This is a genomic window from Nonomuraea sp. WAC 01424 (assembly GCF_003947315.1).
In the GTDB taxonomy this organism is placed as follows: Bacteria; Actinomycetota; Actinomycetes; order Streptosporangiales; family Streptosporangiaceae; genus Nonomuraea; species Nonomuraea spiralis.
Window position 1 is genome coordinate 1 of record NZ_QHHZ01000009.1, and the last position, 55621, is coordinate 55621.

Genomic DNA, 55621 nt, shown 5'->3' on the forward strand with positions numbered 1-55621 from the left:
CTCGTCCAGATGCGGCAAGATCGCCTCGAGCTTCGCCTCCAGCATCCCCACAGTCTCCACCGACACGGCCATACCAGCCCATCGGGCCAGAACGGCAGATGCTACGGGTTATTGATCGGCAAGCCCTTAGGGCTGGGGTAGCGGCGTCAAGGGCTGGCCGGGATCATGTTGATGCTGATAGTGGCTTTGTAGGTGGTCCGGTCAATGGCGGGTCCGCGGGCGTTGTATTTGGAGATCGCGCGTTTGACGATGCGGTCTTTGGTGCGGATCCGCCGGGCGGGCAGGAGATGGGCCAGGACGTGACGGCCGACGGTGCCGACCAGGTCGATGTTGGTGCCGGTGATGACGCCGGCGGCCAGGACGAGCTGGTCTCGGGCGGCGGCCAGGGCGGTGGTGAAGCCGGCCCGGTCCGGGTCGGTGCCCGGGACGCTGTCGGTGGCGTCGGTCATCGCGGTCCGCAGGACCTGGTAGGCGGTCAGCAGGGCCCAGACCTCCTGTTCGATGCCATCAGGCGTGCGTGCTCGCAGGACGTGCCCGCCGAGGATTGTGGACTTCAGCTCCGCATATGCGGTCTCGATCTCCCAGCGCTCGTGGTAGAGCCGGATGAGGTCGGCCGCCGGGTAGGCCAACGCGTCGGTGAGGGTGGTCAGCAGCCGGTAGTGGCCGGTCCGGGCGCCTTGGGCGGTGCGGATGGTGATCTCGGCGTCGATGACGCGAATGGTCAGCGCGCCGAGCCGGGCCAGGATCGAGCCGTCCCGGCAGCGGGCCAAGGCGGGCAGGTTGCGGCCGGACTTGCAGCGCACCAGCAGGTCGGCGCCGGTGGCGGCCAGCTGGTTGAGCAGGTCGGTGGCGGCGAAGTTCCGGTCGCCCAGCAGGAGCATCCCGGCCCGCAGATGCACGGCCAGACGGCGGGCGTAGTCCAGCTCACCGATCGTGGCGGGTCCGAAGACGGCCCCGATCACCGACCTGGTCCCGCAGGCCACCAGCGCGGTCAGACGCAGTTGTGGGTATCCCGAGGTCCCGTTGCCGAGTCGCTGCCGGGTGAAGACCGTGAGGTTGGCCGCACAGTCCGGGACTGGTAGCAGGGTGCCATCGACGGCGACCACCCGCAATCCCCGCCACCATCCTGCGCTGGCGGTCGTCACCGCAGGGCCGCTCACCAGGTCGAACAACGCTTTCATGGGGGCAGGCCCCAGCCGCTGGCGGGCCTGGCGAAGAGCGCTGCCGCTGGGCCGTACCGGCGCCAGATGCGCCAGCCCGGCGCACAACCGGTCGAAGACCTGCCGGTAGCCCAGCCCTGTGAACAATGCCGCGGCCAGCAGCAAGTAGACCGTGACCCGTGCCGGCACCAGCCGGACCCTGCGCTGGAGCGCACGGGTCTCCGCCAGCACCTCATCGACCATCTCGAACGGGACGATCCGGGTCAGTTCGCCCAGGTGCCCCGGCGCGAACACCCCAGCGGCTACCCCGGCCGTTCCTTCTATGGCAATCTGTTCCAACAGCGGAGCTCCTGTGGTGAGGATGTCTTGGAGTGACAGACCTCTTCTACAGCGGCTCCGCTGCTTTGTTCACCGGCTTTGACGAACAGCCCTCTCCCTTAACTGAACGGCGTTGCCTCTAGACCTCCGCCTCCTCAGGGCCCGCTGTCCGCTCACCCCGCGGGGCGCCCGCACGGCCCCCTGGAGCCCCCGAGACGGACAGCCCTCTCTCCGCGCCGACTCCCGCGAAAGACCCGGTCACCGCCGGGTCTTTCGTGTTTCCAGGGCCCACCCTTCAGACAAACAGAGTCGTCTTGACAACTGGATTTGTCGGTGGGAGGGTTGACCCACCTCAGGGAAATCAAGGAGAGCCACATCATGCGAAAGATCACCGCGGGCCTGTTCATCTCCCTCGACGGCGTCGTCGAGGCCCCCGACACCTGGCACTTCCCGTACTTCAACGACGAGATGGGCCAGTCGGTCGGCGAGCAGATGGAGGCCGCCGACGCCATGCTGCTGGGCCGCCACACCTACGAGGAGTTCGCCGCGCACTGGCCGCACCAGGATCCCGAGAAGGAGCCCCTGGCCGACGCGATGAACTCGGCCACCAAATACGTCGTCTCCACCACGCTCACCGCGCCCGCCTGGCAGAACACCGAGCTGGTCACCCTGGCCGGCCTGGCGGAGCTCAAGCAGCGCCCCGGCCGCAACATCTCCGTCGTCGGCAGCGGCACCCTGGTCGTCTCGCTGCTGCGCGAGGGCCTGCTCGACGAGCTCAACCTGCTGGTCCACCCGATCGTCGTGGGCTCGGGCAAGCGTCTGTTCGACGACGTCGGCACGCAGATCCCGCTGACCCTCACCACGTCTGCCACGTTCAGCACCGGCGTGCTGAACCTGATCTACACGCGGGCCTGACACGGCCCCCAAGGCCGTCACGGTGAGTGCGCATCGTGTCCGTACGGACGCCCGTGACCGCGACAGAACCCCCTCATGACCAGCGGTCCCGGGATTTTACTCGATCACCGGGCTTCACGGAGAGTGACATTGGGTAGTTCCGAGGCGGAGTCGCCGACCACAGAGAGGAGCAGCGAATGACAGGCCGGCCCTCAGCGACACCCCTGAACGGCCTGGCCGGCGACCGCTTCGGCCACGGCAGGCCGGACTACTGCGGGTTGTGATCCCGAGGTGCCGGTCCCGTCGCGCAGGCTGACTTCCCCAGTCCTCGGCCTCCGCGGCGGGGCCTTCTCACGCACCCAGCTCCGCCAGCCGCCGGGCCAGGTAGCGGCGGTCGGCCTCGGCGGTGGCCAGTTCGAGCGCCTGCCGGTAGGCGCCGGCGGCCTCGGCCCGGCGTTCCAGGCGGCGCAGCAGGTCGGCCCGGGTGGCGGGCAGCAGATGGTAGCCGGGCAGTGCGCCGGTCCCGGCCAGGCGGTCCACCAGTTCCAGCCCGGCCGCCGGACCGTCGGCCATGGCGACGGCCACGGCCCGGTTGAGCTCGACCACGGGGGAGGGCAGCAGGACGGCCAGGCGCGCGTACAGGACGGCGATCTGCGGCCAGTCGGTCGCGCCGGCGTCGGGAGCGGTGGCGTGGCAGGCGGCGATCGCGGCCTGCACCTGGTACGGCCCGGCGGCGCGGCGGCCCAGCGCCGCCTCCAGCACCCCGACCCCCTCCTCGATCCCGGCCCGGTCCCACACCATGCGGTCCTGCTCCTCCAGCGGCACCAGCGTGCCGTCGGCGGAGGTCCTGCCCGGCTGGCGGGCCTGGTGCAGCAGCATGAGGGCGAGCAGCCCGCCGGTCTCGGGCTCGCCGGGCAGCAGCGCGGCCAGCAGCCGGGCCAGCCGGATCGCCTCCCGGCGCACGGCCTCCCGCCCGGGGCTGGAGTAGCCCTCGTTGAACAGCAGGTACAGCACGCCGAGCACGGCTTGCAGGCGCTGGGGCAGCAGGTGCGGCGGCGGCACCCGGAACGGGATCGCGGCCTGGCGGATCTTGTGCTTGGCGCGGACCAGCCGCTGCGACATCGTCGCCTCCGGCACCAGGAACGCCCGCGCGATCTCGGCGGTGCCCAGCCCGGCCAGCGTACGCAGGGTGAGGGCGACCTGCGCCGGCAGGGACAGTGCCGGATGGCAGCAGGTGAACATCAGCCGCAGCCGGTCGTCGGGAAAGCCGTCGGCCGGCGGCGCCCCTGACGCCCCGGCCTGTCCGGTCTGCGCGAGCTGGGCGGCCTGGCGCATCTTGGCGGCCCCGGCCCGCTCGCGGCGCAGCCGGTCGAAGGCGCGGTTGCGGGCGGTCGTGGTCAGCCAGGCGCCCGGCCGTTCCGGTACGCCGTCGCGCGGCCAGCGTTCCAGGGCGGCGGCGAAGGCGTCCTGGGCGCATTCCTCGGCCAGGTCCCAGTCGCCGGTGAGCCGGATGAGGGTGGCCACGACCGTGCCCCACTCGGCCCGGAACACCGCCTCCAGGCCGGACAGCGCCTCCGGGTCGGACGGCGCCTCCGGGTCGGTCACGGCTCCAGCACGGGCCGGATCTCGATCGAGCCGTAGCGGGCCACGGGATGGGCGGCGGCGATCCGCACGGCCTCCTCGATGCCCTCGCACTCGATCAGGGTGAACCCGCCGATCTGGTCCTTGGTCTCGGCGAAGGGGCCGTCGGTCAGCAGCACGTCGCCGCCACGCACGCGTACGGTGGTGGCCTCGGCGGCGGGGCGCAGCCCGACCCCGCCCCTGACGACGTCGCGCCTGGTCATCTCCGCGCTCCAGCCGCCGCACCCGTGCAGCGCGATCTCCTCCGGCACGTCGGATTCGTCCAGCCCGATCATGAGCACGTACTTCATGTCCCCGAGGATAGCCAGGAGGTGCGGGATGAGGCCGGTGTACGCGGGTGCGGCCGTGGAGGTGGCGGCACCGCCGCAGGAGGTGTTCGCGCTGGTGACCGACTGGCCGCGGCATCGGGAGTGGATGTTCATGACGTCGGCCCGGCAGGTGGGCGCGGACCGGGTGGAGGCCTACACCGGCATCGCGCCGCTGGGGTTCCTGGACACGATGACGATCGTGCGCCGGGAGCCGCCGTCGTACGTGCTGATGGAGCACACCGGAGCTCTGGTGCGCGGGCGGGGCGCGATCCGGGTGCGGCCCTGGCGGGGCGGCAGCCGGGTGATCTGGGCCGAGGAGCTGCTGCTGCCGTTCGGGGTGGCCGGGCGGCTGGCGTGGCCGCTGGTACGCCCGGTGGTGGTCGCCCTGGCCCGCCTGTCGCTGCGCCGGCTGGCCCGCCTGGCCGCCCGGGAGGCCCGCTAGCCGGCGTCGTGGACGACCAGGGCCAGTTGCACCCGGTTGTCCAGGCCCGCCTTGGTCAGGATGCGGGAGATGTAGCCCTTGACCGTGCCCACGCTCATGTGCAGTTCGCCGGCGATGACGGCGTTGGGTTTGCCCTGGCCGACCGCGAGCGCCACCTCGCGTTCACGCCGGCTCAGGGCCGACAGGACGCGCCGGGCCTCGGCGCGGCGCCGGTCGTCCTCCTCGGGCATCAGGTGGGCGATCAGGCGCCGGGTGACGCTGGGCGACAGGCTGGGCTCGCCGGCCGCCACCCGCCTGATCGCCTCGACGATGCCCTCGGGCGGGGTGTCCTTCAGCAGGAACCCGCCGGCTCCGGCGCGCAGCGCGCGAAAGACGTGCTCGTCGGCGTCGAAGGTGGTCAGGATGATGACCTGCGGCGCGCCGGCCCGGCCGCGCAGCAGGCGGGTGGCCTCGATGCCGTCGAGTCCGGCCATGCGGATGTCCATCAGCACCACGTCGGGGGCGTGCTCGCCGACCGCGGCCTGGACCTGGCCGCCGTCGGCCACCGCGCCCACCACGCGCAGGTCGGGCGCGCCTTTGAGCATCAGCGTCAGTCCGGTGCGGACGAGCGCGTCGTCGTCGACGATCAGCACCCGGATCGGGGCGGCCTCACTCACGGGGCCATGGTAGCCGTGCGGCCAGCCGGAACCCGCCGTCGCCGGTGGCTCCCCGTTCCAGCCGGCCGCCCGCCAGCGTGACCCGTTCCTCCAGGCCGGCCAGCCCGGCGCCGGAGCCGGTCTCGGCCAGCGCCGCCCGCCTGGCCTCGCCTAGGGGCCCGGCCGGTGGCCGGTTGCGCACCTCGACGGTCAGCTCCGCGCCGGGTGTGCCCGACAGCTCGACGGTGACGGGACGGCCGGGGGCGTGCTTGCGGGCGTTGGTCAGGCCCTCCTGGACCACGCGGTAGGCGGTGCGCCGGGTCGTCTCGGGCAGGTCGGCCAGGCGTACGTCGTGCTCGCGCAGGTCGACGCGCGTCCCGGCCTGCCGCGACTCCTCCACCAGCGGCGCCAGCCCGGCCAGCGGCAGTTGCGCGGCGGGGCTGTGGCGCAGTACGGAGATGACGCCGCGCAGCTCCTGAAGGGCCTGGTGGGCGCTGGATCGGATGACCTCGGCCGCCTCGGCGACCTCGCCGGGTGTGGCGGCGGCGTTGAAGCGCAGTGCCCCGGCGTGCACGGCCAGCAGCGACAGGCGGTGGGCCAGTACGTCGTGCATCTCGCGGGCGATGCCCAGGCGTTCGGCGCGGCGGGCCTCCTCGGCGCGCTGCCGCTGGTCGGCCTCGGCGCGGCGGGCGCGTTCGGCCAGCGAGGCCAGCAGGTGGCGCCGGGTCCTGGCCACGATGCCCCAGCCGGTGACCGCGCCGCCGAACAGCACCGCCACCAGCGCCCACACCGCGTCCGGCGCCAGCCCCGGGGGCCGCCAGGCGAACCTGACGAGCGCGGCCGCCACCCATGCCGCCCCGACGGCCAGGGCCACGGGCGGCCGCCGGTACAGGGCGGTCAGGAGGGTGGCGATCCCGGCGGCGATCGAGGCCGCGGCGGCCGGCACCGACAGGGCGACGGCGGCCAGCGCAGGGCCGCCCGGCCACCGGCGGCACCACCACAGCGCCGCGCAGGCCGCCGCGCCGCCGGCCACGTCGGCCCACAGGTACCAGCCGGGTGTGGCGGGGGCCAGGTCGCCCCACACCACCGAGGCGGCCCCGGTCAGGGCGAGCACGACGCCGCCGGCGGTGGCGGCCCGCTCGCGCCGCGACCGCCCGCCCGCCTGTTCCCCGTCCGGATGTTCCCCACCGTCTCCGGTGGGCGTCTCCGGGCTCCGCGCCGCGCACACAGTCGCCGATCGTAGCCGCCGCCCCGCGCGCCGGGCAGCAACCCGCGTCACCCCCCGTGGCAACTCCCGTCACCTTCCGTGGCAACCGAAGTCACCTCCAGGGGCGACCGAAGTGGCCACGGTCCGGCCGCCGGGCAGCAGCGCCGCCGGACCGGCGGGGGAGAGCGTGGGGTCATGGTCTCCTTCCAGGCGCGCGGCCGGTGGGCCGCGCTGTTGCTGGCCGGGCTCACCCCGGTCCTGGCCGAGCTCTCGCTGGGCAATCCGCCGCTGCGCCAGGCGTGGCTGCTGCTGTTGTGGACGCCGATCTACGGCGCGGGCACGGTCCTCATCCGCGACCTGGTACGCCGTGCCGGGCGCGGGTGGGGGTCGGTCCTGCTGCTGGGCCTGGCGTACGGGATCGTGGAGGAGGGGCTGGCGCTGCAGGCGCTGACCAGCCCGGCCATGTACGGCGCCGCCGGGTGGGCGCCGCGCGTCCTGGGCCTCAACAGCGCCTACACCGAGCTGAACCTCCCCTACCACGCGGTCTTCAGCGTGGCGCTGCCGATCCTGCTGGCCGACCTGATCGTCCCTTCGCTGCGTCACCGCCCCTACCTGGGCCGGGCCGGGCTGGTGACGGCGGGCGCGGTGTTCGTGCTGGGCGCGCTGCTGCTGCGCTGGACGGCGTCGTTCGTCGACCCCGGCTACGTGCTGCCGGCAGCGGCGGCGGCGGTGTTCGTGGTGCTGGTGGCGGGGCTGGCGGTGCTCGCGCTGCGGGTCGTCCCCCGCCCGGCGGTGGCGGCGGGCGGGCCTGCGGGCGGGGCGGCGCGGGTGCCGGCGCCGCCGGTCGTGGCGGTCGCGGCGCTGGTGGCCGCGTTCGGGTATCTGGCGCTGCTGTTCCCCTTCGGCGGCGCCGATCATCCGGCCTTCACGCGGGGCGGCTGGGTGGCGGCGCCGATGGCGGGGGCGGTGCTGCTGGCGGTGGCGGCCGGGACGCTGCTGCGCCGGTGGACGGCGCACGGCGGCTGGCGGGACCGGCACAGCCTGGCGCTGGCCGGTGGCGCGCTGGTGGGTCACACCGCCTTCGGGGTGGCGGCCAACGGGGACACGGCCGCCGACCGGCTGTCGCTGGCCGGGCTCGGGCTGGTGATGATCGTCGCGCTGGCGTTGCTGGCCCGCCGGACCAGATGACCGCCGGCCCGCCTCAGCGGGCGGCGGCCCGCATCGCTGTGCGGGAGCGCGCGTGCTCACCCGCGGCGGCGGCGAACGCGGCGATCAGCGGGTGCGGCCGCCGTCCGTCGCCGGCCAGTTCGGGCTGGAAGAGCGTGCCGACGAAGAACGGGTGTCCCGGCAGCTCGGCCACGCGGACCATGCCGTCCTCGGCGTACCCGGAGAAGACCAGTCCGTGGTCGATGAGTGTCTGGCGGTAGGCGTCGTTGAGGCCGTAGGAGCAGCTGTAGGCCTCCACGGTCATGTCGCCGCCCATGATCTGCTCGATGCGCGAGCCGGGCGTCAGGCGGACGGCGCCCTCGTGCCCGGCCAGTGAGCACGCCAGCGGCTGCACCAGGAACGCCGCCTGGGCGCGCGGGTCGTTCTCGGCGTGGGCGACGTCCAGGCCGCACACGTGGCGGCCGTACTCCAGCAGCATGTGCTGGAAGCCGCCGCAGGTGCCCAGGAACGGGATGCGCCGCTCGCGGGCGGTGCGGGCGGCGCCGACCGCGCCGGCCTCGCTGGCGTACGGGCTGCCGGGCATGATCCAGATGCCGTCGAAGCCGTCGAGGTCGCCGGCCTCGGTGGTGGGGATCCAGTAGGGGTCGAGGGCGATGCCGTCGCGTTCGCGCAGGGCCTCGATGAGCATGGGGACCCGCGCGTGCGAGCGGACACTCGGCGAACGGTCTGCGACCAGGGCGATCTTCATGTCTCCCATCCTGGCCCCGCACACCGCTTAAGCGCCAACGATGATGTCTGCACCTGCTATAAGCATTACTGATGGACTCGAATTTGTTGCGTACCTTCGTCACCGTGGCCCGCCTGGGCTCCTTCTCGGCCGCCGCCCACGAGCTGGGCTACACCCAGTCGGCGATCTCGCAGCAGGTCGCCGCCCTGGAGGCCGATCTGGGGCTGCCGCTGCTGTCCCGCCGTCCGGTCGGGCCGACCCCGGCCGGCGAACGGCTGCTGGAGCATGCCGGGCCGCTGCTGCTGCGGCTGCGGGCGGCCCGTTCGGACGTGTTGCGGGCCGCGGCCGTTCCCGCCCACCGGTTGCGTCTGGCCGCCACGCCGCTGGCGGTCAACGGCGTGCTCGCGGCGCGCCTGGCCGCCGCGCGGGCCGCCCAGCCCCGGCTGCGGGTGTCCTTGCGTACGTGCGGGCGCGAACGGCTGGCCGAGCTGCTGGCCGAGGGTGAGGCGGATCTGGGGCTGGCCGACGGCATCGCCGCGCCCAGCGATCCGCTGCGCCTGCCGGAGTCGGGGCCGATGACGACGATCGGCGTGAGCGAGGAGGAACTGCTGGTGGCGCTGCCGCCGGACCATCCGCTGGCGGGCAGGGCGGCGTTGCGTCTGGCCGACCTCATCGACGCCCGCTGGCTGGACACGCCGCTGTGCCCGTTGCGGCGGCTGCGGGACCTGGCCAGCGACGGTTTCCCGGCCGCGCTGGCGTATGAGGGCGACGACGTGCACACGGTGCTCAACCTGGTCGCGGCCGGGCACGGGCTGACGTTGTTGCCGGCCTCGGCCGGGCGGGGTGTGCCGCTGGCCGCGCCGCGGCTGGTGCACCGGGTGGAGCTGCTGCACGGCGCGCTGCCGCCCGGCCCGGCCGCCGACCTGGCCCGCGCCCTGTCCGGCCCGCCGGGTTGAGGCCCGCCGGGTTGAGGCCCGTCCCTTGAGGCCCGTCCCTTGAGGCCCGTCCCGCCACGAGGGGGCGGGTCGGGCCGAGCGTGGGTCAGGCGTGCCAGCCGGTCACGCCGCCGGGTACCGGCGCGTCCGGGTCGTAGGGTTCGCGGGTGAAGACGAAGGTGTTGAGGTCGAGGTGGTCGGCCGCCACGCGCAGCCTCTCACCGGCGTAGTAGCCGTCCAGCCCGAGCCAGGTGCCGTCGTCCTGGGGCACGAACCGGGAGGCGCGGCCGCTGCCGTCCACGGGCGCCAGTGACAGTCCGCGTCCGGGCAGCAGCCGCAGCGCGTACGGCTTGGGCCCCCAGTGCCACAACCCGGTCAGGGCCAGCAGGGCGGGGTCGGCGGCGGCGGGCTGCCATTCCTCGGGCAGGCGCGGCTCGTGCTCGTCGAGGATGTCGAGCAGGTCGGTGGTCAGGGTGCCGGTCATACCGCTGGTGGTGTTGGCCATGAACAGCACGCCGACGCGTTCGGCCGGGTCGGCCCACACGGTGGCCAGGAACCCGGGCATGGAGCCGGTGTGTCCGGCCAGGCGGCGGCCGCCGACGCGGGCCAGTTGCAGGCCGAGCCCGTAGCCGGCGGTCCAGGAGTCGCCGTCGGCCACGCCCGCCGGTTCGCGCATCTCGGCCAGCGTGTCGGCCGACAACACGCCGCCGGTGTCGCCGCCGACGAAGGCGGCCCAGCGGGCCAGGTCGTGCGGGGTGGACCACAGCTGCCCGGCCGGCGCCATGGCCACGGCGTCGTGCTCGGGCTCGGCCAGCACGACGTCGGCCCACGGGTGGACGGCGTAGCCGGTGGCGTGGGGGGCGCGGGGGCGGGCGGTGGTGGCGTTCATCTCCAGCGGCGCCAGCACCTCCTGCCGTACGGCCTGCGCCCAGCCGGTGCCGCGCAGGCGGGCCACCAGCTCGCCCAGCAGCGCGAACCCGACGTTGGAGTAGTGGTAGAGGCGCCCGGGACGGTGTCTGACCTGGTCGGGCCCGACCCGCTTGAGCAGGTCGGGCATCTCCAGGCCGGGGGTGCGCTCCCACCAGTCGGTCGGGGGTTCGGCCGTCAGGCCGGAGGTGTGGGACAGCAGCTGGGCGATGGTCGCCTGCCCGGCGGAGGTGCCGGGCAGGTGGCGCTCCAGCGGGTCGGTCAGCGCGAGCCTGCCCTCGTCGCGCAGCCGCATGACGGCCACGGCCACGATCGACTTGGTGATCGATCCCAGCCGGTATTGGGTGGCCTGGGTCGGCGGGCCGTCGCCGACGCGGCCCCTGCCGCCGAACCATACCGTCCGCCCGTCGCGGACGATCGCCGCCGTCACCGACGGCACCCTGCACTCGGCCTGCTCGACGGCCAGCCTGCGCAGCAGCGCGCGGGCCGTCACCTGTCCCACCTGACTCATGGCCGAAAGACTAGCGGCGTCAGATGAGCACCAGGTGCGGACCTATCAGCTCGCCCTGGTGCGGCTGGGGGTGGGCCTGGTCGTGATGGTAGTGGCCGGCGTACCAGACGACGACGTCGGCGCCGTTGATGCTCTGGCCGTCCAGGAAGCGGCTGATGGCGGCACGGTCGCGGGGGCCGGGGTTGCCGTCGTCGAGCTCGCGCGGGTGGTGGCGCAGGAACCACAGGTCCGACACCCCGTAGGCGTCGGCGGTGCCGTCGGCCGCGCCGGGGTGGATCTGGTAGCCGCGGCCGGAGGACTTGTCGCGTACCTGCCAGTACTTGGCGGGGTGGCGGCGCCGGCGGGTGGTCTCGCGGATGATGGGCACCGGCTCGGGCACGATCGAGCCGGTGTCGTCGATCTGCTCGACGACGTCGCCGCCCGATCCGTCGATGCCGAAGTCGAGCCGCCAGTAGACGTGGTGGCGGTGGACCATGCACGTCATCGGGTTGGCGGTGGCGGCGAACCCGAAGCGCGGCATGATGTCGCCGTTGTCGGCCAGCCGCCAGTCGCTGGCGTAGCGGTACCAGCCGGCCTGCAGCTCGCTGACGATGCGCAGCTGCTCGCCGTCGTGGTGGATGGCCACCCCCTGGAAGGTGCCGGCGTCGCTGCCGGGACGTTCCAGGATCGTACGGGGCGGGCTGGTGCACAGCCGCCAGCCCCAGCCGACGGGGTCGGTGCCGGTGGCGCTGAAACGGGTCTCGGAGCTGGCCCAGTCGCGGAAGGTGGTGCCTTCCTCGTACTCGACGTTCAGGACGGGCACGTGGGCCTGGCGCAGCACCAGCCGCCCTCGGTAGCGCACCTGGCGCAGTTCGACGCCGCCGCCGTTGCCGGGGTTCTGCGGGGCCGAGGCGCGGGGGCGCACGACCAGCAGGTTCCACAGCTCGCTGTCCCCGTCCATGACGCGGACGCGTACCTGGTCGGGGCCGCCGTGGTCGGCCAGGGCGTCGACGCCCTCGGGCACGGTGTGCTCGCAGTCGTGGTGCATGCGCACGTTGATCCCGGCCGGCGTCCAGTCCACGACGCCGGCCGCCACGTCGACGGCGACGATGCGGTGGCGCAGCCCGGTCGCCTCGCCCGGGGTGTAGATGCCCAGGGTGGGGCGGCGCACGGTGGTCCCGTCGGGGTTGTCCAGGTCGGCCAGCGGCGGCATCGGCCGGTAGATCACCACGTCCTGACCGGTGGGGCAGCGCGGGTCGGCGCGCAGCACGGCCGCGGCGGCCTGAACCTCCTCCCGGCCGGGCCGGGGACGGAAGGAGGAGGGGCGCACGTCGGCGTGTTCGGGCCGGTCCAGGGTGCCGCGCAGTTCGACGGCGCGGTTGCCGGCCGGGTCGAACACGGTGGCCTGGAAGGGGGCGTCGCCGGCGGGGTCGTGGCCCAGGCCGGGGGCGAATCCGATGCTCAGCCGGCCGGGGTCGGCCACGTCCAGGGCCGTCAGCACCTCGGGGTGCTCGGCCACGGCCTGGCGCGGCTGTTCGGCGCTCAGCCCGGTGCGGGGGACCGCTTCGATCAAGACGCGTACGTCGGGCATCGCTGTACTCCCCGTTGTCGGCGCCCTCCCGGCGCCGGTGCGGGGGACCGGTCAGCGGGTGGGGGCGCGGTCGAAGGTGTCGAGGATGAGCTCGGTGGCGTCCAGGTCGCGGGCGGTGTCGCCGAGCCCGGGCACCTCGATGGGGCCGGGCCAGGTGTGGCCGCCGCCGTCGACCGTGTACAGGCGCAGTGTGGTCCGCCCCGGGCAGGTTTTCCAGAGGCGCAGGCGTACGCGCGGGCGGGGGCGGGTGGTGGCGGGGGCCGCGCAGCGCAGGGCGGCCGCCCAGGCGTCCATGGTCTGCCCGACGGGCGGCAGCACGACGAGTTCGGCCAGTTTCTGCAGGTCGCCGCCGGGCCGGGGGTGGCCGCCGCGGTAGGGGACCAGGTGGTCGGCGGTGCCGTGGAAGGCGATGATCGTGGTGGGGGCGGGGTGCGGGCAGGGCTGGGCGATGGGGATGCCGGCGACGGCGGCCACGCCGCTCAGGCGGCCGTCCAGGGCGCAGACGAGGGAGGCGGCCAGGCCGGCGCCGTAGGACAGGCCGGCGGCGAACTCCCGGCCGGTCTGTACGCATTGGCGGCGTTCGAGCTGGTCGAGCAGCGCGGCGAGGTAGCCGGTGTCGTCGGGGCCGGCGGTGTGGGGGAGTGTCCAGGCCAGCCGGCCGGGGGCGGCCTGCGGGGTGAGGACGAGGTAGCCGCGGCGGGGGCCGGCCTGGGACAGGCGGCTGTAGGCGGCCTGTTCGGCGGCGTCGGAGCCGAGGCCGTGGAGGTTGAGCAGCACGGGGTGGGGGCCGGGGCCGGCGGGGACGGCCAGCAGGTAGCGGCGGGTCAGGCCGCCGTAGGTCAGCTGGTGCGCGCCGGAGGCGAGCCGGCCGCCCCGCGCCGCGCACCCGCTGCTGGCCACCCCCCGCGCCCGGCCCCGCACCGTCCCTCGCGCCGACGCCCCCGCCGTTGCCCCCGCTGACGCCTGTGCCGATGCCTGCGCTGATCGCGGGGCTGCTTGCGGGGCTGTTCGCGCCGCCGGGCCGGAGGTGGCCGCCGGGGCGCAGGCGGTCGCCGGGAGCAGCAGGGCGAGCAGCAGTGCCGTTGCCGCCGTGGCCGGGTTCCCGCTCATCTCGCCCCCCGCGCGTGCCGATGGTCGTGATGGCAGTGTGCCCCGCCCGGCCCCCGGGTGCGCACACGCGACGGGGCCGGCCGCCCCCGGGTGTTCGCCCAGGGGGGCGGCCGGCCCCGTGCGGTGTCAGGTCAGCAGACGATGAAGATGCTCTTCCAGCCCACCGGGGTGCGCTGTTCGGCGTTGCGGTTGGAGGCCAGCTCGAAGTGTGTCACGCCGGTGGCGTTGGGCTGGTTGTACATGCGGCCGCTCTGGCCGTCGCCGTACCACTTGTAGGAGCCGTGGTAGGGGATGTTGGACACGCCGCAGGCGTCCAGGACGACCGAGCGGCCCGTGAAGCCGGGGCCCTCGTAGGCGACGTACTGGGAGGCGTAGGCGGCGCCCGCGGAGGCGAGGACGATTCCGGCGGCGATCGCGGGGACGAGAAGGACCTTCTTCATGGTGTTCTCCTTCGGGGTTTCCTGACAAGAAATGCCCACGAGGAGTAATCGTATGGCAACGGATTGTGCCCGTCGAGACGTTTTCGCTGATGGCGGGCCCCGGACGGGCGGCGCGGCGGCCCGCCCACCCCACACACGAAAGCCGCACACCGCCGCAAGACGGGCGGCGGTGTGCGGCTGTTCGAAAACCGGGGGAGCGAGGGTCAGGCCTTGGCGTTCAGGGCGCTGCCCTTCTTCCACTGGGAGTAGGGCATCTGCCAGAAGCCCCAGCCGTTGTTCCACTCCAGCTCGCGGTCGGTGCCGGTGATGTCGACGACGTCGCCGCGCTGGAAGTTGTCGTAGAACCACTTGGCCTGGTCGGGGCGGGAGTTGATGCAGCCGTGGCTGACGTTGCGCACGCCCTGGGCCCACGTGTTGTCCTTGGCGTGGACGTACTCACCGGAGTTGGAGATGCGCACGGCGTGGTCGATCATCACGTCGTAGTAGCCGGGGTCGCCCTTCTTGCGGCCGGGGGAGATCATCCGCACCGGGCTGCCACGCTCCATCGTCAGGTGGACGCCGGAGGTCGTGGTGTACTCGCGGGTGGTGGCCATGCCGGCGCTGATGCGCATCGTCTGCACGCGCTTGCCGTCGCGGTAGACGTACATCATGTGGGTCTTGGTGTCGACCTTGCTGATGACCTTGGCGCCGATCTTCAGGTCGGCGGTGTAGTCCTTCACGCCGTACAGGCCCTTGCCGGCCTTGACGCCGGTGATGCGGGCGTTGAGGGTGACCTTCTGGTGGGCGGGCCAGTACTTGGCGGTGCGGTAGATCACGGTGGTGTCGTTGATCCACCGCCAGGCGCCGGTGACGGGCTTTTCGGCCTCGACCTCCAGGGCGCGCTCGACGGCCGCCTTGCCGGTGACCGGCTGGTTGAAGGTGACGATGATCGGCGCGCCGACGCCGAGCGTCTCGCCCTTGGCGTTGGGGGTGACGTCGGCGACCTGCAGCTCACGTTCGGGCTTGAGCGTGGTGAAGGCGCTGGTGGCGGCGGTGACGCCGGCCTTGGCCGCGACGCTGTAGTTGGTGGAGGGCTTCAACGGCGTCCGGGAGACCCACTTGGTCTTGTCGGCGTTGAACCTGCCCTCGACCTGCTGGCCGGCGCCGTCGACGGTCACCTCCTCCAGCGCGCCCCCGGCCGAGGTGACCACGACCTTCTTGTCGGGGCTGACCTTCGCGCTGCCCTCGGCGGGGCTGATGGTGATGGTGGGCGCCTGGGGGGTCGCCACGGTGGTGCCCTCGGGCGCCTCCGGCCCGCGCGAGGCGGCGTTCCCGCTCGAGCAGGAGGCCGTCAGGGCCGCCACCGCCAGCCCCGCGAGGCCGGCGGCGGATTTCGTCCAAGCGGGCGCAACGTTCAAGACTTTCCTCTCCCCCAGGGCGGCAAACCCACCCCAAAGACTTTAATGCTCCTGCATGTATGACGCAGAATCATTTAGGAGAGTTCGGTCACATTTGCATCACTAATTGCTGTCAACGCCCAGGTCAACGCCCGGTCAGGAGCGTGATCAGCGCCGCTCCAGGCGGTGGGTCAGGCTCGTGTGCCGCCGCCCGGCCCCCCTGGTCCGTACGGCCTGGGCCAGCGCCCGCCGCGACCCGACGATCACCACCAGCTTCTTGGCCCGCGTGATCGCGGTGTAGAGCAGGTTGCGCTGCAACATCATCCACGCGCTGGTGGCCAGCGGGATCACCACCGCCGGGTACTCGCTGCCCTGACTGCGATGGATGGACACCGCATAGGCGTGGGCCAGCTCGTCCAGTTCGTCGAAGGCGTAGTCGACCTCCTCCTCCTCATCCGTACGCACGGTCAGGCTGTGGTCGTCGGGACGGATGCCGGTCACGATGCCGACCGTCCCGTTGAACACCCCGGCCGCACCCTTGTCATAGTTGTTGCGCAACTGGGTGACCTTGTCGCCCACCCGGAAGACCCGCCCGCCGTACCGACGCTCCGGCATCCCCTCACGAGCAGGGGTCAGCGCCTCCTGCAACGCGATGTTGAGCGCCCCCGCACCCGCCGCGCCCCGATGCATCGGCGCCAGCACCTGCACCTCACGCCGCGCGTCGAGCCCGAACCTGGACGGGATGCGCCGGGCGACCACGTCCACCGTCATCGCCGCGATCTCCTCCGGCTCCTCGCACGGGAACAGGAAGAAGTCCCGCATCCCCGCCAGGATCGGATGATGCCCGGTGTTCACCCGGTGGGCGTTGGTGACCACGCCCGACTCCTGCGCCTGACGGAAGATCTGCGTCAACCGCACCCGGGGCACGTCGGCGGCGGCCAGCAGATCCTTCAGCACCTCACCCGCCCCCACCGACGGAAGCTGGTCCACATCACCCACCAGCAGCAGATGCGTACCGGGCGCCACGGCCTTGAGCAGCTTGTTGGCCAGCAGCAGATCCAGCATCGACGCCTCGTCCACCACGACCAGATCGGCGTCCAGCGGATTGTCACGGTCGAACGTGGCCTCCCCGCCCGGCCGCAACTGCAGCAACCGGTGAACGGTCGTCGCCTCGTGCCCGGTCAGCTCCGACAACCTCTTGGCCGCCCGGCCCGTGGGCGCGGCCAGGATCACCCTGGCCCGCCTGGCCCGCGCCAGCGTCACGATCGAACGGACGGTGAAACTCTTGCCGCACCCCGGCCCGCCGGTCAGCACCGCGACCTTGCACGTCAACGCCAGCCGTACGGCCTGGCGCTGCTCGGGCGCCAGCTCGGCGCCGGTCTGGGCGGCCAGCCACCGCTCGGCCCGCTCCCAGTCGACGTCGGCGAACGCCTTGAGCCGGTCATGGCCACTGTGCAACAACGACAACAACCCGCCCGCCAGCGACAACTCCGCCCGGTGGAAGGGCGGCAGATAGACCGCGGGCACGGTGTTGTCCCCGGCCGGCACCTGCTCGCCCACCACCCCCTCCTCCTCACCCGCCAGCTCCTCCAGACAGCGCGTGGCCAGCTCGGCCGGCACCTCCAGGATCTTGACCGCGTCGGCCACCAGATTGGGCGCCGGAAGGTAGCAGTGGCCGTCGTCGGCGGCCTGCGACAACGTGTAACGCAGCCCGGCCTTGACCCGCTCCGGGCTGTCATGGGGGATGCCGACGGCCTGGGCGATGGTGTCGGCCGTCTTGAACCCGATGCCCCACACCTCATCGGCCAGCCGGTACGGCTGCCCGCGCACCACCGAGATCGACGTGTCCCCGTACTGCTTGAAGATCCGCACCGCGATCGAGGTGGACACCCCCACCCCCTGCAGAAAGATCATCACCTCCTTGATGACCTTCTGCTCCTCCCACGCCGCCGCGATCATCTTCGTCCGCTTGGGCCCCAGCCCCGGCACCTCCACCAGCCGGCCGGGCTCCTGCTCGATGACCTCCAGCGTGCCGGTGCCGAAATGATCGACGATCCGCTCGGCCATCTTGGGCCCGATCCCCTTGATCAGCCCCGACCCCAGGTAACGGCGGATGCCCTGAACGGTCGCCGGCAACACCGTGGTGTAGGACCACACCTCGAACTGACGCCCGTAGCGCGGATGGGACGTCCAGCGTCCGCGCAGCCGCAGCGACTCACCCACCTGCGCGCCCAGCAACGGCCCCACCACCGTCAGCAGCTCCGCCCCCGACCGCTCGGTGGCCACCCGGGCGATCGTGTACCCGGTCTCCTCATTGGCGTAGGTGATCCGTTCCAACACCGCCGAAAGCTCGGCCGCGGGGGCGCCAGCCTCGCCTTGGCTCACCGTTCATCGCCTCCTGTCACCGCATTCCGGGGCCAGCGTAGAGGAACGCCGCACACCCACGCGCCCCGGCGCGAGCCCCTCCCACAGGCCGGGCACCCGGGGGAGAGGCCTCACCCGTTCCCCCGCCAAAACAACAGGTATACGGTGAAAACGCCGCCCCTCGTCCAGGAGGCACACGATGACACGCCGGCAACGCCTCACCCTGATCCTCACCATCACGATCTTCGCCCTCGCCACAGCGACATCAGCCGCCATCGCCGGCATCCAAGGCAGCGGCTGACACCCCACCCGTCATCACCGAAACACCCCACCACCCCTTACAGTGTCACCGGTGAAGATCCGCCACGGCCGCCCCGGCGACGACGCCACCGTCCTGACCATGTTCGACAGCGCCATCCAATGGCTCGTCACCCAGAACCGCACCGGCCAATGGGGCACCCGCCCCTTCACCGGCGACCCCAAACGCACCCAGCAAGCCGCCGACTGGCTCGCCGGCGGCGGCATGCGCATCGCCGAGATCGACGACCAACCCGCCGGCTGCATCGTCGTCGGCGACGCCATGCCCTACGTCACCCCCGCCACCGAACCCGAGCTCTACGTCCAGGTCCTCGTCATCGACCAGAACCACGCCGGCCACGCCATCGGCCGCCGCCTGCTCGACTGGGCCATCGACGAAGCCCGCACCCGCGACCTCGGCCTCGTACGCGTCGACTGCTACGCCGGCGACGACGGCCGCCTCGTCGCCTACTACGAAAGCTGCGGATTCACCCGCGACCAGCCCTTCACCGTGGGGGAGTGGCCCGGCATGATCCTCCACCGCCGCCCCTGAACCACCCTCACACCAGCGCCAACTGCGCCGCCCGCGGCCCCCGCCCCTCAGGCTCCGGCGCACCGCACCGCATCCCGTACACCCGGCACAACTGCTCGATCTGCCCCGTGATGCGCTGCTCATAGCCAGGGGAGGGGAGCCCCGCCCGATCGTAGAGCTCCTCATAACGCTCCACCAGATGCGGATGCGCACCCGCCAGCCACCGCAAATACCACTCCCGCGTCCCCGGCGGCAACCGCAACACCACCGGCTCCACCGCCACCGCCCCAGCACCCGCGATCCGCCGCACCGTCGCCGTCAACTGATCGGCCGCATCACTCAGCAACGGCAACACCGGGGACATCAACACCCGGCACTCCACCCCGGCCTCCACCAACGCCGACACCAGCTCCAACCGCGCCTGCGCCCCCACCGCCCCAGGCTCCACCGCACGCCTGATCCGCTCGTCCACGAACGCGATCGACACCGCCACCCGCGCCCCCGCGGCAGCCAGCACCCCCGCATCACGCAACACCAACGCACTCTTCGTGTACACCGTGAACGGCACCCCCGCCGCCCCCAGCGCGGCCACCACCCCCGGCATCAACCGATACCGCTCCTCAGCAGGCTGATAACAGTCACCACTGACCCCCACCGCCAGCGGCTCACCCGCCCACCGGCCCAACTCCACCCGCAACCGCTCCACCACATTCGGCTTCACCACGATCCGCGAGTCGAAATCACCCCCCGCGTCCAACCCCAACCGGCGATGACCACCCCGCGCCCCACACCCCAGACACGCATGAGCACACCCCCGAAACGGCGAGACCGCCCACCGCTCCACGATCCCCGCACTCGAGGGCACCCGCTCGATCACCGTACGGGCCTGCGTCTCGAAGAACCCGTCACGCTCCACCGCCCGCGGCACGACCGGCGGCCGGTCATCGACCGCCTCGACAAGCGCAAGCGCATCCCAACCCACCCCACCAATGGAACACGCATTCGACTGCCTTTTCAAGCGGAACCCCACCACTAAACTGGCACACCCGTACCACTTCCACGCCCCCGAGGAACACCCATGGCCTGGATCCTGCTCGCCTTCGCCATCGCCTCCGAAGTCCTGGCCACCACCGCACTCAAACTCAGCAACGGCCTCACCCACATCGGCTGGACCATCGCCGTCGCCACCGGCTACATCACCTCCTTCGTCCTGCTCGCCCGCGCCCTCAAACTCCAACTCGAGATGGGCACCGCCTACGCCATCTGGTCCGGCGCCGGCACCGCCGCCATCGCCCTCATCGGCGCCACCCTCATGGGCGAAACCCTCACCCCACTCAAAATCACCGGCATCCTCCTCATCATCGGCGGCGTCATCGTCCTCAACCTCGCAGGTGGCCATTGACCCCCCACCCCACCCAAGAACCCGCCCAAGAACGCGGCCGCCGACGACGCGCCACCCTCCTCGACGCCGCCGTCACCCTCCTCACCCAAAACGGCTTCACCGCCCTCACCCACCGCGCCGTCGCCCAACACGCCCACCTGCCCCTGGCCGCCACCACCTACTACTTCACCTCACGCGACCACCTCCAAGCCGAAGCCTTCGCCCAACTCATCCACAACGAACTCCACACCACCCGCACCTGGCTCACCCCCCACGGCATCACCGCACTACCCGACCACCTCGCCACCACCGACCGCGCCCGCCAACTCAGCCTCTGGGAGCTCTACACCCACGCCGGACGCCACCCCACCCTCCAGCACATCGCCCGCCGCTGGACCGACGGCTGCCGCCACCTCATCGCCACCGCCCACCACCTCACCCCCGACGACCCCCGCACCCACCTCCTCCACACCACCATGACCACCCTCTGGCTCCAGCACACCGTCGAACAACGCCCCCTCGACGACCTCCGCACCCTCCTGCACACCGCCCTGAAAAACACGTTGAACACCCCCCACCCCCTCCCTACACTGCCCCCGTGATCACACCCACCTACCCCCTCACCACCCCCCGCCTCCACCTACGCCCCTTCACCCCCGACGACCTCGACGCCCTCCACGCCTACGAATCCCGCCCCGACGTCGCCCGCTACCTCTACTGGCAACCCCGCGACCGCGACACCACCCGCACCTTCCTCGACAAAAAAATCACCCGCCACACCATCCACGACGAAGGCGACGCCATCGACCTCGCCATCACCCTGCGCACCACCGGCGAACTCATCGGCAACACCCTGCTCATCTGGACCAGCAAACAACACCGCCAAGGCGAGATCGGCTACGTCCTGCACCCCGACCACCACGGACACGGCTACGCCCCCGAAGCCGCCCGCCAAATGCTCCACATCGGCTTCACCCACCTCCACCTCCACCGCATCACCGGCCGCCTCGACGCCCGCAACAAAGCCTCCGCCCGCGTCCTGGAAAAACTCGGCATGCGCCACGAAGCCACCCTCGTCGACAACGAGATCGTCAAGGACGAATGGAGCAGCGAAACCATCTACGCCATCCTCGAAAACGAATGGACCCCATGACCGTCCACCACCTGGCCCTGCAGACCGACTGGGAAAACGCCCAACCCACGGGGGAGTACCGCATCTCCACCCTCGGCCACACCCTCGACGACATCGGCTACATCCACCTCAGCCGCGACCACACCCAGCTCCGCACCGTCCACGACACCTACTACGCCACCGTCACCCAGCCCCTGCTCGTCCTCGACATCGACCCCACCGGCCTCGACATCCGCACCGAGAACGACTACCCCCACCTCTACGGCCCCCTGCCCACCAGCGCCGTCACCGCCACCCACCCCTACACCCCCTGACCACCGGCCCACCCCATCGCCCGGAACAACCGCACCACATGCGGCGGCGTCCCCACCAACCGCGTACGACCCGCCCGGCACAACACCACCAGCATCCGCGCCCCCTCCACCCCCAAAAACTCCAGCTCACTCACGTCCAGCACCAGCCACTCGTCGATCCGCCGGGCCCGGCCCAGCGTCTCGGCCAGCGCCTGCTGATTCGTCGCGTCCACCTCGCCGACCAGCCGGATGATCGACGGCCCCGGCATCGGGCAACACGTGATGCGCAACTGGTGATCGACGTACAGCAGGTGGGGGAGGGACGCACACCCGCGGGGATCCGGGCTGTTCACGACAAAGCCGCCATTCCCGGGCTCACACACGCCCGGTCTCGAAACAGGGGAGTGGACCGTGACCGTGCGGCAGGTGACGCGCGCCGGACCCGCCGACCCCCGCGCACCAGCGGTTCCGCTGCGGCGAGGGCGTTCACGCCCCCTGTTCACACACCCGCACATCCGACAGCATAGAGCAGCGGCTCGAACGCCGTGCGTAATCACGGCGAACGCCCGAACCCGCCAACGCGCACTTATGCGAACAAATTACCCATACCCAACAGAATCCACGTTCTGTACGGTTTGACTAGTTCGTCCGCCTATAGGCGATTCACGAAGCGGGCGGCGGCGCGCTGGCTCATGCCGGTCTCGCCGCGTACCAGGAAGACGGCTTCCTGGATCTGGCCGAGGGCCTTCAGCTCACGAGCCTGGTCCACCAGGTCGACGCTGGGATTGGGACGGTTGCGCGGGCTTTTGGTGAGACGGACGGCCACGATGATCAGCCAGATGACGCCGGCGACGATGACGGCGCTGAGCGCGACGAGGCCGGCCGTCGAGGCGAGCAGGGTCGGGCTGGACATGGGTGTGCATCTGCCCGGCGCGTGACTGTTTATGCGGGAGCTTTTGACCGTGTCGTGGCGTGTGGCTGGTTGCTCGATAATGAACATTATGTCAAGTAGCCCGGATCGCGGGCTCCCCTCCGCCTTCCTCGGCCGGTCTCGGGGCGGGGGCGGCGAGGCGTTGTTCGTGGGGCTGCCGGGAAAATTCTCGCGGGGTCCGTGCCGCCGCCGGGGTTGGGGCGGCCGAATTGGCGGTGTGGTGGTGAGCTGGGGTTTCGGTGGTTCCCGGGGCGCTGCGAGGGCTCTCCCCTGTGGGTTGACGGGGGGTTTGACGTTCTGTGGATTCGCTGTCCCTGTCGGGTGGGGCCGATTTAGGGTAGAGGTCCTGCCATTCGCGTTGCGAGAGGAGCAGCACGTGGGGATTCAGTCGGTTTTATGTCCGGTGTGTCAGGGGGTTCTGCCTGCTTCGGGGAAGGAGGCCTACACCTCGTTGCGGGGGCGGTTGATCGTGACGAACGGGTATTGCGCGGGTGGGTGCGCCGAGCGGCGTGCCGAGGCCGAGCAGGCGCAGCAGCAGACGCAGCAGGTTGCGCGTCCGGTGGCGCCGCAGGCCGCTCCGGTGGCGCCGATGCCGGTGTCGATGGTGCGTCGCTGAGGTTGGTTGGTTGTCGGGGGTTTTCCGGTCATTGGTGGCCGTCTGTGGTGTGCCAGTAGTCGCGGGTCTGTACGGCTAGGCCGTCGGGGTTGAAGCGGGCGAAGACGCAGCCTGCGAGGGTGATGGGCCGGCCGTTGTCGAGGGCGTGGACGCGGAATTCGATGGCGGCCTGGTCGCCGTCGACGATGGGGGTGGCGAAGGTGACGTGGGGGTCGCTTTCGCCGGTGAAGGACCATCGGATGTAGTCGGCGATGGCGTGTTTTCCGTGGTGTGGGGGGCGGAAGGGCATGCTGGTGTGGGTGGCGTCGTCGCTGTAGAGGGCGATGATGGCGGTGGGGTCGTGGTGGGTCCAGCCGTGTTGCCAGGTGTCAGCGAAGTGCTGGGCGGCTGTTCTGGTGTCCATGGTGACCATTGTGGGTGGGTTGTCGTTGTCGCCGTCTCGCGTGGGCTTCCCGTTTTTGTTGGGGTTTCGGTTGGGGCTCCTGGTGGGTGTGGGGGTGTCTCCCCTGCCGGGATTTTTCTGGGCAAACCGGGTCAATTTGGGCTGCTCATCGTAGGTCTCTGCGGTGATTTGTCAGCATCGGTGGAAGATCCGTGTCAACATCTAGGGATGCCTGGGCCATATGGGACTGCCGTTAATGACGGCACCGGCGGTGTTCGCCCGCCTCTCCCCTGCCCCGCCCTCTGCCCCACCGTCTGACGTCCCCGCGAAGGAAGTTCCGCGTTGCGTATCCTGCTCCTTTGTTCCTCGTTCAACGGCCTGACCCAGCGTGCCTGGCTGGAGTTGCGGCGGGCCGGCCATGACGTGAGCGTCGAGCTGGCGGTCTCGGAGCACGTCATGGTGGAGGCGGCCGAGCTGGCCAAACCGGATCTGGTCATCTGCCCGTTCCTGAAGGAGCGGGTGCCGGAGGCGTTGTGGCGCGGGCATCGTACGGTGATCATCCATCCGGGGCCTCCCGGTGACCGCGGGCCGTCGTCGCTGGACTGGGCGATCGCCGAAGGCGAGCGCGAGTGGGGGGTGACGGCGCTGCAGGCGGTGGAGGAGATGGACGCCGGCCCCATCTGGGGGTGGCGGGCCTTCCCGATGCCGGCCGAGCCGCCGCGCAAGTCGGCGCTGTACAACGGGCTGGTGGCCGACGCGGCGGTGGAGCTGGTGGCGGAGGTGGCGGCCAAGGCGGCCGATCCGTCGTTCGTGCCGGTGCCGCTGGACTACCGCTCCCCCGCGGTGTCGGGCCGGTTGCGGCGGGCGATGCGGCATGCCGATCGGGAGTTCTCCTTCGAGCAGCCGGCCGAGGAGATCGTGCGGGTGGTGCGGGCGGCCGACGGCGCGCCGGGCGGGCGGGCGCGGTTGTGCGATCTGCCGGTGCGGGTCTTCGACGTGCATCACGGTCCTGATCTGGCGGGGGTGCCGGGTGCGGGGGGGGGGCGGCGGGAGGGCGCGGTGCTGGTGCACACAGGTCAGGGGACGGTGTGGGTGGGTCATCTGCGCCTGGAGGAGGAGGGCGCTCTGAAGCTGCCGGCGGCGATGGTGCTGGGTGAGCGGGTGGCGGGCGTGGGTGAGCGGGCCGGCTACAGCGAGATCACCTACGACCGCGGCGAGGAGGTGGGGGTGGTGAGCTTCGACTTCTACAACGGGGCGATGTCGACCGATCAGTGCCGGCGGCTGGCGGCGGCGTTGCGGTACGCGGCGGCGCAGGACACGCGGGTGCTGGTGGTGCGGGGTGGTGAGGTGTTCTCCAACGGCATCCATCTGAACGTGATCGAGGCGGCGCGTCATCCGGAGCTGGAGGCGTGGATGAACATCAACGCGATCAACGCGGTGTGCCGGGAGATCGTCGGATGCACCTCGCAGCTGGTGGTGACGTCGATCGCGGGGAACGCGGGCGCGGGCGGGGTGATGATGGGGCTGGGCGCCGACCGGGTGATCGTACGGGAGCCGGTGGTGCTCAATCCGCACTACCGGACGATGGGGTTGTTCGGCAGCGAGTACTGGACGTACGTGTTGCCGCGCCGGGTGGGGGCCGAGCGGGCGGCGGCGCTGACGGGGCGGGCGTTGCCGATCGGGGCGGCGGAGGCGGTGGAGCTGGGGCTGGCCGACCGGGTGGCGGGCGGGTCGCGGCAGGAGTTCGAGCGGCGGGTGCTGGACTTCGCGCAGCGGCTGGCCGGGGATGCCTCCTATGACGGGTTGCTGGCGGCGCGGCGGCCGGCGCGGGAGGCCGATGAGCGGCGTAAGCCGCTGGACGCCTATCGGGCCGAGGAGCTGGCGGAGATGAGCCGGGACATGTTCGATGATCGGGCGGGGTTCCGGGAGGCGCGGCGGGCGTTCGTGGGCAAGGCGCGGGCGGTGGCCACTCCCCCGCATCTGGCGCGGCATCGGGAGTTGTCCGGCGCGTCGGGGGCCGTGGTCCCGGCCGCATCTCATATGTGAGATATGGTCTGGTGCTGTGGCAGATGATTATCTTGTGCGGATCGGCCGGCTGATCCGGGATGCGCGGCAGCATCGCGGATGGACGCAGCTTCAGCTGGCCGATGCGCTGGCGACGAGTCAGAGCGCGGTCAACCGGATCGAGCGCGGCAACCAGAACATCAGTCTTGAGATGATCGCCCGGATCGGGGAGGCGCTCGACAGCGAGATCGTGTCGCTGGGGTATGCCGGGCCGATGCATCTGCGGGTGGTGGGCGGCCGGCGCCTGTCGGGCAGCATCGACGTCAAGACGTCCAAGAACGCGTGTGTGGCGTTGTTGTGCGCGTCGCTGCTGAACAACGGCCGGACGATCCTGCGCAAGGTGGCGCGGATCGAGGAGGTCTACCGGATCCTGGAGGTGCTGGCCTCGATCGGGGTGCGGGCGCGGTGGATCAACGAGGGCAACGACCTGGAGATCGTGCCGCCGGCTCGGCTGGAGCTGGAGTCGATGGACACCGAGGCGGCTCGCCGTACCCGTAGTGTGATCATGTTCCTGGGTCCGCTGATGCATCTGACGGAGCAGTTCCAGATCCCGTACGCGGGTGGGTGCGATCTGGGGACGCGTACGGTGCAGCCGCACATGTCGGCGCTGCGGCACTTCGGGCTGGACATCACCGCGACGGGTGGTTTCTACCACGCGCGGGTGGACGGCGGGGCGGCTCCGGCGCGGCCGATCGTGCTGACCGAGCGCGGTGACACCGTGACGGAGAACGCGCTGCTGGCCGCGGCCCGTCATCCGGGGGTGACGGTGATCCGCAACGCCTCCTCCAACTACATGGTGCAGGATCTGTGCTTCTTCCTGGAGCAACTGGGTGTGCGGGTGGAGGGCATCGGCACCACGACGCTGACGGTGCACGGGCTGGCCACGATCGAGCGGGACGTCGACTACTCCCCCTCCGAGGACCCGGTCGAGGCGATGAGCCTGCTGGCGGCGGCGGTGGTGACCAGTTCGGAGCTGACGATCTGCCGGGTGCCGGTGGAGTTCCTGGAGATCGAGCTGGCGGTGCTGGAGGAGATGGGGCTCGACTGCGACCGTACGGGTGAGTATCCGGCGGCCAACGGGCGTACCCGGCTGGTGGACCTGACGGTGCGGCCCTCCAAGCTGGTCTCCCCCATCGACAAGATCCATCCGATGCCGTTCCCCGGGCTGAACATCGACAACGTGCCGTTCTTCGCGGCGATCGCGGCCGCGGCGCAGGGGTCGACGCTGATCCACGACTGGGTCTACGACAACCGCGCGATCTATCTGACGGAGCTGACCCGGCTGGGCGCCTCGGTCAAGCTGCTGGATCCGCACCGGGTGCTGGTGGAGGGTCCGACGCGGTGGCGCAGCGCGGAGATGATGTGCCCGCCGGCGTTGCGTCCGGCCGTGGTGGTGCTGCTGGCGATGATGGCCGCCGAGGGCACGTCGGTGCTGCGCAACGTGTACGTGATCAATCGGGGTTACGAGGACCTGGCCGAGCGGCTGAACGCGCTGGGCGCGCGGATCGAGACCTTCCGCGACATCTGAGTTTTCGTCGGTGGCGGCCGCTACCGTCTCCTCTGCAAGCAGCATCTCCGGGATGTGAGGAGGGGAGCCGGTGCGGCCCGCGGAGCTCGACAGGTTGACGGTGCAACAGGCGGCTGACCGCTATGTGGAGCTGGTGGTGGCCAGGACGTCCACGGGGGCGTTGTCGCCGGCCACGGCGGAGGTCTACGCGCGTGACGTGGCCACGCTGGTGGCGCTGGCCGGCGCCGAGGTGGTGCTCGACGATCTGACCGGTGAGGACGTCGATGCGATCTTGCTGGCGTTCGCGCGCAAGCCGGACGCCCGGCAGGCGGGCGGGTCGGGGGCGGGGCAGTCGCCGTCCTCGCAGGCGCGTTTCCGGCGGTCGATCTCGGCGTTGTTCAAGCACGCGACGCTGGCCGGGTGGGTGCAGATCAATCCGATGACGGCGGCGACGGTGACGGCCAAGCAGCGGGGCGGGTTGCGTCCGGAGCGGCGGGCGTTGACGCGGGAGCAGGCCCAGGGGTTGATCGGGGCGGCGCGGGCGTTGCGGGAGGCTCCGGAGCAGGAGAGCAAGCGGCGTGATCAGCGTACGCAGTTGCGTGACGCGGTGATCGTGTTGCTGTTGTCGACGGTGGGGCCTCGGGTGTCGGAGCTGGTGCGCGCCAATGTGGAGGATTTCTTCACCAACGACGGGGTGCGCTACTGGCGGATCTTCGGCAAGGGCGGCCGTACTCGGGATGTGCCGCTGCCCGATGACGTGGCCGAGGTGTTGCAGGCGTATCTGGCGCGGGGGCGGGGTCAGGTGGCCGGGGCCGACGGTGACAAGGCGCTGTTGTTGTCGTGGCGGGGGCGGCGGCTGGCGCGGGGTGACGTGCAGGCGGTGATCGACCGGGTGCAGCGGCATGTCGATCCCGACCAGCGGCGTTCGGTGACGCCGCACGGGTTGCGGCACACCACGGCCACGCATCTGCTGGCCGACGCGGTCGACATGGATGCGGTGCGGCGGGTGCTGGGGCACAGTGATCTGTCGACGCTGGGGCGTTACCGCGATGAGCTGCCCGGGGAGCTGGAGGTGGCGATGCGGTCGCATCCGCTGCTGCGGGACAAGCCTTCCCGCTGATCCGGCCGCCGGGGCTGGCATCTTTCTGGTGATGGCGGTCATCGCCCTGGTGATTGGCCGGGGCCGGCAGGGGGTGGTTAGCCTCGGCGGCATGAATGGACGGATCACCACCGGATGGGTGGACATCGCGGGCATGACGGCCTACACGGCGCTGCCCGTTGGAGTGCGGCGGCCTGTGGGGGTGCTGGTCGCGGGTGAGATCTTCGGGGTGAGCGGGTACGTGCGGCGGATGGCCGATCGGCTGGCCGGTCTCGGGCACGCGGTCGTCGTGCCTGACTTCAACCACCGCCATGGCCTCCGGGCGGGGGTGACGGGCGGGCCGAAGGGGCGGGTGGTGGAGTTGCCGGCCGATGCGGCCGGGCGGGAGCGGGGGCTGGAGCTGGCCTGGCTGCTGCGGCGGGAGCAGGTGTTGTCGGACGCCGGTGCGGCGCTGGAGCATCTGCGGCAGGTGGGGGCGGATCCGGCGGCGGCGGTCGGGTTCAGCCTGGGCGGCCACGTGGTGTGCTCGGTGGCGGGCGAGCTGGGCCTGCGGGCTGCGGTGGCGTTGTACCCGGGCTGGCTGACGGGCACGCAGCTGCCGCTGAGCCGGCCGGTTCCGACGCTGGAGCTGGCCGCGCGGGCGGCGGGGCGGCTGGTGGTGCTGCTGGGCGCCGACGATCCGATCATCGACGCCGGGCAGCAGCGGGCCATCGCCGAGCGTCTGGAGACGGTGGTGTTCGCGGGGGCCGGTCACGGGTTCGCGGCCGACGAGCGTGACAGTTTCCACGCGGACTCGGCGCGGGAGGCGTGGAAGCTGATCGAGGAGGTGCTGGGCCGGGCCGGCGAGTGATCCCCTGATCCGTGACTGCGGTGTGAGGGTCAGGTGGGGGCGGGGGTGGTGCGGACGGCCAGGAGTTCCAGGGAGATGCCCAGCACGTCGGCCAGGCTGGCGATGGTGAAGAACGCCGGCGTCGCGATGCGGCCCGTCTCGATCTTGCGGAGGGTCTCGGCGGACATGCCGGCGGCGGCGGCGACCTCGACGATGCTGCGTTCGCCCCGGGCCTGGCGCAACATGTGGCCGAGCTGCTCGCCGCGCAGCCGCTCCTCGGGAGTCAGCGGGGATCGCACCATGCCCCCACCCTACACCTCGGGATACAAATACCGGTATTTCTATCGGAGCCGTTTCGGGGGCCTCTGGGCCGGTGGGGCGCCGGGGGCGTTCTCAAGCGTCCTCAGGCGTTGTCGCGCTCGGCGCGGTGGACCAGTGCGGCGATCCTGGCGCTGACCTCGGGCCATGTCCGTGGCGGGAAGTTGTGTCCCATGCCTTCGACCAGTACGAACTGCGCTCCCGGGATCGCCTCGGCCGTGGCCCGCCCTTTGGCCGGGTCGGCGGAGGTGTCGGCGGCGCCGTGGATCACCAGCGCGGGCACCGCCAGGCCACGCAGTCCTGGCGTACGGTCCCCCGATCCGATCACCGAGGCCGCTTGCCGCAGCATGCCCGGCAGGGACCAGCCGCGATCCCACGCCCGTCCCGCCGTGGCCCGTACCGTCTCCAGGTCGGTGACGGCTCCGCCCGCCGCGGCGGCGGCCACGATGCGCTCGACGTACAGCTCCCGGGTGGTCGGCGGCGGGCCGGTCACGGGTGGCGCGCCGCCGGGACGCGGCGGGGGTGTCATGCGGTCGCCGGGGGTGGACATGATCGACGTGAGCGATCTGACCCGCCGCGGCCAGGTGATGGCCACCGTTTGGGCGATCATGCCGCCGAGCGAGGCGCCCACGAGGTGGACGCTGTCCAGGCCGAGCGCGTCCAGCAGGCCGACGGTGTCCTCGGCCAGGTCGGACAGGCGGTAGGCGACCGTGGACAGGTCACCCGCCAGCGCCGCGCCGATGTCGGGCTCGGGCGCGTCGTCGAAGTGGGTGGAGCGGCCGCTGTCGCGGTTGTCGAAGCGGATCAGCCGCAGGCCGCGGGCCACCAGGGCGGCGCACAGCCCGTCCGGCCAGTTGATGAGCTGTCCGCCCGCGCCCATGATCAGCAGGACGGGCGGGGCGGCCGGGTCTCCCAGCCGCTCGTAGACGATCTCGATGCCCGCGGGCCCGACCCCGGACACCCTCTCCTCGGCCATGCCCTCCACCATCCCCTCTCGTCCGGGGGAACGGAAGGTGGAGCGGCGCCTTCGTCCGCGCCAGGCCGGCCCAGGAGCTCCCCCGGCGTCTGCCTGGCGCGTGAGCCGCAGATGCGCTGTTCGCCCGGTGCGGCGGTGCGCGTGGTTCCGGACCGGGCGAACAGCGCTGCTGTTTTGCGGCTCCTGGTCTGTCTTGCCGGGGCGGGCCCCTACGGGAGCGGGCGGACGTCCATGCCGTAGCTCTGGCGGTCGATCCACCAGGGGCCGCAGCTGGCCACGCTCCACTGGCCGCTGTTGGTGGTCACCCAGCCGCCGTCCCTGCGGCCGTTGACGCACTGGACCCATGCGCGGAACTCGTAGGCGGGGCCGCTGGTCGCGCATCGGGCGGAGAAGGAGTTCTGGCCGATGCCGTACTCGCAGTCGCCGGCTCTCGCCGACGCCGGGCTCAGCATGCTCGACCCGACGGTGACGGCTCCTGCCGCGAGCACGGTCGCGGCCAGGACGCGCAGGGTTGTTGTCATACCCTCTCCTTGTACTGGGTGACGGATGGCCGTTCGACGTTCCGTACGCCCCGGTTCGGGTCCGGCTCCCGGGGATGTGCCACAGAGGGAACTCTTAGGAAACTTTCCTAAGCGAAAGATACGTGCCATCCGCGGCGCGTCAACCCCGCGCGTACCGGCAACCTCACGCGCCCGCCTCGGCCGCCCGGTTCAGGCGGAGATAGGGGCACCTGCGACGCGGCGCTCGCCGCCGTTGCGCTCCTGCCAGAACCGGTACACCTCGACGGCGTCCTCGCGCGGCTCGTGGCGCATCGGGCAGGGGTGGGCGAGCACGTAGATGGTGGCGTCGGTCAGGTGCTCGGTGCCGAGCTTGGTGCAGGCCTCGCGGATGGCGAGGATCTCCGCGTGGGCGGTGGGGTCGCCCGTCTGGGCGACCATGTTGGGGCTCTCGGCCACGATCTCGCCGTCCTTGACGATGACGGTGGCGAACGGGCGGCCGCCCTCGGCGACGTTCTGGAGGGCGATGTCGATGGTGCGCTGGACGAAGTCCATGAAGGTCCTCCGGAGGTCGGCGGGACAGGACGGTCGGTGTCGGACGCTCAGGGTCGGACGGTCAGAAGGGCTTGGTCGGCAGGTACTTGCCGTCCAGGGTGATGACGGCGCGCTCGCCGCCCTCGGGGTCGGCGACCTTCTTCACGTCGAGCCTGAAGTTGATCGCGGAGATGATGCCGTCGCCGAACTGCTCGTGGACCAGCGCCTTGAGCGTCGTGCCGTAGACCTGGAGCATCTCGTAGAAGCGGTAGATGGTCGGGTCGGTCGGGATCCGATCCGGGATCGAGCCGCGCAGCGGGATGGTCTGCAGCAGGATCGCCGCGTCCTCGTCCAGGCCCAGCAGTTCGGCCACGGCCTTGGCGGACCTCTCCGGCAGCGGGTGCTGGCCCAGGACGGCGGCGGTGGTGAAGGCCACCGACAGGCCGGCGGCGTCGGCGATCTGCTGCCAGGACAGGTTCCTGCGGGTCTTGGCCTCGACGGCGGCGGCGGCCAGGGCCTCGCGGGCGGTGGGGTCGAACTGTGCGTGCACCATGATCGGTACGTCCTTCTCTCAGGTGTAGTGATGGTGGATACCGGGTTCCCGGCGGTCTCCGGGCGGGAGGCTCAGGCCGCCAGCGCCGGGCCGGCGGCGGTCAGGTCCTCGACGCGACCGGTCGGGATGTCATAGACCCAGCCGTGCAGGGCGACCTTCCCTCCCGCCAGGGCGCGGGCGACCGAGGGGTGGGTGGCCAGGCTCGCCAGCTGGGCGAGGACGTTCTGCCGCACCAGGGCGGGAACGTCGCCGTCGGCGGCGGTGCGGGCCCGGGAGGCGTCCGCGTGCCGCAGCCAGGCGGCGACCGACGCCATCACCCACGACCACCCCCACCTCACGCCCGTACCCCTCGACCCGCCCCTGCCCATCCGTACGGTCGCCCTCCTGCACCGCGAAGGCGCCTACCGCAGCGCCGCCACCCGCGCCTTCACCGACCTCACCCACGACTTCGTCCGCACCCGCGACTACGCCCCACCGACGTGAACCACCCGCGCTACACCGAAGACAGTCCGTCCAGAACGGCGGCCACCTCCGCCGCCCTGAACACGAACCCCGCGTGCGTCGTGTCCAGCGTGTGCACGTCGTAGGGATTGCCCGGCGTCAGCGCGTCCGCCTCGGCGATCAGCCGGTCCTGCATCGCGATCGGCAGCGACCGGTCACCGGTGAGACGGATGTAGCTGCGGGCGATCGTCCCCCAGGTTCCCGCCTGAACGCGGGCATCGGCCATCATCACCGCGATGGACTCATCCGGCTGCAGGATGTTGAGAAACGCCCGGAACCGCTCGTCGCTGACATCGGCCATGGTCGCCGCCTTGAGACCGGCCAGCAGGGCCGGGTCGGCGGTACGGTAGTTGGCCCGGCCGACACCGAGTCGAGCCGGATCCCCGACGTTCAGCGCGGCCAGGGCCGGCAGCAGGCTGGCCCCGAACTCGGGCGCCTGCATGTACTCGACGGGGTTGGCCAGCTCCACACACGACCACGCGGAGATGTACACGAGCCGATCGACCAGATCGGGCGCCGCGTTGCCCACACCGCTGATGGTCACCCCTCCGAGGCTGGCACCCACCAGCACCACCGGCCCGTACCCGGCCACACGGCGGACGACGTCGAGCACCACCTCGACGTTGTCCCGCAGGGTGACCCCGGCCAGCGTCGACGGCTCCTCCGCCCACGCAGACAGGTCCTGGGGAGCCTGATAGGCCACGGGGTACTGCGCGTCGAGGCCGTGCCCCGGCAGGTCGACCGCGAAGCTGCGGTGGCCGAGCAGCGCCAGTTCACGCTGAACCGAGGCCCACATGAACGAACTGGTGCCGGAACCGTGGACCAGCACGAACGTGGGAGCGGCGCCGGATGCGGGTCGAGCGCTCATGGATGACATGTGAACCAGTCCGATCGCATGGAGGTACGGCGAACACGCTGAGGCAGAGATACCCATCGGCGAGGCCAACGCTCCATGGCCGAACCGCTTCAGACAGCAGGAGCCCCAGATGTCAGGGGTGGGCGAAGAGGGTGAGAGCGCAACGGGAAGCAACGGCCAGAGTGCGGCCCGTCGGTGAGAAGCCTGCCGCGCGGAGCTCGCAGCCGTCCTCCCGGTGAATGTGCCACCAGGTCGACCCGGCCGCGTCGCGGAAGGGATCGCCGTCCTTGGACAGCAGGACACTCTCGTTGGGCCAGTCCGGCGCGACGACGCCGAGGGACCATCCGTCACAGGTGAGAGCGTCATTATCCGGCCAGGCCGGGTCTGGATCGAGATCGCGTGCCAGGCGCCGGCCGGTGACACAGTCGACGACGCCGCGTCCTTGGTGAGAGGTGACGAGGATGAGGTCTTCGCCCGAGCCCGGGTGCACGCCGAACCCGGCGCCGGTCAGCCCGCCGACCGCCAATGGGGACAAGGAACGCCACGGCGGGGGCGGCGCGGAGCGCTTCGAACGTTGTGCGCCTTGGCGGCCGCCGCCCGCCCCGGCGCGGAGAGCGTATCGGCGAGCTGACCGCCGGGCCGACACGCGCCCGCACTGGTACGGCCCCATCGGTGCTGCGCCCCGCGCCCTTCGCGTCAGCTGGGATCGCTGACGCCGCCGGCCGTTCGGCTGCCGGCGGGCGATCAGGGCTGGTGTGCCCGCCTTCGGGGGTCAGGAGGACTGGACGTCGTCGAAGAGGGCGAGGGCTTCGGCGGGGTCCGGGCTGACCAGGCGCTCCAGGCCGACCGCCGTGAACTCGGCCCACTTCGCGGCCCGGGGCCACATGCGCTCCTCGAAAGCGCGGACGATCTCGTCCAGATCGCCGGAGCCGGCGGCGATGGACTCGGCCAGTTCGGCGCCCTCCAGCATCGCGAGGTTCGCCCCCACCCCCAGCGGAGGCATCAGGTGGGCGGCGTCGCCCAGCAACGTCACCCCGGGAACGGGGGCCCAGGTGTGGGACACGGGCATGACGTACAGAGGACGGTGGGCGAATGCGGCGCCGTGGCGCAGGAGGTCGAGGACGGGAGCGGCCCAGCCGTCGAACAGGGCCAGCAAACTGGACCGCACGGCCTCGACGTCGGCCAGGTCCAGGCCCGCGCTCAAGCCTGTGCCCGAGCCTTCGTCCACGCCTTCATCCATGCCCTCGTCTACGCCCGCGTTCGAGCTCGCCTGCCGGTTCAGGCCCAGATGGCGCTCCACGTTCGTGTGCCAGTCCAGCGGTGCGCGGAACTGGGCGTACACCTTGACGTGGCCGCCGCTGTTGCGCTGGGCGACGAGGGAGCGGTTCACGCCGTACACCGCCATCGCACCGTCGCCGACCAGCCGGGCCAGATCGGGGTGACGGGCATCGACGTCGTCCAGGGACGTCTCCACCGCCGTGATGCCGGTGTAGTGCGGCCTCACCGGCGAGAGCGCCGTACGGACCCGCGACCAGGCGCCGTCCGCGCCGACCACCAGGTCGAACGTCTCCCGCCGCCCGTCGGCGAACCCGACCGACACCCCGTCCCCGGCCCCCGGCGTCACCTCCCTTACGCCCTGCCCCCACCGGACCTCCAGCGGGCCGAGCAGCAGGTCACGCAGCTGCCCGCGATCGATCTCCGGATGGGCCTGCTCATCCGGACCGGGCCCCCAGTCGCGCAGCACGGTCCCGGCCGTGTCCAGGATGCGCATGGCCTGCCCCTCCGGACGCGACAGCGCCCGGAACTGCGCCAGCAGCCCCGCCTTGTCCAGCGCGAGCTGCCCCAGATTCTCGTGCAGGTCCAGCGTGCCGCCCGGAGGACGGGCCTCAGGGGAGGGATCGCGCTCCAGGACGGTGACACGATGCCCGTGCCGGTGCAGGACGCGCGCGAAGGTCAGACCGGCGGGACCGGCACCCACCACAGCAATACGATGTCTCATGTCGATACACTGTATTTGGCCGAGACAACGTATCGCAACAGTACGATGTACCCATGACTGTGTGGGACCGGCCCGAACCGCCGACACGCCCCGCGCCACTCGACCGGGAGCGCATCGTCACCGCCGCCATCGCCCTGGCCGACGAAGGCGGACTCGAAGCGGTCTCCTTCCGCAAAGTCGCCGCCCGCCTCGACGCCGGCCCCATGCGCCTGTACGGCTACATCACCACCAAAGAAGAACTCTTCGACCTCATGGTCGACGAAGTCCACGCCGAAATACTCCCCACCCCCACAGACCAGCCCGCCGACTGGCGCCAAGCACTACGCACCCACGCCCAACGCACCAGGCAGGCCACCCTCCGCCACGAATGGCTCGCCGACCTGCTCGGCGGCCGACCCACCCTGGGCCCCAACGCCCTGGCCGCCACCGAAACCACCCTGGCCGCCCTCGACGGCCTCGCCGACCTCGACACCCTCATGCGCGCCGTACAGACCGTCAGCGCCTACACCATCGGCGCCATCAGACGCGAGATCGCCAACCTGCGAGCCGAACGCACCACCGGCCTGTCCAAACTCGACTGGCAGCGCACCCACGGCCCCCACGTCACCAGAATGCTCGCCACCGGCCGCTTCCCCACCCTGGCCAAAGTCGTCCACGACGGCACCGAGACCGACGCCGAGACATCCTTCACCACCGGCCTCGACTGGGTCCTCGACGCCGTCGCCGCCAAACTCACCCACCCACCGGCCTGACCCTCACAACTCCTCATCCACCGGTACAAGCACATGCGTCACCAACTCACCAGGCGACGTACGCGCCGGATCCGACACATACACCTCCCGCACCGCACCACGCACCACGAACCGCCGCTCAGCACACCACGCCAGAACCGCATGCACCGTCAACGAAATCTGGTCATAAGGCCCCACATGCGTGGCCCGCGCGAACACCCCACCCGGCAACACCCCCACCTCGACACCCTCATCAACGACCCAACCACCATCCCCCTCCAACACCAACGCCACCCGTACATCAACCACCTCACCCACATCAACCGGAAACAACCCCACCAACCGCACCGCCCCCGAAACCCCACCAACCCCCGCCAACACCCCCCCCACCACCCCCAACGGCGCCCCCACCACCCCCCACGCCCCCCGCCAACACCCCCCCCACCCGCACCAGCACCCCCCCCCCCCCCTCCACCTCCGCCACCACCCACACCCGCACCGCCCCCAACGCCCCCCTCTCCCCCCCCAACACCCGCCCCACCACCGGCAACGGCACCTCCAACGACCGCAACAACGCGATCGACAACGCCTCCCGCGCCTGCTCAGCCCGGTAATACCGGTAACCCGTCCCCGCATCCACATACGCCGGACGCAACAACCCCAACTCGTCGTAATGCCGCAACTGCTTCACACTCAACCGGCCCAGCCGCGCGAACTGACCGATCGGCAACAAATCCCCGTCCACCCCACCAGCATGGACCCTCCCATCACAGGAGAGTCCACCCTCACGTAACGTCAGACCCATGACCCTGTCCATCGGCCAGGTCGCCAAACTGGCCGGCATCACCGTACGAACCCTCCACCACTACGACGAGATCGCCCTCCTCACCCCCAGCGAACGCACCACCGCCGGCTACCGCCACTACACCGACCACGACCTCCTCCGCCTCCAGCAGATCCTCCTCTACCGCGAACTCGGCTTCCCCCTCGACGACATCGCCGGCATCCTCGACCACCCCCACACCGACGAACTCACCCACCTCCAACGCCAGCACGACCTCCTCACCCGCAAAGCCGAACGCCTCCACCAGGTCATCACCAACGTCGAACGCGCCATCCAAGCCCAAACCCTGCACATCCCCCTCACCCCCGAAGAACGCCTCGCGATCTTCGGCGACTTCCGCCCCGAAGACCACCAGGCCGAAGTCCAACGCCGCTGGGGCCACACCGACGCCTACGCCCAGAGCCAAAGCCGCGTCGCCACCTACACCGAAGCCGACTGGCGCCGGCTCACCGCCGACGTCGCGGCCATCAACGACGACCTCCTCGCCGCCCGCCGAGCCGGCCGTCCCGCCGACAGCCCCGAGGTCATGGACATCGCAGAACGCCACCGCGCCCACATCACCCGCTGGTTCTACGACTGCACCCCGGAGATCCACCGCTGCCTCGGCGACCTGTACGCCACCGACCCCCGCTTCACCGCCACCTACGACGCCCTGGCCCCCGGCCTGGCCGCGTACTACCGCCAGGCCATCCACGCCAACGCGCGCCGCTGACGTCGCAGAGGGTTTGAATGATCGAAGAAGGTGATCTTCATCGATCCCATCACCTTTACAACGTAGATTTCTAAGCGCCGAGATCCAGAACCGCGGCCGTCAGCGCCCGAGCCCGCCGCGGCGAGGTCACCAGCTCCACCGTGTCCGACAACTGATCCACGCACCCCGCCACCGGCAGCCCCCTGACCACCGGATCCGTCACCGACGCCATCAACGCCCGCGCGAACCGCTCCCCGCCGATCACCCGGAACGGCCGGTCGAAGAACCCCCGCAGCTCCTCCTCCTGCCGTTCGGCCAGCGCCGTGCGGTTCTGCAGCGCCGCCAGCCGCCCGTAGGCCGCCGACAGCCCCTCCTCGCGCTCACGCCACGACCGCGCCGCCATCGCCGACCCCAGCGCCTCGCCCAGCTCGGCCGAGCCCGGCAGCCGCGCCAGCGCGCTGCCCAGCCATTTGGCGTACGGCGGATAGCGGCGCCGCAGCAACAACGCCAGCCGCATCACCTCGCGCGCCAGCCGCGCCCCGACCACCGCCGACCCCAGCTCGTCGCCCACCTCCGCGCACCGGCCGGGGAACGGCTCCTCCTGGCCGATGCGCTGCCATTGGCAGGCCAGCACGTAACGCCACACGTCCTGCGGGTACCAGCGCAACGCCTGCCGGGCCGTCTCCAGCCCGGCGCCGGGCAGCTCGTCACGAAACACCTCGCCCTGCGTCACCTCGGCCAGGCTCTGCCACGGCACCGACAACCAGTCCAGCAGCGACACCCCTTCACGAGGGTCGAACCCGAGCCGATCCACCAGCCACTCCCCCAGCTCGGCGACCACGACGCCCGGCTGCCGCACACCGTGGTAGTCGAACACGGTGTCGAACCCGCCGAACCGCTCGGGCAACCCGGCCGCGACCCGCTCGCGTACCGGCTCCACCTGCGCGGGGGGCACGAACAGCAGGACCCGCGGCCCCCAGTCGTGGTCGGCCGAACGGGCCGTGTCGAACGCGAGCACCTCCGACCCCGGGCCGATCAGCGCCGCACTGTGGCGCACCCCGGGCAACAGCGGCGCCACCACTTCGCCATAGAAGGCGCGAGAAAGCTCAATACCAGGCACAAAGTCGCACATCACGCCGTCAACTCTGCACGAGCCCCGCCCGAACCTCACCCGGTTTTCCCGGGTGGCCGTCACGTGGCCGTCACGTGACGGCCGGGGGCGGCAACGTGGCAGGCCAGGACGGGGAGCCGGCGGTACCCGATGCGCTCGTAGACCTTGATCGCCGCGGTGTTGACGTCGTCCACCATCAGCGCGGCCCGTCCGTGGGCGGCCACGAGCTGGGACGACATCCAGCCGCACACCCTTTCGGCCAGCCCCCGCCCGCGGAAGCGGGCCGCCGTGGCGACACCGGCCAGCAACCCCACCGACGGCGCCGACCACGCGTCGGCGGCCACCGCCGCGAGCTCGTCACCCACCCGCACGCCGGCCCACCGCCGCACCCCGGACGCGCCCGGCACCGCGTACGACGAGGGCGCGTCCCCGGCCAGCAGGGCCTTGATCTCCGGCTCGGCGTCGCCGTCCAGCCAGCCGACCTCCGAAGGCGGCACCGTGCTGGGCGCTGTGCCGGGAGCTGTGCCGGGCGTGGCCGCGAGGCTCATCCAGGTGAACTCGGCGCTGTCGCGTAAGCCCTCCAGCATGGCGATCACCTGCCGCATCAGCTCGCGCTCGCCGAGCGGCCGGTAGGTGGGGCCCAGCTCGGCCAGCGCGTGCCCGACCAGCGTCACCGCGTCGCGCGGGTCGCCCCACACGGCCAGGCGGTCGTGGCGCGCGATGTCCGGCGCCGCGGCCACCACCGCGTTGCCGCCCGCCCAGGCGCGAGCCGGGCCGCGCAGGTCCTGCGCGGCCCACACGATCAGGTCGTCGTCGCCGCACGCGGCCCGCAGGCCGTCCAGATCGCGCAGCTCGTGAATCACAAGATCTCGCCCGGCCGGTACGCGGCGGCCTCCGGGTACTCGGCCACGACCTGCCCGACCTGCCGCGCCACCTCGGCGACCTGCGCGGCCGCCGCTCCCGTGAACGACACCCGGTCGGCCAGCAGGGCCTCCAGCTCCTGGCGGTCCAGCGGGAAACGTTCGTCGGCGCCGAGCAGGTCGAGCAGCTCGTTGGCGGCGCCGCGCGAGCGCATCGCCAGCGCCGCCGCCACCGCGTGCTCCTTGATCAGCTCGTGGGCCTGCTCGCGGCCCACGGCGGCGCGCACCGCGGCCATCAGCATCTTCGTCGTGCCCAGGAACGGCAGGTAGCGGCCCAGCTCGGCGGAGATCACCGCCGGGAACGCCCCGAACTCGTCCAGCACGGTCAGCATCGTCTCCACCAACCCGTCGAAGGCGAAGAACGCGTCCGGCAGCGCGACCCGGCGCACCACCGAGCAGGACACGTCGCCCTCGTTCCACTGGTCGCCGGCCAGCTCGCCCACCATGGAGGCGTAGCCGCGCAGCACCACGGTCAGGCCGTTGACGCGTTCGCAGGAGCGGGTGTTCATCTTGTGGGGCATCGCCGAGGAGCCGACCTGGCCCTCCTTGAAGCCCTCGGTGACCAGCTCGTGCCCGGCCATCAGCCGGATCGTCTTGGCCAGCGAGGACGGCGCCGCGGCCAGCTGCACCAGCGCCGTGACCACCTCGAAGTCCAGCGAACGGGGATAGACCTGGCCGACGCTCGTCAGCCGCCGTGAGAACCCCAGGTGGGCGGTGACCTTCTCCTCCAGCTCGGCCAGCCGGTCCTCCTGGCCGCCGAGCAGGTCGAGCATGTCCTGGGAGGTGCCGACCGGGCCCTTGACGCCGCGCAGCGGATAACGTCCGATGAGCTCCTCCAGCCGCCGGTAGGCCACCAGCAGTTCGTCGGCGGCCGAGGCGAAGCGCTTGCCCAGCGTCGTCGCCTGCGCCGCCACGTTGTGCGAACGCCCCGCCATGACCGTGGCCGTGTGCTCCTCGGCCAGGGACGTCAGGCGCGCCAGCAGTGCCACCACCCGGTCGCGTACCAGCAGCAGGCTGTCGCGGATCTGCAGCTGCTCGACGTTCTCGGTCAGGTCGCGCGAGGTCATGCCCTTGTGCACCTGCTCGTGCCCGGCCAGCGCGTTGAACTCCTCGATCCGGGCCTTGACGTCGTGCCGGGTGACCCGCTCGCGCGCCGCGATGGACTCCAGGTCGACCTGCTCGACCACCTTCTCGTAGTCGGCGACCGCGCCCTCGGGCACCGCGATCCCGAGCTCGGCCTGGGCACGCAGCACCGCCAGCCACAACCGCCGCTCGGCGATGATCTTGTACTCGGGGGACCACAGGCGGGCCAGCCCAGGTGAGGCGTAACGGGCGGCCAGGACGTTCGGGATGCGCGGCTTTGAAGTCACGTTGGACAAGTCTATTCACACGCCCCCACTCGCTCGGCACCCAGCGGGCGGCGAGGGCCGCGCCGGGCATCGGCCCGACCGGAACCAGGTTTCCGCCCCTGCCGGCTGGACAGTACAAGAGGTCGCGACAATTCGACCAGAAAGGCATGAACATGGGCAGCAAGGACAAGATCCGCAACAAGGCGCAGGAGCTCAAGGGACGCGCCAAGGAGAACGTCGGCGAGGCCACCGGTGACCGGCGCATGCAGTCCGAGGGGCGCTCCGATCAGACCAAGGGCGGCCTGAAGCAGGCCGGCGAGAAGGTCAAGGACGCCGGCAAGAAGGTCAAGGACACCTTCAAGAAGTGACGGCCGCCGTTGGCTCGGGTGTGTTAGCCGCTCGCCCGCCGCCGTACCGGCCCGGGTGGTTCGGTACGGCGGGTCGTCCCCGAAACCCCGCGACCCGGTGGACGAGGGGTCGGCGGACGGCGGGCGCGCACCCGCCCGCGAAAGCGGGGAGACGGCGGGGGGACGGCACGGCGGGTCACGTCGACTCGCCGCCGCGCCGCCTCCCGTCGCTCACCGACCGCCGGAGCCCGTTGGACCCTCCGAACCCTCCGAACCCTCTGAGCCCTTTGAGGCCTTTGAGTCGGGCGGAACCGTCACGAGCGCGTACCGGATGTCAGCTGTTGCACTCCCGGGAAAGGACCTTCCCGGTCTTGGTGTCCGTGCACGTCTTGCACGTACGGTCCGGAGCCGTCGGGAGCGGTTCCTTCGTGGTCTTGCATTCGCGCTCCGTCGACTCCTGCTGCTTGGGCTTGCTCTCGCAGTACTGCTTCTTGTACCCACTGCCCTTCTTGCCGCGGCAGTAGTAGCACCTCTTGTTGCCTTCCTCCAGCCATTTGCACGGAGCGTTCCGGGCGTGCCCGGCGTTCGTGGCGGCGCAGTCGTCCGGCGCGGCGGAGGTGGCGGACGTGGCGGTGGTGTGGACTGTCTCCGCCAGCGCCTGCGAAGCCATCGAAGGGACAAGGGCGGCAGCGACAAGGGCGCTGACAGCGCATGCTTCCTTGAGCACGTTTCCTCCCACTGTTCGCGTCTTCCTTTGGCCCCTCCATGGTGACCCGCCATCACCGGGAAACGTCAATACGGGCGGCCTGAATTTCTTTCCCGCCCACCGGACGCATTTTCACGACAGAAACTCTCGGACACATCGTCCTGGCGATAAGAAAGCCACCGCCAAAGGCGTGCTTTACCTTTGCGTGCTCTTCTTTTACGGCTGCCGCCACGTCGCCGCACATCCGGAGACCACATTCAACCCGAGCGCTGCTCGCGTTGTGGCCTCTTCGAGGCTCCGCCTCAGCGGATTCGGTCGCAGAGCACGACACCCGCAGCCCGGGGCTGGACACCCTCGCTTCTCAGTGGCAGCGCCAATCGCGACCAGGCTCGTGGAATCCGTCCAAGAACTCGACGATGACGCTCTTGTATCCGGCCCGCCACGACCCACTCGGGTTGACGAACACGCTGCCGGCGACCCTGCGCCCTTCAACCCCTTCGACGGTCAGCGACTCGTAGTAGCGCGCGATCTCGGCGTCCGGCAGCTTGGTGAGCAGGGACAGGCGGACCGCGAAGTCACAGTGATTGCTGTTGCCGGACTGAAGGCCCACGACCCCCTGCACAGGGCGATCCCCTGGTTCCGTATCAGGCGGATACGGAGCCATACTCACCCGCTCCTCGAACCGGGCCAGCTTCTCATCGTTCCGCCACTCGGGAACCTTGAACGCCAGGACGTAGGCGACGACGACAGCAAGAAGCACCAGCCCCACGAAGAACGGCCATCCCCTCCGCCGCTGCCTCGATAAGTTGACCGGAACCGCCTCGGTCAGCACCATACGTGCCGCCCTCCAGAACACTCGCCGGATAATGACCTATTCAACAACCCAGCACGGCAACCGCATGACCCCCACCACCAGATCCGACAGCAGGGAGATGCCGCCAGGCGGGAAGAATCGACGACAGACCCCGAGCCCCCGCCGCCGCATGCCTTGCCAGAGACGCCATCCTTCCTGAAGGTTGCCACCCGCGCCGCCTGCACGCCGGGTCCCCCTTCCTCTGGCGCCCTTGCCACGACACTTCCAGCCAGTCACTCCGACCGCCTTTCGTAGGCGCCTTGGACAGGCGTCGGCGAAGGTGAGCGTTATGGAACAGTGGAATGAGCCTCCCGCTTGTCTGCCACCTTCGCCTGTCGCTGAATGGAGACGACCAGGTCCTCATGGAGGGGGAGACCCATGTTCAAGGTGCTCGCTCATGTCGGCACGGTCCTGGCACTCACCGCTGCCGCCCTGGCCCCGTCAGCGGCTCATGCAGCAGACTCCTGCTGGCCCATCCCGGACAACACGAAGACCTTCTATCCACCGGGACGTGGCCCGGTGCTGGTCGCGGTGAAGGTGTGTGTCGGCAAATCCGGCACCAAGCATCAGGCTCAGGTCAACGTCGCGTGGAGTCGCCCGAACGGCGGACCGCTCAACGCCTTCGACAATTTCCTGGTCCACACACGCCTTGAGCGCAACGACGTCGCCAAGGACCAGGCCCACGTCGGGCTCACGTACCTGATCAACTCTAAATCCGGAGGCCAGCAGGAGGCGAACGGCAAGTGGTACGACAGCCCGCTCACGGGGGGGTTGGACCGCTGACCTGACCATCGATTATGACCTCGACAACGACGGCAAGGGCGAATTCGTCTGGAACCTCCACGGCTCGCACGAAGTTTCCCTCGACGGCGTGGAGTGATTCCCCGCGACGTGCCGGTCGGGCGGCCGTGAGCGTCGTGGTCTTCCTGGGCAAGTCGGTGAGCTTGACACCGACACCGTGCACAGGCGGAGCGAGCCGGTAGCGGCAAGCGCTGCGCGCTCGGCCGCACGCCGCTGCGTCGTTGAGCGGCATGCCTGTCGTGATCACTTGCAACGATGAAGCGCCTTTGTTCGTTGGCGTTGTGATGAGGGATTTGTTGCCGACCGGATCAGCACCCTCGGGACGAGACGCACCCCCTCGAAAGGTCGCAAGGGCCACCGAAAGGCGTCCGACATGAGCAGCCGGCCAGAAAGACCAGCACAGAGGTTGATCAACCGGAAGCGATCCAGCTACTGGTGGCCCAGAGTCTTCCTTGCAGCCATGACAGCAAATTTGCTCTGGGAGATCACGAAGAAGAACATCCCTCTCAGTTCCGCCAACTCGTGGCCGTGGAAGCTGACCGTGCTCGACGTCACGACGAGCGCCACTTTGGCGAGCGCCGCTCTGGCCCTCCTGTTGGCACGATCCCAACTATCCCGGACCAGCCGCCCAGTGATCAGCTACACGTCAATACTGGACAAGAGCCGCTTCATCAGGAAGCCCTATCGTGTCATCCACGCACGCAACGCCGGAGCCGGCCACGCCATTGTCCTCCTGCTCAAATACCGATACCGGATAGCCGATCCGAGAAGCGGAACCGCAAAGGGACCCCTGACTGACTGGATGGACTGGCACGACGTCCTCGACAAGCTGGAAAGCCACAACATGCGCGACCGGGTCGACTTCGCGCTGCCCAACATCGCCAACGGGGCGGGGCTGCCACTTGGCCGCGCGACCGACGCAGATCTGGAGCTGGTCGCGTTCACCGAGAAGGCAACGGTGATGCTGGTGGAGTTCGACATATTGTTGCGCATCGAAGACACCTTGGGCGACCAGCATGAACGAGTCCTGATATGCATGTCGCAGCGCCACAGGAAAGAATTGCTGGACAAGCTGGACAAGAAAAGGTTGCGCTTCTGGAGATGACTTCTCCTCGGGCGGCGGGGCTTCCGTCATGTCACGCTGTCGTTCCGGCCGGCCGCGCCGGCTGCGGCGGGCCGCTCTGTGGCACCTGCACGCAGGGAGGATGTCGGGAAGCCGGTTGCGGTGCCTGGTGAATGACGAACCCGGCCACGTGGTCGCGCGCTGTCCCGGACGCGGGACAGCGCAGCCTGGGTCGGTAATCGCGACCGCAGGAAAATGGATCGAGGTTCGATCGTTGATCCGCTAGCGTCTGTCTCGCAAGTCCCCCTCAGATCCCGTCGGGTCTGGTGCGAGTACGGGGCGAAGGGCATCGGTTATCTCTTTCTGCAACAAAGATCACATCCGGTGCCGTTTCTCACCTCCGTGCTCGTTCCCGATCCGATGGTTGCCCGGCGCGGTCCGGTGAGGGCACGGGTCGAAGTTCGTCGGTTACCACTTCTAATGGGGCGGTCGCAGGTTCGAGTCCTGCCCGGGGCCAAACGCTCCGGTAGCTCAGTCGGCAGAGCACCTGAACGCCGGTGAACGTCCCACATCCGTGTCTTCTCCGGACCTCGCCGGTCCGTCGTCAGCCCTGCCGTCGGCACGGGTCGAATCCGGTCGGTTACCACAGGGTAGAGGTTCGATTCCTTCCGGCCCCTCCTCGTGGGGCCGGTCGCCCAGGTCGGCTGGGCACCCGGCCGGTGCCCCACATCCGTGCCTTCGGCAGAGCTGACGACCGATAGACGGCGGGTCGAAGTCGTTCGGTTATCTCCCGGCACCGGCGGTCGCGGGGTTCGAGTCCCCGCTGCGCGGCTTGTCGCGCACAGCTCAGCGGTGGAGCTCCGGTCTTGATCCGGTCGACACACCCATATCCGCCGTCCCTCACATCCGCCGTCCGGCGGGTCGAACACCCCTATGGAGGCACTTCCATGGCCCGCAACCGTGACCCTCTCGCCGGCGTCTCCGCCATCGCGACGCCGCAGACACGGCCGCTGCCCGGTCGTCCCGACCAGGTGCAGAACGCGGCAGGTGGCTACGTCTTCGCCAAGGACGTGTGGCGCAAGCTGGAGGACTTCCTGATCCTCGGCACGACGGGCGGCACCTACTACGTGAGCGAGGACAAGCTGACCGCCGAGAACGCCGGCGTGTTGTTCCAGGCGATCGCCGAGGACGGCCCGCGTGTCGTCGAACTGCTGACCACGATCTCCACGGCACGTCCACCGCGCGCGCCGAAGCAGCGTCCCGCTCTGTTCGCGCTGGCCGCCTGCTACGCGAACGGCGACGCCGACACCCGCCAGGCCGCCAAGGTGGCTCTTTCCAAGGTCGCTCGCACGACGGACCATCTGGCCCAGTTCTTCGGCTACTACAAGAACCTGGGCGGTAAGCCGACCGCCCGCGGTGTCGCGCCGACGATGGGCCGGTCGCTGCGGACCGCGCTCGGCTCCTGGTTCCTGAACGGGACGCCCGACGCCGTGGCGTTCAAGGCGTGCAAGGCCCGCCAGCGCAAGACCCCGCAAGGGGAGGCGTTCGACCTGCGCGACGTTCTCCGGATCGCGCACCCGACAGCGGACGGAGACCAGCGCAGGACCCTGTTCGGGTGGATCGCCGGCAACGTCGGCGACGAGCAGGCACGCCAGGCGCTGCCCGCGGTGGACCGGTTCCTGACCGCGAAGGCCGTCACGAGTCCGTCCGAGGCGGTACGAGTCGTGACCACGACGAAGGTGCCGTGGGAGTTCCTGCCGGACGCCATGCTGCGCGAGCCTGCCGTATGGGAGGCCCTGATCGAGACGGTCGGCATGACGGCGCTCATCCGTAACCTGGCACGGATGACCCGGCTGGGCACGCTCACGCCGACGTCGGCGGCGACCTCGCGTGCGGTGCTGCGACTCACCGACCGCGAGGCGATCCACCGGGCCCGCATCCACCCGATGGACGCATGGCTCGCCATGCGCGTCTACGCCTCCGGGCGGGCACAGCCGAACCCGCGCGCCGACCGCCAGACCTGGCATCCCGTCCCGGCCATCCTGGACGCGCTGGAGGAGACGTACGAGGCGGCTTTCGGCACGGTCGAACCGTCCGGGAAGAGGTTGCTGGTCGCGGTGGACTCGTCCGGGTCGATGAGCTGGGGCGGCGGTGTCCAGGTGGGCGGTTCGCCGATCGGGTCGCCGTACGAGGTCGGCAACGCGATGGCGGTCATGCTCGCCCGCATCGAGCGCGGCAACGTCCACGTCATCGATGTCGACACCAGCGTCCACGCCTCGAAGGTGACCCCGCGCACCAACCTGCGTGAGATCGCCTCCTGGCAACCGTCCGGCGGTGGCACCGACCTGTCCCTGCCGTTCCGGTGGGCGCGCGAGCAGCGCATGCGGGCGGACGGCATCGTGATCTTCACCGACAACGAGACGTGGGCCGGCCGGGCACACCCGTCGCAGGAACTCGACACCTACCGCCGTACTGTCGCCCCCGGGGCCCGCGTGGTCGTGGCCGCGATGACGGCAGCTGGACACTCGATCGGCGATCCTCGGGACGAGGGCGTCCTCAACGTGGCGGGTCTGGACGCCTCACTGCCACTGATCGTCAACGGCTTCATCCGAGACTGAACCCAGCCGTCGGCTCCGCCGGAGGCGCCTTCGAGGCGGATCCCGCCTCGAAGGCGCCAGGAGCTCGAACAGCCTGATCTGCTGCGCCGGCCCGGCATGGTGCCCCGCTTGGGCGTCGGGCGTTTCCTGCCTGTCACTCACAGGCATGGAAGTACGTCTGGACCAGCCCGGGAACCTGGGCCTGCCCAAGCTCAGGCCGTTCTCGACCCGAAAGACCTCGCCGCTCGCGCCCCCTGACGTCCGGGCGGCTTGAGCAATAGTGAGGTCCCGCGCCGGGCGGAGAGCCGCAGCTCACGGCCTGGCTTGTCTTGCTGCAAGCAACGGTGAACTCATGCCTTGCCCCGGTAGCCCGGTGGGATGAACGGGCTCTGCGCCCACCAGTACCGCGATCAAGTTCGTCTGGCGTGGCGAATTGGCGGCGCGGGCAAGGGCCGCGGACTGGCCGACGTTCAGCTGGTGGTCCTGGGCGTAGCGGTCGGTCAGTCGCGCGATGACGGTGTCCTCGTAGGGGTGCGGGCCGGTGGCCCGGTTGACGCCGGTGGCGTACATGGACGCCGTGTCGTGGTCGACGACCGCGACCGGCCGCAGGTCGCCGACCAGGTCCTTGACGACGGTGCCACCACAGACCGTGGCTGTCTGATCGGTTGCGGGCGTCCTGCCCGGCAGGCCGGTTGACGACGACAAGGACGAGGTCGAACTGGGCAGCGATCACCGCGAGCGCGCGGATGCGTGCATGAGCGAGGGCGGGCAGGTCGTATCCGTGTCCTCCGGGCGCTCTGTGAGGAAGCGGCATGCGGCTGGCCCGGTTCGCGCGGATGGTGAGGATGCGGCCCCCCAGGACGAACCCCGCCTGCCGAGTAGGCGGCGGTGACCTGCTGGGCCCCGCTGCTTGGCTGGCCCGTGTCGGGCGCTGGTGCACAGAGGGCAGGGCGCGCCGCCCGGGTCGGGCCGGTCGCGTCCGCGGACCAGTACATGCAAGCCCGGAGCCCACTCGCCTCACCTGGGATCACTTTGCCCAAATATGCACGCCCAGCCCTATTTGCTGCTTAACACATGAAATAGCTGCTTTTTATTTGTCTTTCGACACTCCTTACCTTCCATAGAAAATTCGCACGCTTTATCGCTTCATCGAAGGGGTATCTCAAATTTGCAACCATTTAGGGGCAGCTATTGGCCCCTTTCGTTCGAATCTGGCATCAACAGGGGAAACACGTGGCTCAACACCAGAGCGGGCGCGCTTCGCACCCACTCGGCATCACACGCACGCTGGCGTTTGCTCTAGCCGCAACGGCAACCAGCGCACTCACGGCTCTTTCAATTCCAGCGCCAGCCTTTGCCGGCGTTCACACGACATCGGTCGCCAGCGTTCACGGCCTCGCGGATGCCAAGGTCGCGAACGCGAACAATCGCTCCTTCCCCATCGGGATGGACGACGACAACGCTGTCGCGATCGACTCGGCCTTCCAGGGGGACCCGGAGGACGAGGAGAGGCTGCCGACCAAGTTCGTAGGGGTCATTCGGGAGCACAAGGTACTGATCAGGGACCCGCGGACGACGCCACGATGGCACGACCTGTCCTCGCGGCTGCCCAGGAACTTCGGCCGCCTGGTCGACATCACCCTGGCTGCGCCCGACGAGGGGACGACAGTGCACGTCACCGTCCTCAACGCACACTCCCGCATAGCGCAGAGCACGTGCACCGTCTTCCCGCCTCCGGGCACCATGACGACGCGGCCCTGGCCTGCCAACTGCAGCCCCTTCATCGACATCACGCCGCCCGCCTGAGTCGACCGGGTCTGATCCGCTGACGCCGCTTGCCGTGCCCTGAAATCTCCGGGCACGGCATTCGCGTTGATCTCGACCGTTTCGGCCCGTGCCGGGCCAACGGTCAGGGGCATCGTGCTGTGTCGCCGTCCAGGCAGGACTCGTAATCGCGAATGACCGGTATGTCGCCGAGGAGCTCAGGGGAACCGCCGTTGTACGCAAGCTCTTGCTGTCGGCGCATGAAGCGGCCGCCGCCGAGGGCGGCGTGTCTCCAGCCAGAAACGCAGGGACAAACCAGAAGTAGAAGAGTCGCGATCTGCCGCGGCAAGAGAGGCAGGTTGCGCTCCGGCGATCTCTCTAGAGGGAGTAGGGGCGCGCGGCGCAGCCAGTCACATGCTAGCCAGAGCGCGCGCCACAAGGGGCGCCCCCCGAAGCCGCCACTCGCGGAGCTGATCCACGAACAGCGGGCCTTGGCCGTCGATGTGGTTGTTGCAGCTTGAGTTATCGATCAAGAACTAGCCACCACCTTTACAATGTAGATCATAATCGTGCCCTCATGCTGCCGCGCCCTTGCCGGGGCCTGCCCAGCCGGTCAACGTGACGACCTGTCGCTGTATCCAGCGGCCCACCCAACCAGGCCTGGATGTCGTGCTCAGATCCCTCGCGACGGCGTCGCTGCTCGGCCGGCAACTCCGCGTACTCGGCCGCTCGTTGTTTACATGGGCCACGGAGCGGCGAGCCACCAAGGCGGCGCCGGAACGAGATTAAGAGCCACCGCGACGGCTACTCCACCTCGTGCCCCGGTGACGAACTGTATGCGTGGGTGAAGGCAGGTGCTCCCCGGCCGGACGAGCCGCCAGGGCAACGACGTCGAGATCTGGCAGTACAAGCTCCGCAAGCGGGGCTGGAAGATCGACGTTGACGGCATCTATGGTCCGAGTCGAAGGCAGTGTGCGCCAGCTACCAGGACAAGGTCCACGCGAAGCCGACCGGCGTGATCGATGAGGAGACCTGAGATTCGACTTGGTCGTCGAGACCTGCGTAGCTGCCCGCTCGACTCTCGATGTCCCCTCGGAGAGGCCTAAAAGAGCACGACCCCCGTGTACGTGGCCAATGTCGCAGTCCAAAGCAACCAGCCTGCGAAGAAGTCCTTGTACTGACTTCGCAGTAGGCCCACCAGTCCCGCGCTAAGAAGAATCACGCAAACAAGCAAGAACCCGACGGGCACGCCGATGGCCAGGCTACTGAACGTCAGCAATATCAGCGAGCCAACTCCGGTCAGGAATAACCCGGCTGCGACGTGTACTGCCTTGCTGATCGTCACGACGGTACTCCTTGATTCACGAGTAAGACGAAATCGCGATGAGAAGCTCAGCGGCGACGGATATCTGCGCCTCGCCGATCAAGAGCCTACGGATCGCGCCGTCGCCAGTGAACGGGGCCCTCCTTGTTGGAGGGAACGCCATGCACGGAGAACCTGTCACCTACGGCAGGCCGGTCGAGCGGAAGGTCAGCGCCGCCTCGCACAGGTATTCGATCGCGTCCCGCAGAGCGTGGAGCAGGGCGTTGTTCGGCTTCGTGAACCCGGATAGGGCGTGTCTCAAAGTCCGCCTCCGGGAGGGCATGGCGGGAGTCTCTGGTGTGACTGTGCATGGGAATCAGCGTGCTGGCGTGGACCTTCTCTGGCGACGTGGAGGGCCAATCGCTGCATCTCCCCCGAAGGCTGGTCGACCCGGCCGATCCGCACCCCCGCCGACATCTTTCCTGGCCAACGCTGCCAGAACGGCCAACTCCGCGACTACTACTGAGCGCCCACTGAAAGATCGCCACTGATACATGAAGCCCCGCGTCGAACGACGCGGGGCTTCGCTCATGCAGCAGATCGGCAGGTTCACGACAAGGAGCCCGCTGAGGGCTGGTTGTCCATCAGACAAGGGAGACGGCCCTGCCACCCCCATCACCGGCCTGCCCGGCCGTGCCGGCCCGCTACGCCCGAGTGTCCACCGAGGTGCTCGCCCGCTGCCTGAACAGCCGGGATCCGGCAACGCGGCACCGGATGCGCATACAGCGCATCAGGGCAGGGCCATATCCGCCCAACGTTCCGCAAGTACTACGACGACCCCTATCAAGCCGGACCTGCGCAGTCGCCTGGCACCGAGCAGAGAGATCAGGATGCCCCTGGAACGAAACCGTACCCCCGCCCAATTGGCAAGGACGCAGAGATCGGACCAATGGGACTGGTGGAGTGGCGTCAGTCGACGACAATGTCGAAGGGGACGTCGAAGTAGTTGCCCGTCGTCTTGCCGGTTGCGACCAAGATGTTCCGGGCGGTGTCTCCGCACTTGGATGTGTTGTTGTCGATGAAGATCGCGGCCTCCCAGATGGATGGCGAGCGCGGGGTGGCGACGGGCACGGTCTTGGCGGCGTTGATGTCCGGGTCGAGCTCGATGCAGTACTCGCCCGTGCCGATCTTGCGGACGTTGGTGACGCCGGTGGAGCGCACGACGGTTCCGTCGGCGTTGACCATGGCGGCGGCGCGCGCCCCAGGGGTGTGCGCACCACCGATGGCGGCCAATGCGGGAATGGCGGCCGCGAGCATGGCTCCTGCGACCAGCGCCGATGAGGCGATTACTGTGGTGGAGGCGGCGGAAGGCATGGTGTCTCCTACATGATCGGTTCGTGCGAAGGATGACTCCCCTCGCACGTTTAGTAGCTGCATGATCACATTGGGTTGGAGTCAGAGGGAGGACCGACACGGTATCTTCCGCTATGGCCGCCGTAGGTTGTGCCCTGCGGTGAAGCTGCTCGTTGCACTGGGGCGTGTGACGCCCTTCTTGCCAGTGGGCCTACATGAGGGCGCGGACCTGCCACCCCTCGTCAGCCAGGCGCTCCAGGAGACGGGTCTGCTCTTCCTCGTTGTCGCAGGTGACGATGATGCCCCACACCTCGGGGCGGACGTCCTCGTCGGCGTCGCGGACGTCGGCCAGGACCTCGGCGAGCATCCGCTCTTCCCAGCCGCCCTTCTCGCTGCTGCGGTTGTTCGCGATCAAGTACGCCTCGGCGTCCGCATCGCTGCGGCTCGACCAGCCGCGCACGATCGGCACCAGCCACGTCCCGTCGTCGTCGATCAGGATCCCCTCGGGCGAGGCCGTGCTCCTTGGGGTTGCGGACGGCACGCGGGATCGTGTGCAGGCGCATGTGCTCGATGCGACGCATCAGCCCTCCACGTTCTACGCGCGGTAGCCGTACTGGACTCGCTCGTCGCTGAGCTTGCGGGCGGTGATCGCGCACGCGAGCACGTCCCACGACCGGGTTTCCGACGGCCTCATCAGGGACGCTCGCGGCCGACCTAGTGATCCGGTTCCGGCCGTCCGCCTTCCAGCGGATCGCCCACTCGCCGACGGACAGGTTGATGACGCGGGACTCATACCCCTCCGGGATGACGCGGCGCTGCAACCACGCGCCGAACGCCTCGGTGTGGAGGTAGAGCGCGCCGAGCGGCCATACTCGCAGGTGCCCGGACACGGGGCGCTCGGCCCCGGCCGCGCCGATCGTGATCTGGGCGGAGAAGACGCCGAAAGTCTTGCCGAGGACGAACTCGCCGCTGAGGGTGCCGGTCGGGTGGTCGGGCCACGGGCCGGCCCCCACGTTGTGGAGCCGAGAGCCTCCATGGCCTGGGTGAACTCGGGCGGGTACACCTTGCCGGTGCGCCTTCAAGCTCACCGACTCGATCATCAGCTGAACCACGCTCGAACACAACATGCCACCAAGACGGCAAGGCCGCCCCCCGGCCAAGGTCGCCGACGACGTGCTCGCCGCCGTGCGGGCCCGGCGCACGCGGCCAGCCTGGATCGCCCGCGAGCCTCGCGTGGTTCGGTCGACGCTGTACCGGATCCTAGGTTGGCGCCGACGTTTCCGGCAGCACCGGTGACCAGGATCATGATTGATCGCCTTCTCGCTCGGGCTGCCGGATCGCGGCGATCTCGAGCGGCTCACCATCACGGCGAAGGCCCCTGTCTCCCCCGGCGTCCTCCTGTCGTCGGCGGCCCGGGCCGCGGGTGGCGGGTTCATGCCACGGCATGAACCCGCCTTGGGTAGATCTTGAAACGTTTACCGCATTTCTATCAAGCTGCTGGGGTGCGTTATGTTCTGGCCGTAATTGCCATGCTGCTCGCTCTGGCCGTACCCGCTCCGGCGCAGGCGTCCACCGGCGATTTCTGGGTCGAGTTCAAGGCCCAGGCGAACCTGAAGTCCGCGCCCGCCATCAAGGACTGGTCGGCTCGGGGAGCCGCGGTGGTGGACGAGCTCCGCTCCACCGCCGCGTCCAGCCAGGCGGGCGTCGTCGGGCTGCTGAAGGATGCCGGGGCCTCCTACACCTCCCTCTACATCAACAACTCGATCTACGTCCGGGGCGGCTCCGCCGTACTGATGGAGAAGATCGGGAAGGATCCGGCGGTGGCGCGCGTCCGCGCGCCGCGGGTCTACGAACTGCCGCAGCCGTCGCTGGGGGCGGCAGGGACGCCGGAGTGGGGCGTGAGCGCCATCCAGGCCGACAAGGTGTGGGACGCGTACAAGACCACCGGGACCGGGATCGTCGTCGGGAACATCGACTCGGGGGTGGACTTCCAGCACCCGGCGCTCGTCTCGACATATCGCGGCAACAACGGCGACGGCACGTTCACGCACGACTACAACTGGTACGACCCGACCCAGATCTGCGCGGGGACGCAGCCGTGCGACAACTTCGGGCACGGCACGCACACCATGGGCACGATGGTCGGCCAGGGCGGGATCGGGGTCGCGCCCGGCTCCAGGTGGATCGCGGCCAAGGGCTGCCCCAACTTCCAGTGCACCGACGTGACACTGGCGCTGGCGGCGCAGTGGATGCTCGCCCCGACCGCCGCCGACGGTTCCGCGCCCGACCCGGCCAAACGCCCGAACATCCTCAACAACTCGTGGTCGTCCGCGCCCGGTGACGAGTGGTACCGGGACTACGTGCGGCAGTGGGTGGCTGCCGGGATATTTCCCGCTTTCGCGGTCGGCAACGACGGGCCCTCCTGCGGGACGCAGCACTCCCCCGGCGAGTACCCCGAGTCCTACGCGATCGGGGCCGTGGACCAGAACGGGCTGATCGCGAGCTTCTCCTCCCGGGGCACGGACGGGATGCCGGACAGCAAGCCGGACATCGTCGCGCCCGGTCAGGGGATCCGCTCCAGCGTTCCAGGCGGCGGCTACCAGGTGCAGAACGGCACCTCGATGGCCACCCCGCACGTGAGCGGCGCCGTGGCGCTGCTGTGGTCGGCCGCGCCCGCGCTGGTCGGCGACATCGCCGCCACCCGAGCCGTGCTCTCCGCGACCGCGCGCGATCACGACGACACCTCATGCGGCGGCACGCCCGAGGACAACAACGTCTACGGCGAGGGGATGCTCGACGTCTACCGCGCCGTCGGAGCCTCCCCGCGCGCCGGGACGGGGACCCTCACCGGGACGATCAACGACAAGAGCAGCGGGAAGCCGCTGGCCGGCGTCCGGGTCACCGCCACCGGGCCCCGCACGCTCGACACCGTGACGGGCTCGGACGGAGCCTTCCGCCTCTACCTGGACCCGGGCGACTACTCCGTCAGCACCGCGCTGTTCGGGTTCGACGCCTCCGTCGTCGACGGCGTACGGCTGGCCACCGGAGCATCGGTCACGCGGGACCTCGCCCTCACCGCCACCCCCACGGCGAAGGTCCAGGTCAAGGTCACGGACGCATCCGGGCACGGATGGCCGCTCCCCGCCACGATCGCCATCGGAGGAAAGACCTGGTCCACCGAACCCGGCGACGGCTCGGCGACGCTCGACCTGCCGAAGGGCGGCCCGTACGAGGTCCGGGTGACACCCCGCTACCCGGGCTACCAGGCGGTCACCGGCCAGATCACGGTCAGCGGGGACGCGACGCAGAAGTTCAAGGCCGTGCTCGACCCGGCGGCGTGCGCCGCAGCGCCCGGCTACGACGCGGCCTGCAAGGCACTGGCCGGCGGGCTCGTGTACGGCAACGTCACCGACGCCAACACCCGCAAGCCGGTCGTCACCGCCTCGGTGTCGGCCGACGGCGGCGCCCCGAACGCCTCTCAGGCCCCCGACGGGTTCTACTGGGTGTTCGTCCCCGCGTCCGGGAAGCCGGTCGTCGCCGCCGAGCAGCGCGGCTACCAGCCGGCCTCCGCCCGGGTCCGCTCCGGCGCCGACCAGGTGTCCAGGATCGACTTCGCGCTCAAGGCCGGACTGCTCTCCGTGGCGTCCGACGACGACATCTCCCGATCCGTACGGCTCGGCGGCAAGCAGCAGGAGCGGATCACCCTGACGAACCGGGGCACTGCCCCGCTGACGTACTCGCTGGCCGAGTCGCGGCAGCAGGCACCGGCGCTCGGCGCGGGCGCTCCGGTGCGGCGGGTCGCCGTACCCGGGTTGAGCCCCGGCGTGAACCCGCCCGCGGGGAACGCCGCCGTCGCGGACGGGCCGTCCTCGGACGCCTGGGGCGCGGTCGCCGACTACCCGACGACCATCAGGGACAACGCGGCCGCCTACCACGACGGGAAGGTGTACTCGTTCGGCGGTTCGCTGCTCGGCGAGGGCGGGACTCCTGCCTCCTACGCGTACGACCCGGTGGAAGGCGGCTGGACGCGGCTGGCGGACATGCCGCAGGCGCGGCAGAAGCCCGCGTCCGGGTTCGTGGACGGGAAGTTCTACGTGGTCGCCGGGTGGGGGCCGCAGGGCGAGCCGGGTGCCACCACGCTCGTCTACGATCCCGCCGC

At 70.4% G+C, this 55621-nt stretch carries 59 protein-coding genes (1 of these 59 cut by a window edge); 23 read left to right on the top strand and 36 right to left on the bottom strand.

Features of this window, described 5'->3' with window-relative positions; genetic code table 11:
- Nucleotides 1–146 precede the first annotated feature (146 nt).
- The gene (locus tag DMB42_RS24290; RefSeq protein WP_185844839.1) at nucleotides 147–1499 is read right to left on the bottom strand and encodes an IS4 family transposase; all 1353 of its coding nucleotides are present in this window, start codon (nucleotides 1497–1499) and stop codon (nucleotides 147–149) included.
- 357 nt (nucleotides 1500–1856) lie between these two features.
- On the opposite strand from DMB42_RS24290, the gene DMB42_RS24295 reads away from it, so the two are divergent.
- Nucleotides 1857–2393 (top strand): dihydrofolate reductase family protein, encoded by a 537-nt coding sequence (locus tag DMB42_RS24295; RefSeq protein ID WP_125637322.1) that lies wholly within the window; start codon nucleotides 1857–1859, stop codon nucleotides 2391–2393.
- A 330-nt stretch (nucleotides 2394–2723) separates the two neighbouring features.
- Here the strand turns inward: DMB42_RS24295 and DMB42_RS24300 are convergent, their stop codons facing one another.
- Nucleotides 2724–3977, bottom strand: coding sequence for an RNA polymerase sigma factor (locus tag DMB42_RS24300; protein ID WP_221762314.1), 1254 nt, complete (start codon nucleotides 3975–3977; stop codon nucleotides 2724–2726).
- Nucleotides 3974–4303, bottom strand: coding sequence for a YciI family protein (locus tag DMB42_RS24305; protein WP_125637323.1), 330 nt, complete (start codon nucleotides 4301–4303; stop codon nucleotides 3974–3976). Before DMB42_RS24305 ends, DMB42_RS24300 begins: the two co-directional genes overlap by 4 nt.
- A 28-nt stretch (nucleotides 4304–4331) precedes the next feature.
- Here DMB42_RS24305 and DMB42_RS24310 point away from each other — a divergent pair, with 28 nt between their 5' ends.
- Nucleotides 4332–4763, top strand: coding sequence for an SRPBCC family protein (locus tag DMB42_RS24310; protein ID WP_125637324.1), 432 nt, complete (start codon nucleotides 4332–4334; stop codon nucleotides 4761–4763).
- Here the strand turns inward: DMB42_RS24310 and DMB42_RS24315 are convergent.
- Together DMB42_RS24315 and DMB42_RS24320 are read right to left on the bottom strand one after the other, a co-directional pair.
- Nucleotides 4760–5419 (bottom strand): response regulator transcription factor, encoded by a 660-nt coding sequence (locus DMB42_RS24315; RefSeq protein ID WP_125637325.1) that lies wholly within the window; start codon nucleotides 5417–5419, stop codon nucleotides 4760–4762. The two genes, DMB42_RS24310 and DMB42_RS24315, sit on opposite strands and share 4 nt — an antisense overlap.
- The gene (locus DMB42_RS24320) at nucleotides 5412–6626 is read right to left on the bottom strand and encodes a sensor histidine kinase (protein WP_125637326.1); all 1215 of its coding nucleotides are present in this window, start codon (nucleotides 6624–6626) and stop codon (nucleotides 5412–5414) included. Before DMB42_RS24320 ends, DMB42_RS24315 begins: the two co-directional genes overlap by 8 nt.
- A gap of 78 nt (nucleotides 6627–6704) precedes the next feature.
- Between DMB42_RS24320 and DMB42_RS24325 the strand changes: the two genes are divergently transcribed.
- Nucleotides 6705–7793, top strand: a complete 1089-nt coding sequence (locus DMB42_RS24325; protein ID WP_221762315.1) for a hypothetical protein — start codon at nucleotides 6705–6707, stop codon at nucleotides 7791–7793.
- Between the two features lie 13 nt (nucleotides 7794–7806).
- On the opposite strand, the gene DMB42_RS24330 is transcribed toward DMB42_RS24325, so the two are convergent.
- The gene (locus DMB42_RS24330) at nucleotides 7807–8520 is read right to left on the bottom strand and encodes a glutamine amidotransferase-related protein (RefSeq protein ID WP_260477905.1); all 714 of its coding nucleotides are present in this window, start codon (nucleotides 8518–8520) and stop codon (nucleotides 7807–7809) included.
- 71 nt (nucleotides 8521–8591) lie between these two features.
- On the opposite strand from DMB42_RS24330, the gene DMB42_RS24335 reads away from it, so the two are divergent.
- Complete coding sequence (locus DMB42_RS24335; protein WP_125637328.1) at nucleotides 8592–9455, top strand: LysR family transcriptional regulator; 864 nt, start codon at nucleotides 8592–8594, stop codon at nucleotides 9453–9455.
- 85 nt (nucleotides 9456–9540) lie between these two features.
- Here the strand turns inward: DMB42_RS24335 and DMB42_RS24340 are convergent, their stop codons facing one another.
- The 6 genes from DMB42_RS24340 to DMB42_RS24365 all read right to left on the bottom strand — a co-directional run bounded on the left by DMB42_RS24340 (nucleotide 9541) and on the right by DMB42_RS24365 (nucleotide 17708).
- Complete coding sequence (locus tag DMB42_RS24340; RefSeq protein WP_125637329.1) at nucleotides 9541–10872, bottom strand: serine hydrolase; 1332 nt, start codon at nucleotides 10870–10872, stop codon at nucleotides 9541–9543.
- 19 nt (nucleotides 10873–10891) lie between these two features.
- On the bottom strand, nucleotides 10892–12442 hold the full coding sequence (locus DMB42_RS24345; RefSeq protein WP_125637330.1) for a hypothetical protein: 1551 nt from the start codon (nucleotides 12440–12442) through the stop codon (nucleotides 10892–10894).
- Nucleotides 12443–12493: 51 nt separating this feature from the next.
- On the bottom strand, nucleotides 12494–13342 hold the full coding sequence (locus DMB42_RS24350; RefSeq protein ID WP_185844840.1) for a PHB depolymerase family esterase: 849 nt from the start codon (nucleotides 13340–13342) through the stop codon (nucleotides 12494–12496).
- 341 nt (nucleotides 13343–13683) lie between these two features.
- Nucleotides 13684–13992, bottom strand: a complete 309-nt coding sequence (locus tag DMB42_RS24355) for a MiAMP1 family antimicrobial peptide (RefSeq protein ID WP_125637332.1) — start codon at nucleotides 13990–13992, stop codon at nucleotides 13684–13686.
- Between the two features lie 203 nt (nucleotides 13993–14195).
- Complete coding sequence (locus DMB42_RS24360) at nucleotides 14196–15389, bottom strand: Ig-like domain-containing protein (RefSeq protein ID WP_125637333.1); 1194 nt, start codon at nucleotides 15387–15389, stop codon at nucleotides 14196–14198.
- A 147-nt stretch (nucleotides 15390–15536) separates the two neighbouring features.
- A complete protein-coding gene (locus tag DMB42_RS24365; RefSeq protein WP_260477906.1) occupies nucleotides 15537–17708 on the bottom strand; it encodes an ATP-dependent RecD-like DNA helicase in 2172 nt (723 codons plus the stop codon).
- A gap of 376 nt (nucleotides 17709–18084) precedes the next feature.
- On the opposite strand from DMB42_RS24365, the gene DMB42_RS24370 reads away from it, so the two are divergent.
- A complete protein-coding gene (locus tag DMB42_RS24370; RefSeq protein ID WP_260477907.1) occupies nucleotides 18085–18582 on the top strand; it encodes a GNAT family N-acetyltransferase in 498 nt (165 codons plus the stop codon).
- Between the two features lie 7 nt (nucleotides 18583–18589).
- On the opposite strand, the gene DMB42_RS24375 is transcribed toward DMB42_RS24370, so the two are convergent.
- A complete protein-coding gene (locus tag DMB42_RS24375; RefSeq protein WP_260477908.1) occupies nucleotides 18590–19543 on the bottom strand; it encodes a radical SAM protein in 954 nt (317 codons plus the stop codon).
- A gap of 96 nt (nucleotides 19544–19639) precedes the next feature.
- On the opposite strand from DMB42_RS24375, the gene DMB42_RS24380 reads away from it, so the two are divergent.
- From DMB42_RS24380 to DMB42_RS24395, 4 genes are read left to right on the top strand one after another with little or no spacing between them, the layout of a single operon-like run.
- Nucleotides 19640–19963: a multidrug efflux SMR transporter gene (locus tag DMB42_RS24380; protein WP_125637335.1), complete on the top strand. Its 324-nt coding sequence runs from the start codon at nucleotides 19640–19642 to the stop codon at nucleotides 19961–19963.
- Nucleotides 19960–20544 carry a TetR/AcrR family transcriptional regulator gene (locus tag DMB42_RS24385; protein WP_125637336.1) on the top strand — a complete coding sequence of 195 codons (585 nt, stop codon included), beginning with the start codon at nucleotides 19960–19962 and terminating at the stop codon, nucleotides 20542–20544. The genes DMB42_RS24380 and DMB42_RS24385 overlap by 4 nt, the downstream gene beginning before the upstream one ends.
- A complete protein-coding gene (locus DMB42_RS24390) occupies nucleotides 20541–21095 on the top strand; it encodes a GNAT family N-acetyltransferase (RefSeq protein ID WP_125637337.1) in 555 nt (184 codons plus the stop codon). The genes DMB42_RS24385 and DMB42_RS24390 overlap by 4 nt, the downstream gene beginning before the upstream one ends.
- Nucleotides 21092–21388, top strand: a complete 297-nt coding sequence (locus tag DMB42_RS24395; RefSeq protein ID WP_125637338.1) for a DUF952 domain-containing protein — start codon at nucleotides 21092–21094, stop codon at nucleotides 21386–21388. The genes DMB42_RS24390 and DMB42_RS24395 overlap by 4 nt, the downstream gene beginning before the upstream one ends.
- Here the strand turns inward: DMB42_RS24395 and DMB42_RS24400 are convergent.
- Both DMB42_RS24400 and DMB42_RS24405 read right to left on the bottom strand, forming a co-directional pair.
- Nucleotides 21376–21720 carry an STAS domain-containing protein gene (locus DMB42_RS24400; protein ID WP_185844841.1) on the bottom strand — a complete coding sequence of 115 codons (345 nt, stop codon included), beginning with the start codon at nucleotides 21718–21720 and terminating at the stop codon, nucleotides 21376–21378. The two genes, DMB42_RS24395 and DMB42_RS24400, sit on opposite strands and share 13 nt — an antisense overlap.
- Before the next feature lie 299 nt (nucleotides 21721–22019).
- Nucleotides 22020–22280 (bottom strand): hypothetical protein, encoded by a 261-nt coding sequence (locus tag DMB42_RS24405; protein ID WP_125637340.1) that lies wholly within the window; start codon nucleotides 22278–22280, stop codon nucleotides 22020–22022.
- Nucleotides 22281–22674: 394 nt separating this feature from the next.
- On the opposite strand from DMB42_RS24405, the gene DMB42_RS24410 reads away from it, so the two are divergent.
- The gene (locus tag DMB42_RS24410) at nucleotides 22675–22914 is read left to right on the top strand and encodes a hypothetical protein (RefSeq protein ID WP_125637341.1); all 240 of its coding nucleotides are present in this window, start codon (nucleotides 22675–22677) and stop codon (nucleotides 22912–22914) included.
- 28 nt (nucleotides 22915–22942) lie between these two features.
- Here the strand turns inward: DMB42_RS24410 and DMB42_RS24415 are convergent, their stop codons facing one another.
- Complete coding sequence (locus DMB42_RS24415; protein ID WP_125637342.1) at nucleotides 22943–23317, bottom strand: nuclear transport factor 2 family protein; 375 nt, start codon at nucleotides 23315–23317, stop codon at nucleotides 22943–22945.
- Between the two features lie 321 nt (nucleotides 23318–23638).
- On the opposite strand from DMB42_RS24415, the gene DMB42_RS24420 reads away from it, so the two are divergent.
- From DMB42_RS24420 to DMB42_RS24435, 4 genes are all read left to right on the top strand, one after another.
- Nucleotides 23639–25342, top strand: coding sequence for an enoyl-CoA hydratase-related protein (locus DMB42_RS24420; RefSeq protein WP_125637343.1), 1704 nt, complete (start codon nucleotides 23639–23641; stop codon nucleotides 25340–25342).
- Nucleotides 25343–25358: 16 nt separating this feature from the next.
- Entirely contained in the window at nucleotides 25359–26888 is a 1530-nt protein-coding gene (locus DMB42_RS24425) for a UDP-N-acetylglucosamine 1-carboxyvinyltransferase (protein WP_125637344.1), read from the top strand.
- A gap of 70 nt (nucleotides 26889–26958) precedes the next feature.
- Nucleotides 26959–27987 (top strand): tyrosine-type recombinase/integrase, encoded by a 1029-nt coding sequence (locus DMB42_RS24430; protein ID WP_125637345.1) that lies wholly within the window; start codon nucleotides 26959–26961, stop codon nucleotides 27985–27987.
- A gap of 91 nt (nucleotides 27988–28078) precedes the next feature.
- Nucleotides 28079–28816: a dienelactone hydrolase family protein gene (locus DMB42_RS24435; RefSeq protein WP_185844842.1), complete on the top strand. Its 738-nt coding sequence runs from the start codon at nucleotides 28079–28081 to the stop codon at nucleotides 28814–28816.
- Nucleotides 28817–28845: 29 nt separating this feature from the next.
- On the opposite strand, the gene DMB42_RS24440 is transcribed toward DMB42_RS24435, so the two are convergent.
- From DMB42_RS24440 to DMB42_RS24465, 6 genes are all read right to left on the bottom strand, one after another.
- Nucleotides 28846–29097 (bottom strand): helix-turn-helix domain-containing protein, encoded by a 252-nt coding sequence (locus DMB42_RS24440; protein ID WP_125637347.1) that lies wholly within the window; start codon nucleotides 29095–29097, stop codon nucleotides 28846–28848.
- A 101-nt stretch (nucleotides 29098–29198) separates the two neighbouring features.
- Nucleotides 29199–30089, bottom strand: coding sequence for an alpha/beta fold hydrolase (locus tag DMB42_RS24445; protein WP_125637348.1), 891 nt, complete (start codon nucleotides 30087–30089; stop codon nucleotides 29199–29201).
- Nucleotides 30090–30298: 209 nt separating this feature from the next.
- Nucleotides 30299–30610 carry a hypothetical protein gene (locus tag DMB42_RS24450; protein ID WP_125637349.1) on the bottom strand — a complete coding sequence of 104 codons (312 nt, stop codon included), beginning with the start codon at nucleotides 30608–30610 and terminating at the stop codon, nucleotides 30299–30301.
- A gap of 189 nt (nucleotides 30611–30799) precedes the next feature.
- Nucleotides 30800–31141 (bottom strand): nucleoside deaminase, encoded by a 342-nt coding sequence (locus DMB42_RS24455; protein WP_125637350.1) that lies wholly within the window; start codon nucleotides 31139–31141, stop codon nucleotides 30800–30802.
- A 61-nt stretch (nucleotides 31142–31202) separates the two neighbouring features.
- Nucleotides 31203–31673 (bottom strand): cyanase, encoded by a 471-nt coding sequence (gene cynS, locus DMB42_RS24460; RefSeq protein ID WP_125637351.1) that lies wholly within the window; start codon nucleotides 31671–31673, stop codon nucleotides 31203–31205.
- 71 nt (nucleotides 31674–31744) lie between these two features.
- A complete protein-coding gene (locus DMB42_RS24465) occupies nucleotides 31745–32041 on the bottom strand; it encodes a carbonic anhydrase (protein ID WP_221762316.1) in 297 nt (98 codons plus the stop codon).
- On the opposite strand from DMB42_RS24465, the gene DMB42_RS24470 reads away from it, so the two are divergent.
- A complete protein-coding gene (locus DMB42_RS24470) occupies nucleotides 31935–32156 on the top strand; it encodes a hypothetical protein (RefSeq protein WP_221762348.1) in 222 nt (73 codons plus the stop codon). The two genes, DMB42_RS24465 and DMB42_RS24470, sit on opposite strands and share 107 nt — an antisense overlap.
- Nucleotides 32157–32166: 10 nt before the next feature.
- On the opposite strand, the gene DMB42_RS24475 is transcribed toward DMB42_RS24470, so the two are convergent.
- The 3 genes from DMB42_RS24475 to DMB42_RS24485 form a co-directional block, all read right to left on the bottom strand.
- A complete protein-coding gene (locus tag DMB42_RS24475) occupies nucleotides 32167–33003 on the bottom strand; it encodes an alpha/beta hydrolase (protein WP_221762317.1) in 837 nt (278 codons plus the stop codon).
- Between the two features lie 160 nt (nucleotides 33004–33163).
- Nucleotides 33164–33556: a hypothetical protein gene (locus DMB42_RS24480; protein ID WP_221762318.1), complete on the bottom strand. Its 393-nt coding sequence runs from the start codon at nucleotides 33554–33556 to the stop codon at nucleotides 33164–33166.
- A gap of 246 nt (nucleotides 33557–33802) precedes the next feature.
- Nucleotides 33803–35029, bottom strand: a complete 1227-nt coding sequence (locus DMB42_RS24485) for an NAD(P)/FAD-dependent oxidoreductase (protein WP_125637353.1) — start codon at nucleotides 35027–35029, stop codon at nucleotides 33803–33805.
- A gap of 53 nt (nucleotides 35030–35082) precedes the next feature.
- Here DMB42_RS24485 and DMB42_RS24490 point away from each other — a divergent pair, with 53 nt between their 5' ends.
- Nucleotides 35083–35781, top strand: coding sequence for a TetR/AcrR family transcriptional regulator (locus tag DMB42_RS24490; protein WP_125637354.1), 699 nt, complete (start codon nucleotides 35083–35085; stop codon nucleotides 35779–35781).
- A gap of 3 nt (nucleotides 35782–35784) precedes the next feature.
- Here the strand turns inward: DMB42_RS24490 and DMB42_RS54335 are convergent, their stop codons facing one another.
- Both DMB42_RS54335 and DMB42_RS54340 read right to left on the bottom strand, forming a co-directional pair.
- Nucleotides 35785–36099: a GyrI-like domain-containing protein gene (locus DMB42_RS54335; protein WP_221762319.1), complete on the bottom strand. Its 315-nt coding sequence runs from the start codon at nucleotides 36097–36099 to the stop codon at nucleotides 35785–35787.
- Complete coding sequence (locus DMB42_RS54340; protein WP_312024755.1) at nucleotides 36080–36604, bottom strand: MerR family DNA-binding transcriptional regulator; 525 nt, start codon at nucleotides 36602–36604, stop codon at nucleotides 36080–36082. Before DMB42_RS54340 ends, DMB42_RS54335 begins: the two co-directional genes overlap by 20 nt.
- On the opposite strand from DMB42_RS54340, the gene DMB42_RS24505 reads away from it, so the two are divergent.
- Nucleotides 36564–37316, top strand: a complete 753-nt coding sequence (locus DMB42_RS24505; protein WP_125637357.1) for a MerR family transcriptional regulator — start codon at nucleotides 36564–36566, stop codon at nucleotides 37314–37316. The genes DMB42_RS54340 and DMB42_RS24505 overlap by 41 nt on opposite strands.
- Before the next feature lie 70 nt (nucleotides 37317–37386).
- Here the strand turns inward: DMB42_RS24505 and DMB42_RS56035 are convergent, their stop codons facing one another.
- The 3 genes from DMB42_RS56035 to purB all read right to left on the bottom strand — a co-directional run bounded on the left by DMB42_RS56035 (nucleotide 37387) and on the right by purB (nucleotide 40696).
- A complete protein-coding gene (locus DMB42_RS56035) occupies nucleotides 37387–38373 on the bottom strand; it encodes a DUF4037 domain-containing protein (RefSeq protein ID WP_312024756.1) in 987 nt (328 codons plus the stop codon).
- Between the two features lie 113 nt (nucleotides 38374–38486).
- Nucleotides 38487–39269 (bottom strand): GNAT family N-acetyltransferase, encoded by a 783-nt coding sequence (locus DMB42_RS24515; protein ID WP_221762321.1) that lies wholly within the window; start codon nucleotides 39267–39269, stop codon nucleotides 38487–38489.
- Nucleotides 39266–40696: an adenylosuccinate lyase gene (purB, locus tag DMB42_RS24520; protein WP_125637358.1), complete on the bottom strand. Its 1431-nt coding sequence runs from the start codon at nucleotides 40694–40696 to the stop codon at nucleotides 39266–39268. Before purB ends, DMB42_RS24515 begins: the two co-directional genes overlap by 4 nt.
- Nucleotides 40697–40842: 146 nt before the next feature.
- Here purB and DMB42_RS24525 point away from each other — a divergent pair, with 146 nt between their 5' ends.
- The gene (locus DMB42_RS24525; protein ID WP_396983400.1) at nucleotides 40843–41043 is read left to right on the top strand and encodes a CsbD family protein; all 201 of its coding nucleotides are present in this window, start codon (nucleotides 40843–40845) and stop codon (nucleotides 41041–41043) included.
- A gap of 313 nt (nucleotides 41044–41356) precedes the next feature.
- Here the strand turns inward: DMB42_RS24525 and DMB42_RS24530 are convergent, their stop codons facing one another.
- Both DMB42_RS24530 and DMB42_RS24535 read right to left on the bottom strand, forming a co-directional pair.
- Nucleotides 41357–41692 (bottom strand): hypothetical protein, encoded by a 336-nt coding sequence (locus DMB42_RS24530; RefSeq protein WP_125637359.1) that lies wholly within the window; start codon nucleotides 41690–41692, stop codon nucleotides 41357–41359.
- A gap of 397 nt (nucleotides 41693–42089) precedes the next feature.
- On the bottom strand, nucleotides 42090–42563 hold the full coding sequence (locus DMB42_RS24535; RefSeq protein ID WP_125637360.1) for a hypothetical protein: 474 nt from the start codon (nucleotides 42561–42563) through the stop codon (nucleotides 42090–42092).
- A gap of 396 nt (nucleotides 42564–42959) precedes the next feature.
- Between DMB42_RS24535 and DMB42_RS24540 the strand changes: the two genes are divergently transcribed.
- The 3 genes from DMB42_RS24540 (at nucleotide 42960) to DMB42_RS24550 (ending at nucleotide 47063) form a co-directional block, all read left to right on the top strand.
- Nucleotides 42960–43364 carry a hypothetical protein gene (locus DMB42_RS24540; protein ID WP_125637361.1) on the top strand — a complete coding sequence of 135 codons (405 nt, stop codon included), beginning with the start codon at nucleotides 42960–42962 and terminating at the stop codon, nucleotides 43362–43364.
- A gap of 490 nt (nucleotides 43365–43854) precedes the next feature.
- The gene (locus DMB42_RS24545; protein WP_125637362.1) at nucleotides 43855–44487 is read left to right on the top strand and encodes a hypothetical protein; all 633 of its coding nucleotides are present in this window, start codon (nucleotides 43855–43857) and stop codon (nucleotides 44485–44487) included.
- A 905-nt stretch (nucleotides 44488–45392) separates the two neighbouring features.
- Nucleotides 45393–47063: a TROVE domain-containing protein gene (locus DMB42_RS24550; RefSeq protein ID WP_125637363.1), complete on the top strand. Its 1671-nt coding sequence runs from the start codon at nucleotides 45393–45395 to the stop codon at nucleotides 47061–47063.
- Between the two features lie 291 nt (nucleotides 47064–47354).
- Here the strand turns inward: DMB42_RS24550 and DMB42_RS24555 are convergent, their stop codons facing one another.
- Entirely contained in the window at nucleotides 47355–47747 is a 393-nt protein-coding gene (locus tag DMB42_RS24555) for a hypothetical protein (RefSeq protein ID WP_125637364.1), read from the bottom strand.
- A gap of 528 nt (nucleotides 47748–48275) precedes the next feature.
- Between DMB42_RS24555 and DMB42_RS53400 the strand changes: the two genes are divergently transcribed.
- Nucleotides 48276–48848: a hypothetical protein gene (locus DMB42_RS53400; protein ID WP_185844843.1), complete on the top strand. Its 573-nt coding sequence runs from the start codon at nucleotides 48276–48278 to the stop codon at nucleotides 48846–48848.
- Between the two features lie 1060 nt (nucleotides 48849–49908).
- On the opposite strand, the gene DMB42_RS24570 is transcribed toward DMB42_RS53400, so the two are convergent.
- The 3 genes from DMB42_RS24570 to DMB42_RS24580 all read right to left on the bottom strand — a co-directional run bounded on the left by DMB42_RS24570 (nucleotide 49909) and on the right by DMB42_RS24580 (nucleotide 52003).
- Nucleotides 49909–50151 carry a hypothetical protein gene (locus tag DMB42_RS24570; RefSeq protein ID WP_125637366.1) on the bottom strand — a complete coding sequence of 81 codons (243 nt, stop codon included), beginning with the start codon at nucleotides 50149–50151 and terminating at the stop codon, nucleotides 49909–49911.
- Between the two features lie 927 nt (nucleotides 50152–51078).
- Nucleotides 51079–51483, bottom strand: coding sequence for a hypothetical protein (locus DMB42_RS24575; RefSeq protein WP_125637367.1), 405 nt, complete (start codon nucleotides 51481–51483; stop codon nucleotides 51079–51081).
- Nucleotides 51484–51673: 190 nt separating this feature from the next.
- On the bottom strand, nucleotides 51674–52003 hold the full coding sequence (locus DMB42_RS24580) for a hypothetical protein (protein WP_125637368.1): 330 nt from the start codon (nucleotides 52001–52003) through the stop codon (nucleotides 51674–51676).
- Between the two features lie 961 nt (nucleotides 52004–52964).
- Here DMB42_RS24580 and DMB42_RS24585 point away from each other — a divergent pair.
- A protein-coding gene (locus DMB42_RS24585; RefSeq protein ID WP_125637369.1) for a S8 family serine peptidase crosses the window boundary here: on the top strand, nucleotides 52965–55621 show its 5' portion. 1048 nt of this gene lie beyond the right edge of the window; 2657 of the gene's 3705 nt are visible here — the first part of the coding sequence; it begins with the start codon at nucleotides 52965–52967; its stop codon lies off the right edge, out of view.

What these genes read in the sequence shown, in the direction of transcription:
- DMB42_RS24295 (WP_125637322.1), top strand. Translation starts at nt 1,857, where the DNA reads ATGCGAAAGATCACCGCGGGCCTGTTCATCTCCCTCGACGGCGTCGTC.
- DMB42_RS24305 (WP_125637323.1), bottom strand. Translation starts at nt 4,303, where the DNA reads ATGAAGTACGTGCTCATGATCGGGCTGGACGAATCCGACGTGCCGGAG.
- DMB42_RS24310 (WP_125637324.1), top strand. Translation starts at nt 4,332, where the DNA reads ATGAGGCCGGTGTACGCGGGTGCGGCCGTGGAGGTGGCGGCACCGCCG.
- DMB42_RS24330 (WP_260477905.1), bottom strand. Translation starts at nt 8,520, where the DNA reads ATGAAGATCGCCCTGGTCGCAGACCGTTCGCCGAGTGTCCGCTCGCAC.
- DMB42_RS24335 (WP_125637328.1), top strand. Translation starts at nt 8,592, where the DNA reads ATGGACTCGAATTTGTTGCGTACCTTCGTCACCGTGGCCCGCCTGGGC.
- DMB42_RS24340 (WP_125637329.1), bottom strand. Translation starts at nt 10,872, where the DNA reads ATGAGTCAGGTGGGACAGGTGACGGCCCGCGCGCTGCTGCGCAGGCTG.
- DMB42_RS24345 (WP_125637330.1), bottom strand. Translation starts at nt 12,442, where the DNA reads ATGCCCGACGTACGCGTCTTGATCGAAGCGGTCCCCCGCACCGGGCTG.
- DMB42_RS24355 (WP_125637332.1), bottom strand. Translation starts at nt 13,992, where the DNA reads ATGAAGAAGGTCCTTCTCGTCCCCGCGATCGCCGCCGGAATCGTCCTC.
- DMB42_RS24380 (WP_125637335.1), top strand. Translation starts at nt 19,640, where the DNA reads ATGGCCTGGATCCTGCTCGCCTTCGCCATCGCCTCCGAAGTCCTGGCC.
- DMB42_RS24395 (WP_125637338.1), top strand. Translation starts at nt 21,092, where the DNA reads ATGACCGTCCACCACCTGGCCCTGCAGACCGACTGGGAAAACGCCCAA.
- DMB42_RS24405 (WP_125637340.1), bottom strand. Translation starts at nt 22,280, where the DNA reads ATGTCCAGCCCGACCCTGCTCGCCTCGACGGCCGGCCTCGTCGCGCTC.
- DMB42_RS24415 (WP_125637342.1), bottom strand. Translation starts at nt 23,317, where the DNA reads ATGGACACCAGAACAGCCGCCCAGCACTTCGCTGACACCTGGCAACAC.
- DMB42_RS24435 (WP_185844842.1), top strand. Translation starts at nt 28,079, where the DNA reads ATGAATGGACGGATCACCACCGGATGGGTGGACATCGCGGGCATGACG.
- DMB42_RS24440 (WP_125637347.1), bottom strand. Translation starts at nt 29,097, where the DNA reads ATGGTGCGATCCCCGCTGACTCCCGAGGAGCGGCTGCGCGGCGAGCAG.
- DMB42_RS24445 (WP_125637348.1), bottom strand. Translation starts at nt 30,089, where the DNA reads ATGGCCGAGGAGAGGGTGTCCGGGGTCGGGCCCGCGGGCATCGAGATC.
- DMB42_RS24450 (WP_125637349.1), bottom strand. Translation starts at nt 30,610, where the DNA reads ATGACAACAACCCTGCGCGTCCTGGCCGCGACCGTGCTCGCGGCAGGA.
- DMB42_RS24455 (WP_125637350.1), bottom strand. Translation starts at nt 31,141, where the DNA reads ATGGACTTCGTCCAGCGCACCATCGACATCGCCCTCCAGAACGTCGCC.
- cynS (WP_125637351.1), bottom strand. Translation starts at nt 31,673, where the DNA reads ATGGTGCACGCACAGTTCGACCCCACCGCCCGCGAGGCCCTGGCCGCC.
- DMB42_RS24465 (WP_221762316.1), bottom strand. Translation starts at nt 32,041, where the DNA reads ATGGGCAGGGGCGGGTCGAGGGGTACGGGCGTGAGGTGGGGGTGGTCG.
- DMB42_RS24485 (WP_125637353.1), bottom strand. Translation starts at nt 35,029, where the DNA reads ATGAGACATCGTATTGCTGTGGTGGGTGCCGGTCCCGCCGGTCTGACC.
- DMB42_RS24490 (WP_125637354.1), top strand. Translation starts at nt 35,083, where the DNA reads ATGACTGTGTGGGACCGGCCCGAACCGCCGACACGCCCCGCGCCACTC.
- DMB42_RS24505 (WP_125637357.1), top strand. Translation starts at nt 36,564, where the DNA reads ATGACCCTGTCCATCGGCCAGGTCGCCAAACTGGCCGGCATCACCGTA.
- DMB42_RS54340 (WP_312024755.1), bottom strand. Translation starts at nt 36,604, where the DNA reads ATGCCGGCCAGTTTGGCGACCTGGCCGATGGACAGGGTCATGGGTCTG.
- DMB42_RS24525 (WP_396983400.1), top strand. Translation starts at nt 40,843, where the DNA reads ATGAACATGGGCAGCAAGGACAAGATCCGCAACAAGGCGCAGGAGCTC.
- DMB42_RS24530 (WP_125637359.1), bottom strand. Translation starts at nt 41,692, where the DNA reads ATGGCTTCGCAGGCGCTGGCGGAGACAGTCCACACCACCGCCACGTCC.
- DMB42_RS24535 (WP_125637360.1), bottom strand. Translation starts at nt 42,563, where the DNA reads ATGGTGCTGACCGAGGCGGTTCCGGTCAACTTATCGAGGCAGCGGCGG.
- DMB42_RS24540 (WP_125637361.1), top strand. Translation starts at nt 42,960, where the DNA reads ATGTTCAAGGTGCTCGCTCATGTCGGCACGGTCCTGGCACTCACCGCT.
- DMB42_RS24550 (WP_125637363.1), top strand. Translation starts at nt 45,393, where the DNA reads ATGGCCCGCAACCGTGACCCTCTCGCCGGCGTCTCCGCCATCGCGACG.
- DMB42_RS24575 (WP_125637367.1), bottom strand. Translation starts at nt 51,483, where the DNA reads ATGCCTTCCGCCGCCTCCACCACAGTAATCGCCTCATCGGCGCTGGTC.